Annotated in this window: 58 protein-coding genes and 1 pseudogene (2 of these 59 only partly in view); 47 read left to right on the top strand and 12 right to left on the bottom strand. The window is 47.7% G+C overall.

Annotated elements, in window-relative coordinates; all coding sequences use genetic code 11:
• The 9 genes from miaB to ACR1R9_RS15585 form a co-directional block, all read left to right on the top strand.
• On the top strand, positions 1–1475 hold the 3' portion of the coding sequence (gene miaB, locus ACR1R9_RS15625; RefSeq protein ID WP_076289547.1) for a tRNA (N6-isopentenyl adenosine(37)-C2)-methylthiotransferase MiaB. The gene continues 82 nt to the left of window position 1, outside the view; only the last 1475 of its 1557 coding nucleotides appear in the window; its start codon lies beyond the left edge, outside the window; the stop codon is at positions 1473–1475.
• A gap of 302 nt (positions 1476–1777) precedes the next feature.
• Positions 1778–2191, top strand: coding sequence for a RicAFT regulatory complex protein RicA family protein (locus tag ACR1R9_RS15620; RefSeq protein WP_373561674.1), 414 nt, complete (start codon positions 1778–1780; stop codon positions 2189–2191).
• A 246-nt stretch (positions 2192–2437) separates the two neighbouring features.
• Positions 2438–2863, top strand: coding sequence for a PaaI family thioesterase (locus tag ACR1R9_RS15615; RefSeq protein WP_433923213.1), 426 nt, complete (start codon positions 2438–2440; stop codon positions 2861–2863).
• 58 nt (positions 2864–2921) lie between these two features.
• Positions 2922–3725, top strand: coding sequence for an NUDIX hydrolase (locus ACR1R9_RS15610; RefSeq protein ID WP_062326181.1), 804 nt, complete (start codon positions 2922–2924; stop codon positions 3723–3725).
• 63 nt (positions 3726–3788) lie between these two features.
• The gene (locus ACR1R9_RS15605) at positions 3789–4358 is read left to right on the top strand and encodes a cysteine hydrolase family protein (protein WP_433923214.1); all 570 of its coding nucleotides are present in this window, start codon (positions 3789–3791) and stop codon (positions 4356–4358) included.
• Between the two features lie 200 nt (positions 4359–4558).
• Positions 4559–6013 (top strand): nicotinate phosphoribosyltransferase, encoded by a 1455-nt coding sequence (locus ACR1R9_RS15600; protein ID WP_063566350.1) that lies wholly within the window; start codon positions 4559–4561, stop codon positions 6011–6013.
• Between the two features lie 314 nt (positions 6014–6327).
• A complete protein-coding gene (locus ACR1R9_RS15595; protein ID WP_076289551.1) occupies positions 6328–6975 on the top strand; it encodes a hypothetical protein in 648 nt (215 codons plus the stop codon).
• A gap of 99 nt (positions 6976–7074) precedes the next feature.
• On the top strand, positions 7075–8094 hold the full coding sequence (locus ACR1R9_RS15590; RefSeq protein WP_433923215.1) for an acrylyl-CoA reductase family protein: 1020 nt from the start codon (positions 7075–7077) through the stop codon (positions 8092–8094).
• Between the two features lie 74 nt (positions 8095–8168).
• Positions 8169–8723, top strand: coding sequence for a hypothetical protein (locus ACR1R9_RS15585; RefSeq protein ID WP_433956375.1), 555 nt, complete (start codon positions 8169–8171; stop codon positions 8721–8723).
• Between the two features lie 41 nt (positions 8724–8764).
• On the opposite strand, the gene ACR1R9_RS15580 is transcribed toward ACR1R9_RS15585, so the two are convergent.
• Positions 8765–9286, bottom strand: coding sequence for a MogA/MoaB family molybdenum cofactor biosynthesis protein (locus ACR1R9_RS15580; protein WP_433923703.1), 522 nt, complete (start codon positions 9284–9286; stop codon positions 8765–8767).
• A gap of 166 nt (positions 9287–9452) precedes the next feature.
• On the opposite strand from ACR1R9_RS15580, the gene ACR1R9_RS15575 reads away from it, so the two are divergent.
• The 7 genes from ACR1R9_RS15575 to ACR1R9_RS15545 all read left to right on the top strand — a co-directional run bounded on the left by ACR1R9_RS15575 (position 9453) and on the right by ACR1R9_RS15545 (position 16412).
• On the top strand, positions 9453–10592 hold the full coding sequence (locus tag ACR1R9_RS15575) for a GTP-binding protein (RefSeq protein WP_433923217.1): 1140 nt from the start codon (positions 9453–9455) through the stop codon (positions 10590–10592).
• 67 nt (positions 10593–10659) lie between these two features.
• Positions 10660–10995, top strand: a complete 336-nt coding sequence (locus tag ACR1R9_RS15570; RefSeq protein WP_076289555.1) for a four-helix bundle copper-binding protein — start codon at positions 10660–10662, stop codon at positions 10993–10995.
• A gap of 639 nt (positions 10996–11634) precedes the next feature.
• A complete protein-coding gene (argS, locus tag ACR1R9_RS15565) occupies positions 11635–13374 on the top strand; it encodes an arginine--tRNA ligase (protein WP_433923218.1) in 1740 nt (579 codons plus the stop codon).
• Positions 13375–13378: 4 nt separating this feature from the next.
• Positions 13379–14422 (top strand): ATP-binding cassette domain-containing protein, encoded by a 1044-nt coding sequence (locus ACR1R9_RS15560; protein WP_433923219.1) that lies wholly within the window; start codon positions 13379–13381, stop codon positions 14420–14422.
• Positions 14419–15129: a hypothetical protein gene (locus ACR1R9_RS15555; protein ID WP_433923220.1), complete on the top strand. Its 711-nt coding sequence runs from the start codon at positions 14419–14421 to the stop codon at positions 15127–15129. Before ACR1R9_RS15560 ends, ACR1R9_RS15555 begins: the two co-directional genes overlap by 4 nt.
• Before the next feature lie 102 nt (positions 15130–15231).
• A complete protein-coding gene (locus tag ACR1R9_RS15550) occupies positions 15232–15783 on the top strand; it encodes a hypothetical protein (RefSeq protein ID WP_076289559.1) in 552 nt (183 codons plus the stop codon).
• Positions 15783–16412, top strand: a complete 630-nt coding sequence (locus ACR1R9_RS15545) for a YdcF family protein (RefSeq protein ID WP_433923704.1) — start codon at positions 15783–15785, stop codon at positions 16410–16412. Before ACR1R9_RS15550 ends, ACR1R9_RS15545 begins: the two co-directional genes overlap by 1 nt.
• 79 nt (positions 16413–16491) lie before the next feature.
• Here ACR1R9_RS15545 and ACR1R9_RS15540 read toward each other — a convergent pair whose 3' ends face one another.
• From ACR1R9_RS15540 to ACR1R9_RS15520, 5 genes are all read right to left on the bottom strand, one after another.
• Entirely contained in the window at positions 16492–16665 is a 174-nt protein-coding gene (locus tag ACR1R9_RS15540; RefSeq protein WP_167434745.1) for a hypothetical protein, read from the bottom strand.
• Between the two features lie 25 nt (positions 16666–16690).
• Positions 16691–17455 (bottom strand): DUF4097 family beta strand repeat-containing protein, encoded by a 765-nt coding sequence (locus ACR1R9_RS15535; protein ID WP_433923221.1) that lies wholly within the window; start codon positions 17453–17455, stop codon positions 16691–16693.
• 20 nt (positions 17456–17475) lie between these two features.
• Positions 17476–18159 (bottom strand): TetR/AcrR family transcriptional regulator, encoded by a 684-nt coding sequence (locus tag ACR1R9_RS15530; RefSeq protein WP_076289562.1) that lies wholly within the window; start codon positions 18157–18159, stop codon positions 17476–17478.
• A 327-nt stretch (positions 18160–18486) separates the two neighbouring features.
• A complete protein-coding gene (locus ACR1R9_RS15525) occupies positions 18487–20577 on the bottom strand; it encodes an ABC transporter ATP-binding protein (protein WP_076289563.1) in 2091 nt (696 codons plus the stop codon).
• 12 nt (positions 20578–20589) lie between these two features.
• Entirely contained in the window at positions 20590–22335 is a 1746-nt protein-coding gene (locus ACR1R9_RS15520) for an ABC transporter ATP-binding protein (RefSeq protein ID WP_076289564.1), read from the bottom strand.
• A gap of 531 nt (positions 22336–22866) precedes the next feature.
• Here ACR1R9_RS15520 and ACR1R9_RS15515 point away from each other — a divergent pair.
• Together ACR1R9_RS15515 and ACR1R9_RS15510 are read left to right on the top strand one after the other, a co-directional pair.
• Complete coding sequence (locus ACR1R9_RS15515) at positions 22867–23163, top strand: HesB/YadR/YfhF family protein (protein ID WP_024630313.1); 297 nt, start codon at positions 22867–22869, stop codon at positions 23161–23163.
• Between the two features lie 71 nt (positions 23164–23234).
• The gene (locus tag ACR1R9_RS15510) at positions 23235–23684 is read left to right on the top strand and encodes an NUDIX domain-containing protein (protein WP_076289565.1); all 450 of its coding nucleotides are present in this window, start codon (positions 23235–23237) and stop codon (positions 23682–23684) included.
• A 125-nt stretch (positions 23685–23809) separates the two neighbouring features.
• On the opposite strand, the gene ACR1R9_RS15505 is transcribed toward ACR1R9_RS15510, so the two are convergent.
• The 3 genes from ACR1R9_RS15505 to ACR1R9_RS15495 form a co-directional block, all read right to left on the bottom strand.
• Entirely contained in the window at positions 23810–24325 is a 516-nt protein-coding gene (locus ACR1R9_RS15505; protein ID WP_063566333.1) for a hypothetical protein, read from the bottom strand.
• Between the two features lie 185 nt (positions 24326–24510).
• Positions 24511–24954, bottom strand: a complete 444-nt coding sequence (locus ACR1R9_RS15500; protein WP_076289566.1) for a DUF441 domain-containing protein — start codon at positions 24952–24954, stop codon at positions 24511–24513.
• A gap of 5 nt (positions 24955–24959) precedes the next feature.
• Positions 24960–25958 (bottom strand): YpdA family putative bacillithiol disulfide reductase, encoded by a 999-nt coding sequence (locus tag ACR1R9_RS15495; protein WP_076289567.1) that lies wholly within the window; start codon positions 25956–25958, stop codon positions 24960–24962.
• A 175-nt stretch (positions 25959–26133) separates the two neighbouring features.
• On the opposite strand from ACR1R9_RS15495, the gene ACR1R9_RS15490 reads away from it, so the two are divergent.
• From ACR1R9_RS15490 to ACR1R9_RS15465, 6 genes are all read left to right on the top strand, one after another.
• Entirely contained in the window at positions 26134–26727 is a 594-nt protein-coding gene (locus ACR1R9_RS15490; protein WP_076289568.1) for a metalloregulator ArsR/SmtB family transcription factor, read from the top strand.
• Positions 26728–27211: 484 nt separating this feature from the next.
• On the top strand, positions 27212–28303 hold the full coding sequence (rsgA, locus tag ACR1R9_RS15485) for a ribosome small subunit-dependent GTPase A (RefSeq protein WP_246317981.1): 1092 nt from the start codon (positions 27212–27214) through the stop codon (positions 28301–28303).
• Positions 28304–28359: 56 nt separating this feature from the next.
• Positions 28360–28698, top strand: coding sequence for a L,D-transpeptidase (locus ACR1R9_RS15480; RefSeq protein ID WP_076289569.1), 339 nt, complete (start codon positions 28360–28362; stop codon positions 28696–28698).
• A gap of 66 nt (positions 28699–28764) precedes the next feature.
• The gene (locus ACR1R9_RS15475) at positions 28765–29298 is read left to right on the top strand and encodes a GNAT family N-acetyltransferase (protein WP_175381324.1); all 534 of its coding nucleotides are present in this window, start codon (positions 28765–28767) and stop codon (positions 29296–29298) included.
• A 172-nt stretch (positions 29299–29470) separates the two neighbouring features.
• Positions 29471–30946 carry an aldehyde dehydrogenase family protein gene (locus ACR1R9_RS15470; protein ID WP_433923222.1) on the top strand — a complete coding sequence of 492 codons (1476 nt, stop codon included), beginning with the start codon at positions 29471–29473 and terminating at the stop codon, positions 30944–30946.
• A 248-nt stretch (positions 30947–31194) separates the two neighbouring features.
• Entirely contained in the window at positions 31195–31347 is a 153-nt protein-coding gene (locus ACR1R9_RS15465; RefSeq protein WP_170867771.1) for a hypothetical protein, read from the top strand.
• A gap of 125 nt (positions 31348–31472) precedes the next feature.
• Here the strand turns inward: ACR1R9_RS15465 and ACR1R9_RS15460 are convergent, their stop codons facing one another.
• Positions 31473–31712, bottom strand: coding sequence for a hypothetical protein (locus ACR1R9_RS15460; RefSeq protein WP_063566326.1), 240 nt, complete (start codon positions 31710–31712; stop codon positions 31473–31475).
• Between the two features lie 423 nt (positions 31713–32135).
• Here ACR1R9_RS15460 and ACR1R9_RS15455 point away from each other — a divergent pair, with 423 nt between their 5' ends.
• The 11 genes and pseudogenes from ACR1R9_RS15455 to ACR1R9_RS15405 all read left to right on the top strand — a co-directional run.
• The gene (locus ACR1R9_RS15455; protein ID WP_053783884.1) at positions 32136–32456 is read left to right on the top strand and encodes a hypothetical protein; all 321 of its coding nucleotides are present in this window, start codon (positions 32136–32138) and stop codon (positions 32454–32456) included.
• Between the two features lie 56 nt (positions 32457–32512).
• Entirely contained in the window at positions 32513–36517 is a 4005-nt protein-coding gene (gene essC, locus ACR1R9_RS15450; RefSeq protein ID WP_433923223.1) for a type VII secretion protein EssC, read from the top strand.
• A 16-nt stretch (positions 36518–36533) separates the two neighbouring features.
• Positions 36534–37364: a hypothetical protein gene (locus ACR1R9_RS15445; RefSeq protein ID WP_109999890.1), complete on the top strand. Its 831-nt coding sequence runs from the start codon at positions 36534–36536 to the stop codon at positions 37362–37364.
• Positions 37365–37370: 6 nt separating this feature from the next.
• On the top strand, positions 37371–37919 hold the full coding sequence (locus ACR1R9_RS15440) for a hypothetical protein (RefSeq protein WP_063566322.1): 549 nt from the start codon (positions 37371–37373) through the stop codon (positions 37917–37919).
• A 194-nt stretch (positions 37920–38113) separates the two neighbouring features.
• Positions 38114–38389 (top strand): WXG100 family type VII secretion target, encoded by a 276-nt coding sequence (locus ACR1R9_RS15435; RefSeq protein ID WP_017689071.1) that lies wholly within the window; start codon positions 38114–38116, stop codon positions 38387–38389.
• A gap of 157 nt (positions 38390–38546) precedes the next feature.
• Positions 38547–40637: a hypothetical protein gene (locus ACR1R9_RS15430; RefSeq protein WP_433923224.1), complete on the top strand. Its 2091-nt coding sequence runs from the start codon at positions 38547–38549 to the stop codon at positions 40635–40637.
• Positions 40638–40670: 33 nt separating this feature from the next.
• Positions 40671–41423 (top strand): vWA domain-containing protein, encoded by a 753-nt coding sequence (locus ACR1R9_RS15425; protein WP_064639011.1) that lies wholly within the window; start codon positions 40671–40673, stop codon positions 41421–41423.
• Between the two features lie 11 nt (positions 41424–41434).
• Entirely contained in the window at positions 41435–42277 is an 843-nt protein-coding gene (locus ACR1R9_RS15420) for a protein phosphatase 2C domain-containing protein (protein WP_433923225.1), read from the top strand.
• Between the two features lie 189 nt (positions 42278–42466).
• Entirely contained in the window at positions 42467–43273 is an 807-nt protein-coding gene (locus tag ACR1R9_RS15415) for an SDR family oxidoreductase (RefSeq protein WP_433923226.1), read from the top strand.
• 178 nt (positions 43274–43451) lie between these two features.
• Positions 43452–45968: an ATP-dependent helicase HrpB gene (gene hrpB, locus ACR1R9_RS15410; RefSeq protein ID WP_433948932.1), complete on the top strand. Its 2517-nt coding sequence runs from the start codon at positions 43452–43454 to the stop codon at positions 45966–45968.
• 133 nt (positions 45969–46101) lie between these two features.
• A pseudogene (locus tag ACR1R9_RS15405) lies at positions 46102–46311 on the top strand (general stress protein); the annotation flags it as partial.
• Positions 46312–46841: 530 nt separating this feature from the next.
• Here the strand turns inward: ACR1R9_RS15405 and ACR1R9_RS15400 are convergent.
• Complete coding sequence (locus ACR1R9_RS15400) at positions 46842–47243, bottom strand: YidH family protein (protein ID WP_433956374.1); 402 nt, start codon at positions 47241–47243, stop codon at positions 46842–46844.
• A 70-nt stretch (positions 47244–47313) separates the two neighbouring features.
• Between ACR1R9_RS15400 and ACR1R9_RS15395 the strand changes: the two genes are divergently transcribed.
• From ACR1R9_RS15395 to ACR1R9_RS15365, 7 genes are all read left to right on the top strand, one after another.
• On the top strand, positions 47314–48459 hold the full coding sequence (locus tag ACR1R9_RS15395; RefSeq protein WP_433923229.1) for an acyltransferase: 1146 nt from the start codon (positions 47314–47316) through the stop codon (positions 48457–48459).
• Positions 48460–48779: 320 nt separating this feature from the next.
• Positions 48780–49154, top strand: a complete 375-nt coding sequence (locus tag ACR1R9_RS15390) for a helix-turn-helix transcriptional regulator (protein ID WP_063563231.1) — start codon at positions 48780–48782, stop codon at positions 49152–49154.
• 2 nt (positions 49155–49156) lie between these two features.
• Positions 49157–50158, top strand: a complete 1002-nt coding sequence (locus ACR1R9_RS15385; RefSeq protein WP_433923230.1) for a Gfo/Idh/MocA family protein — start codon at positions 49157–49159, stop codon at positions 50156–50158.
• Positions 50159–50450: 292 nt separating this feature from the next.
• Positions 50451–50891 (top strand): ribonuclease, encoded by a 441-nt coding sequence (locus ACR1R9_RS15380; protein ID WP_076289582.1) that lies wholly within the window; start codon positions 50451–50453, stop codon positions 50889–50891.
• A gap of 17 nt (positions 50892–50908) precedes the next feature.
• Positions 50909–51184, top strand: coding sequence for a barstar family protein (locus ACR1R9_RS15375; RefSeq protein WP_099853184.1), 276 nt, complete (start codon positions 50909–50911; stop codon positions 51182–51184).
• 188 nt (positions 51185–51372) lie between these two features.
• Positions 51373–52659, top strand: a complete 1287-nt coding sequence (locus ACR1R9_RS15370) for an MFS transporter (RefSeq protein WP_433923231.1) — start codon at positions 51373–51375, stop codon at positions 52657–52659.
• 110 nt (positions 52660–52769) lie between these two features.
• Positions 52770–53453 carry an ArsR/SmtB family transcription factor gene (locus ACR1R9_RS15365; protein ID WP_433923232.1) on the top strand — a complete coding sequence of 228 codons (684 nt, stop codon included), beginning with the start codon at positions 52770–52772 and terminating at the stop codon, positions 53451–53453.
• A gap of 158 nt (positions 53454–53611) precedes the next feature.
• On the opposite strand, the gene ACR1R9_RS15360 is transcribed toward ACR1R9_RS15365, so the two are convergent.
• Positions 53612–54178, bottom strand: a complete 567-nt coding sequence (locus ACR1R9_RS15360; RefSeq protein WP_433923233.1) for a TraR/DksA C4-type zinc finger protein — start codon at positions 54176–54178, stop codon at positions 53612–53614.
• Between the two features lie 205 nt (positions 54179–54383).
• Here ACR1R9_RS15360 and ACR1R9_RS15355 point away from each other — a divergent pair, with 205 nt between their 5' ends.
• From ACR1R9_RS15355 to ACR1R9_RS15335, 5 genes are all read left to right on the top strand, one after another.
• Positions 54384–54761, top strand: a complete 378-nt coding sequence (locus ACR1R9_RS15355; protein WP_024630343.1) for a DivIVA domain-containing protein — start codon at positions 54384–54386, stop codon at positions 54759–54761.
• A gap of 62 nt (positions 54762–54823) precedes the next feature.
• Complete coding sequence (locus ACR1R9_RS15350) at positions 54824–55258, top strand: Rrf2 family transcriptional regulator (RefSeq protein ID WP_076289587.1); 435 nt, start codon at positions 54824–54826, stop codon at positions 55256–55258.
• Positions 55259–55294: 36 nt separating this feature from the next.
• Positions 55295–55792, top strand: coding sequence for a metallophosphoesterase family protein (locus ACR1R9_RS15345; protein WP_433923234.1), 498 nt, complete (start codon positions 55295–55297; stop codon positions 55790–55792).
• Positions 55793–56023: 231 nt separating this feature from the next.
• Positions 56024–56938, top strand: a complete 915-nt coding sequence (locus ACR1R9_RS15340) for a sugar phosphate isomerase/epimerase family protein (protein ID WP_433923235.1) — start codon at positions 56024–56026, stop codon at positions 56936–56938.
• Positions 56935–57671, top strand: the 5' portion of a protein-coding gene (locus ACR1R9_RS15335) for a Gfo/Idh/MocA family protein (RefSeq protein WP_433923236.1). Its footprint extends 436 nt past the window's final position; the window shows 737 of its 1173 coding nt (coding positions 1–737); it begins with the start codon at positions 56935–56937; the stop codon falls past the right edge of the window. The genes ACR1R9_RS15340 and ACR1R9_RS15335 overlap by 4 nt, the downstream gene beginning before the upstream one ends.

Below are 57671 nucleotides of genomic sequence, written 5' to 3'. Positions count from 1 at the left end.
AAAAGATAAGAATCCGGGGCCGGGAGATTAACATCAAGTCGGAACCCAATCATCGTCAGGAGAAACAACGGGGCAAGGAAGACGTCCAGGTGCTTTATGAAACGGCCGTACCCGATGAACTGAAAAACGTGGGGAAAGGCAAACACTATATCGTATATACGTACGGATGCCAGATGAACGAGCATGATTCGGAGACCATTAAAGGGTTACTTGAATCAATGGGGTATCAGGCTACCGAGGATCGCAAAGAGGCAGATATCATTCTGTTAAACACATGTGCGATTCGGGAAAATGCGGAAGATAAAGTGTTTGGTGAGCTGGGCCATCTGAAAACCTTGAAAACCGAACGTCCAGGCTTATTGCTGGGTGTGTGTGGTTGTATGTCGCAGGAAGAAGGCGTCGTGAACCGGATCATGCAGAAGCATGGCTTTGTGGATATGATTTTTGGTACACACAACGTGCATCGGCTGCCACATCTGATTCAGGAAGCACTGTTCAGTAAAGAAATGGTTGTTGAGGTATGGTCCAAGGAAGGCGACATCATTGAGAACCTACCGAAAAAACGTGAGGGCATGCGCGGCTGGGTGAACATTATGTATGGTTGCGACAAGTTCTGTACATATTGTATCGTCCCGTTCACACGGGGAAAAGAGCGCAGTCGACGTCCGGAAGATGTCATTGCTGAAGTTCGCGAACTGGCAAGACAAGGCTTCAAGGAAATCACGCTCCTCGGCCAGAACGTCAATGCTTATGGCAAGGATTTTACGGATCTGAAATACAGTTTCGGTGACCTGATGGATGATATCCGCAAAATCGATATTCCACGGGTTCGGTTTACAACCAGTCATCCACGTGACTTCGATGATCATCTGATTGAGGTGCTTGCGAAGGGCGGGAACCTGGTGGAACATATCCATCTGCCTGTGCAGTCTGGCAGCACGGAAGTGCTGAAACGTATGAGCCGCAAGTACAGTCGGGAACACTACCTGAAGCTTGCTGACAAAATTAAAACTGCAATTCCAGATGTCGTGTTAACCACTGATATTATCGTAGGTTTTCCGGGGGAGACGGAAGAACAGTTCGAAGATACGCTGTCACTCGTCAAGGAAGTTGGCTATGACTTTGCTTATACATTTATCTACTCTCCGCGCGAAGGTACACCTGCTGCAGTGATGGAGGATAACGTGCCTATGGACGTGAAGAAGGAACGTTTGAAACGTTTGAACGAGACGATCAACGCATACAGCCATAGCAGCAATGAAAAGCAGCGCGGCAAGGTTGTTGAGGTGCTGGTCGAAGGTGAGAGCAAACGGAATTCCAATGTTCTGGCAGGACGTACACGCAGCAACAAGCTGGTGCACTTTGAAGGACCTAAAGAATTGATCGGTACTTTTGTACATGTAGAAATCACCGATCCAATGACTTTCTATATTCGGGGTAACCTGCTCACAGAGCCAGTAGCCGCCAATCAGTAATACACAAACCTAATAAGATGAAATTCTTTTTGCACTTGGCGGGTTACGGCCTAGCGTAGCGAAGGTGACGGAATCGATTCTGTAGAAGCGAAGCGTTCGCCTTTGTCTCCAAATTTTAACCACGGACTATTACAATCAGAAAATTTGGAGACAACAGCGATCGAAAGAACGATCCGAAACCGTAGCGGTCACTCGAGCAGTCACTAAGCTTAGTGCAACATCGAGTAGTTCATCTTATATCATCTCATAGAATGGAGCGATTTCGAGTGGCGCAGGAAGAAGTGCAGTACAACCATTATGGAATGCCTACCTACGATACGCGCAATCTGGTCATACGCGACGACATTATGGGAAAAGCCAAAGAATTGGCTGATATGCTTGGAACGAGCGAAGAAGTTAAACAGTTCCAACAGGCTGAGTCCAAAATTCGTGATCATGAACGCATCCAGCAATTGATTGCAACGATTAAGAAGAAACAAAAGGAAATTGTTGCTTTTGAAAGCTTCAAAAATGCAGACATGGTCAGCAAAATTGAACAGGAAATTGAAGATCTGCAGGCAGAGTTGGACGGCATTCCACTCGTTACAGAATTCCAGCAAAGTCAAAGCGATATCAATTATTTGCTGCAGCTTGTTATTTCTGTAATCCGGGATACCGTCTCCGAGAAAGTGAATGTGGAGGCAGGTACGGATTCACCTCCGACTAGCTGCGGGTAAGTGAACGGAAGGGTGCGGACGCAGTCCGCGCCTTTTTTGATCATCTCAGACTCCACGTGGTGGGGTTATTTTGTGTGGTGGGCTTGATCAAGACAACTTCACTGGATAAGACCTGTTCCGTAAGAGCAGGCTTAATATAATAACCAAGCACTTTAGATCAACTACGAAAAGAATCAATGCTGGTAAAATCATCAACAACATACATCATGGGCTTTATACTTAAAGTGCACTAAAGGGGAAATCAATATGGGTATTTTGGACAAAATGGTTGCAGAAGGAAACGGAAGATTTTGGGGCTTCCTCGGTTGTCAGTTTATTAAAGGTGACGGAGAAGAAGTACAGATCGCGCTGACAGCGGGTGAACACCACACTAACTCTATGGGGATTATTCATGGTGGAGTGCTGACGTCTCTGATGGATCAGGCGATGGGCATGGTAGCTACAGCCGCAATGGCAGTAGACAGTTGTGTGACCACCAATCTGAATGTTCATTTCTTGGCACCCATGAAACAAGGGGAATTAATCGTGACATCAACGATCCTGCATCAAGCGGGGCGCAGTGTGACGGCGCAATCCGAGGTCCGGGATGCATCTGGCACGTTGGGGTGTATGGCAACAGCTACATTCCGTATAGCGCGAGTAAAAGCGCAGAACACGGAATCCCGAGGTTGACAAAAGATATTATTATGTCATAATGAAAATATCAAAATGAGAATAGTCGGTGGTGCCCATGAGCGAAAACTACGAACAATTCAATGCTGAAAGCGATGAACAGGCAGCACGTGCCTATAGTTCCAAGAAATATCGTACACCCGATGGTGTTCCCGCGGATATCGTTATGTTCACCTTGACCAAGCGGGAGCGTAAGACGGTAACCAAGACACTTCCCATCCGGGAGTTGAAGGTCATGCTGATCAAACGCAAAGGATGGCCTTTTGCGGGAAGATGGGCGTTGCCAGGTGGATTTTGCCAGGAAAATGAATCCATCTATGGTGCTGCAAAGCGCGAGTTGATGGAAGAGACAGGTGTGGACGGCGGACATCTGGAGTATTTGAATGTATATAGTCAGCCTGGGCGTGACCCCAGAGGATGGATTATCTCACATGCGTTTTTTGCGCTGGTAGAGGAATGGATGCTGGAGCACCGTCAGGCGGCAGATGATGCTGAGGATGTTGGATTATTTACGATTCAGGAAGCTTTGCAAGAACTCGAGCTTGCCTTTGATCACCGGACGATTATAGAAGATGCGTACCGGCGTATTCAACAGCAAATGCTGGAAACGACGATTGCACGACAGTTCCTGCCTCGGGATTTTACACTAAGCGAGTTATACCAAGTGATTCAGAGTGTTGTACCTGACTTTGAAGAACCGAATTTTATTCGGAAGATCACTTCAACTCGCAGCCGCAAAGGCATTGTGGAAGAGGTTCGGGATGAAGAGGGCAACCTGCTAAGCTCCAATCAATACTCACAGCGTCCAGCGCAGCTATACCGTTTTACCGAGCTTGTACCTCGGCTTTCCATCTATACTTAATTCGTAAGGGAATCATGATGGATTGAATCAGGATCAACCTATTCTCAAAAGGGAGTGTGGACGATGAAAGCACTGATTGTAATCGATTTTACACGTGATTTTGTGACAGGTTCGTTGCCTGTTGGCCAGCCTGCTGTGGAGATTGAGGAGACGATTGCTGCTATAACCCAGGCTTATTGCAATAACAAGCATGAGGTTGTTATGGCTGTGGACTTACATGAAGAGAATGATCCTTACCATCCGGAAACGGCTCTTTTTCCGCCCCATAACATCAGGGGTACGGAGGGAAGACAACTTTACGGTCGTCTGGCTCAGGTTATGGAAGAACGGGAATCCCAGATTCACTGGATGGATAAAACAAGATACAGCGCATTCTGCGGTACAGATCTGGAACTGCGGCTGCGTGAACGTGGAATAACAGACATTGCACTGATCGGTGTATGTACAGATATTTGCGTACTGCACACAGCAGTGGATGCTTATAATAAAGGTTTTCACATAACGGTATATGAAGACGCCGTGGCGAGCTTCAATCAAGCAGGACATGATTGGGCGCTTGGACATTTTCGTGCAAGCCTTGGGGCTCAGGTGGTCAAAGCGAGCGATACCGTTCTCGCAGGCTTGAACCTATAAACGAACCTGTGATCCATCATATTCTGTTGGTTGAACAAGTGTTATGTTACAGGGGAATATGGTGAATAGGAATAAACCGGAGACTTATGCAATGGTACGTAACCATAATCATGAATCATGTGCAATAAGTCTCCACATGTTGACCCGTGTAAGCAGGCAGAGCCTGCCGGCACAAGCGGAAGTCAGAGAGGATGAGACAAATGCAGACGACTAGCCTGGCTTTACATACGGATAAATATCAAATCAATATGATGTACGCCCATTGGGTGAATGGAACTCACAAACGGAAAGCGGTGTTTGAAGCCTATTTCCGCAAGCTTCCTTTTGGCAATGGATATGCCGTTTTTGCCGGCTTGGAACGTATTGTGAATTATATCAGCCAGCTTCGTTTTACGATGGAGGACATCAAATATTTATCCAAACAAGAGGAAAATTACGATCCGGTCTTTCTGGAAGAGTTGCTCCAGTTTTCATTTCAGGGGACGATTCATTCCATGAAGGAAGGCGCGCTTGTTTTCCCTGATGAACCGCTCATTCGGGTAGAAGGCTCCATTATGGAGACACAACTGGTGGAGACGGCGATACTTAACTTCATGAATTATCAGACGTTAATTGCAACCAAGGCTTCCCGGATCAAACAGGTGGCAAGTCAGGACACTCTGCTCGAATTCGGAACACGGCGTGCACAGGAAGCGGATGCGGCCATTTGGGGGGCGCGTGCCTCTTATGTAGCAGGATTCCATGCAACGTCTAATATGCTGGCTGGAGAACGCTTTGGAATTCCGACAGCAGGGACACATGCCCATTCTTGGGTGCAGAGTTTTATGAGTGAGCAGGAGGCGTTTGACGTCTATGCCAAGGTGCTACCAGATCAAGTGACACTACTGGTGGATACCTTTGATACATTGAACAGTGGTGTTCCTCATGCAATTAAGACCGCCAAGAAGCTGGAGAGCCAAGGCAAAAAGATGAACGCCATTCGTCTGGATAGCGGGGACCTTGCGTATCTATCTATTCAAGCTCGGCAGATGCTGGATGACGCCGGACTGGATTACGTGAAGATTGTAGCTTCCAACGACTTGGATGAAAATACGATTTTCAACCTTAAGGCGCAAGGAGCTCGCATCGATACATGGGGAGTAGGTACACAGCTAATTACCGCTTCTGACCAGCCTTCTTTGGGTGGCGTGTACAAATTGGTGGAGCGCGAAGTGGATGGTGCCATGCTGCCTACGATCAAAATTTCAGCGAATCCCGAAAAAGTCTCCACACCAGGTAAAAAAGAAGTCTTCCGGATCATTGATCCGAAACATGGCAAGGCGATTGCAGATTATATCTGCTATCCAGGAGAAGAGCAGCCGCTACAGGGGGGGCCGCTCAAGCTGTTCAACCCGCTACACCCTTATCTGAAAAAGACGGTAACCCGCTACGAAGCAGTGAACATGCTGGAACCGATCTTTGTGAATGGGCGCAAAGTGTATGAATTGCCTACCCTGGATGAGATTCGCAGTTATCACCGTGAGCAGATGGATCTCTTCTGGCCGGAATATCTGCGTAAACTCAATCCTGAGATTTACCGCGTAAATATCAGTCCTGCGGCCTGGAATATGAAGCAGAAGCTCATTGCTGAACACGTGCAATCCACCGAAGAATAAATCAAATAAAGGGGCATAACCGGAAGCAAGTAGGCCGGGTTATGCCTTTTTGGTTTCCTTTTTACTGCTAATTGTCCCACATGACGAATGACTGTGTGTGAAATATCATGGACGGACATTCCATGAACTGAGGTATACTGTACCTTCAAAGGACACAGGTTCATAAGGGAAATAAACCAATTATTTCTCGGGAAAGCGCAGGAGACGTCAAATGCTGCATCTTTCCGAGCCTGCCTTTCGACAGGATCCGTTTCAGTGGCTGTTTCAATTGCACATTAGCCGGGGATGAATGAAAGAGGAGGTGCAACGCAACCATGAGATGGATTTTGGCACTGACCTGGCTGGCCTTCATTGCGTATGCCTGGATTTGGGCACCTGGGCAGCCTCTTGGGAGTGACCCTGTGTTTAAAGAGCTGGTTACACTGCAAAGCAAGGAACCCTGGCTACTAACCGTATTTTCGTGGCTTGGGATTTTTCCGGCCATTTTTGCTTGCCTGCTGTTAAGGAGGTCAGGGAAAGCGAGAGGATCTCGTGTACCTGCTTGGCCCTTTGTATTGCTGTCTTTTGGATTGGGAGCCTTTGCGCTGCTGCCTTATTTTGCGTGGTTCTCGCAAACACACAGAGGTTCGGGGTACGAACAACTGTCTTTTGCCAGGCAGCGTGAATCAGGTATCGGACGTGTGGCAGCTCATAAGCTGACCCATATGGTTCTTTTGCTGCTTACACTGGGAACAGGCTTCTATGCAGTGACTCAAGGTAATCCTGATGTATATATGGAAGCGTTCAGAGAGTCTTCCTTTGTACATATTATGACGATTGATTTCGTCATCCTGACTTTGCTTTCCGTGATCGCATTGTTCAGGGATGCTTCTCTCAATCGTCGTTCTTGTGGGTGGGCCGTTGCAGGGTTGATCCCATTGATAGGCCCTCTCATTTATTTAATGACAGCCCGGAGAGATTGAGTTTGACGGAGGCCGCCCTTATACTTGTTTAACTGAAGGCGAATAATTCATGATATGAATAGAAAAATATGTAAATCTTAATTAAGGAGAGGGTAACGAATGAAGAATACTTTTCCAGCCTATGTCGTGCGTAAAGAAGAACAGGGCGGCGTGAAGGCGGCTATGGAGCAGTTGACGAAAGAAGACTTGCCTAATGGTGACGTAACCCTACAGGTTCAATACTCAAGCGTCAATTTTAAAGATGGACTCGCCACAACAGAAAAGGGCGGTGTGGTTCGTGAATATCCGATCGTACCGGGAATTGATCTCGCAGGGATTGTAGAGGAATCCGTGAGTGGCCGATTTGCACCGGGGGATCGGGTGATCAGCACAGGCTTCGAGCCAGGCGTGTCTCATTTTGGAGGGTATAGTCAATATGCGCGTCTGCGCAGCGAATGGCTTGTTCCTCTGCCGCATGGACTGAGTGAGAAGGAAGCGATGGCGATTGGAACGGCAGGGTTCACGGCAGCACTTTCGGTAGATGCTTTGTTGCGGGCTGGAGTGACTCCGGAGATGGGCAATATTCTGGTGACGGGAGCTACCGGAGGAGTAGGCAGTATGGCGGTGGCTATTTTGTCGAAGTTGGGATTTGAAGTGACAGCAAGTACAGGCAAAAAAGATCAACAGGAGCAGTTGCTTCGGAATCTGGGTGCCTCACATGTCATTTCACGCGAAGAAGCGGACGCGCCAGCCAAAGGAGCAATGGGCAAACAGCTCTGGTCAGGTGTAATTGATCCTGCAGCAGGTCCGGCACTGGCCGAGCGTCTGAAACAGATTCAATACGGAGGGGCTGTTGCCGTATCAGGCTTAACCGGAGGGGCTGCGTTCGAGTCCACCGTATTTCCGTTTATTTTGCGGGGGATTCAATTGATTGGGATTGATTCAGTCTATTGCCCGATGGAACGGCGGGAACGAATATGGAAGCTGCTTGGGGGAGAATGGAAGCCGGATCGGGCGCTGGAGTTGGGGATTCAGGAAATCTCATGGGCACAACTGCCTCAGACACTGGAAACGATCCTCAAGGGCGGTGCTGTAGGCCGTACTGTAGTGAATACGATGTCCGATACGCCTGCCGAATAAGATTCTTTTCTCCTAGACATGCTAACTCTACCTGAGAGCGTCACCGTGCATGTGGCGGGAAAGGAAGGATGAGTATGCGTGTTAACGGAAAAGGATTGCATTATAGATCTGGACGTGTAAAGTCTATGCTGGTCAGTATGGTCGTGGTGCTATGTACAATATCGGTAGTAGCGTGTTCAGCATCGAATGTTGAGCAGGAACGAAAAATATATACCCGACAAGCGACGGATGAAGGAATTGTTCGGGCAAAGAGTCAAGGTCACGGGTTAAATGGTCCATTAATTCAGGAGCTGGATGAAGCTTTTGCTGCAAAAGGCATAAAGTTGATGAATAATATGTCTGCGGATGATGGTGAGGACGGCATATCTTACATGTACTTGCTGAATGGAAGTGGCAGACATATTGTAAAAGTCCACATTTTCAGTGATGCCCCTACAAGAGTAGCCCGGATGAACGAAATGTACGGTAATGATGGCAATGAGGCTGTGATGGAAAATGTACTTGGCAAAACAACGATTCGCAGCAAAGACTACGTGTCACTGGTCTATACGGCTTCAGGTGGAGAAAAGGACGATTATGAAGAAGACGTTATGCAAGTATTCCAGCATGTGCTTGAGCAACTGAAGTAATCGACTCCACTAAAATAAATCCGATAAACCCGTCTGATTATTCAGACGGGTTTATATATTTCACGCATGACATGCCTCAGCTCAGGCAAAATGAGTTTTTCCATTGCCAGTTTGACAGCTCCCTTGGAACCTGGCATGGAGAATACGGCTGTACGCCCAATCGTTCCGGCTATCGCTCGGCTTAGAATGGCAGCAGAACCGATATCCTCGGTATAGCTGAGGAAGCGGAAGATTTCTCCAAACCCCGGCAGCTCCTTATCGAGTAGTGAAGACACTGCCTCGTATGTTGTATCTCGGGGTGCAATTCCGGTCCCTCCGCTGAGCAGCACCGCTTCGATATCGTCACGAACGGCTGCATCCTGCAGGATGCTTCGAATGGTTTCAGTTTCATCCGGTGTAATGATATATTCGACGATCTGGTAGCCTGAATCGGTCAGCAGCTTATGCATAAGTTGTCCGCTTGTATCAGTGTCCTTCGTGCGGGTATCTGATACGGTTACAATCATACATGATACCGTGTCAGGGGCTTCCTGACGATGTTGTTCTACTGAATTGGTCATAATACATCCTCCTCCAATCAACATGTTCTCATAGCATAGACCATTCAGTAGAATGAGGCAATGGACTTGCAAATAGAAGGCCAGGATTGCGCAAAGATTGCAGGATAGTGTACACTCGCTAGGATAGAGATAGATCAGTTCCATTGGAGAAATAGAGAGGTGAACAACGATGAGTGAATTAAAAACAAATGAATCATCCATACCTGTATATATATTGTCAGGCTTCTTGGGCAGTGGTAAAACGACACTGCTTGTTCAACTGATTGAACATTGGCAGCAACAAGGTCTCCGGCCCGCCGTGGTCATGAATGAATTGGGTGAAGTCAATCTGGATGGTCAGATTGTGGATGCTTCCGTGCCCATGACGGAAATGTTGGGAGGATGCATTTGCTGTACCGTACGCGGTGACTTGGGGCTGCAGCTTGCTGATCTTGTGCAGGAGGAATCGCCTGATGTCATTATCATCGAAGCAACGGGAGCAGCAAACCCGATGGAGATTCTGGATGCAGTAACGGAAACATCCCTCTATATGCGACTGGAATTGAGAAGCCTGATTACTGTAGTAGATGCTGCGCATCTGTCAGGGCTGTACCAGGAGCAGAAGGGACAAACCTTCAAGCTGATGCAGGAGCAGATTCGCTGTGCGTCTGTACTTCTCCTGAACAAAACGGACCGGGTGAATCAGCAGCAGCTTGCAGATCTGCAGGATCTGTTGGCACGCTGGAACGGTTTCGCTCCGGTACTGCCTACGGTGAAGTGTAAAGTCGATATGGATGTGCTGCTTCGTAGTGGAGACAATGTGCATGCCTATCAATCTGTTGAGGAAACGAGTAAACACGCGGAGAAGCAACATCACGTGCATTCCGAGGCTTGCGCAGAGCATGGATGCAGCCATGATTATGGACATGAACATCATGAGCATGTGGATCATGATCACGAAGAACATCAACATTCTCAGGGGAATGACCATGAACATCCTCATGATCACAACCATAGACATAATCATCCCCATGCTTCGCATGAGCATGTCATGGTATATACACACTATTTCACCCAGCCGGTGAACAGTGAGGCCTTCGAGCGTTTGATAGCTGAGTTACCACGCGATGTGTATCGGGCAAAAGGGATTTTATCCTTTAGCGATACGTCCAGCCGGTTTTGGTTCCAATATGCTTACCGGGAATCGGATTATATGAAGATTACGCCTCAGGGGGATGTGCCTAACGTAGCTGTGTTTATAGGTGAACATTTCGATCAGTCGGTTATTCGCAACCAATTGCTGGAATTAGAGGCAGCAAATCAGGTTTAATGATTCAAGGTTCCTCCAGACGGGGTATTAAGAAGCATAGCAAACTTAGTCTGGGAGGTAACTTTAAATGACACAACAACAATATCAACAATGTATCGATGCTTGCCTGGAGTGTATGAATGCTTGCAACGTATGTTACATATCGAGTCTGAAAGAATATGATCTGGCAATGCTGCGTGATTGCATTCGTTTGGATCGGGAATGTGCAGAAATCTGCAGTTTTGCTGCTCAAGCCATGACACGCGGAAGTGATTTCATCGCCGAAATTTGCGCACTGTGTGTGAAAGCATGTGAAGCTTGTGCTGCTGAGTGTGGCAAACATCAACATGATCACTGCCAGGCTTGCGCAGAAGCTTGCCGCAAATGTGCAGAGGCTTGCCGCATGATGGCCGCAGTAGCGTAAATATAACTCCATTGAATTAAATTGAATTGAAAAATAAAAAGCCTGGGCAATCTGCAAAGATGCTTGGCTAATCCCCTCACAAAAGAGAACGTAATAAGACATCCGATAAGATGTACTTCAACGTTTTCTGCTGGAGGGGATTTTTTATCGATACAGCATAGTAACGTCTTTCTCAACCAGATGGCGAGAACCTCTATCGCAAGCAGGCCCTCCATTGGGAAATGCACGTAACAGGTTGCCAAAACAGAGCTTGATCTGTATAATGATGGCAATGAATTGAAACGATGAATATCCGTGATCGGGAGAGTAGCCAGAATCCATGCATGACAGCGAGCCGGGGCAGGTGGAAGCCGGTATACATGACCTGAGTGAAGCGCACCCGTGAGATGGTTGTCCGAAGGCATGTTTACATCCTTGAGAGGGTGCAGAGCATGGACTAGAGGGCAATCCGGTAGGCGGCCGTTAATCGCACCGAGCGGAGCAGGCAGTGAATGCACTATGATGTACATTTACAACCTGCTCACCTAGAGTGGTACCGCGGGAACTGTGAAGATCAGCTCTCGTCTCTGATATAGAGATGAGGGCTTTTTTTGTTTTCTATAGTATGGCTAAATATGATAATGACTAGGAGTGTTCGACATGTTGATGAATCAGGCAGCAGCACAACTTGCTCCGTTAACGGGATTGAAGCAAGACGAGGTGTTGAGATTACTGGAGGTTCCACCACAGGCGGAGATGGGAGATGCAGCGTTTCCCTGCTTTATTCTGGCCAAGTCGTTGAAAAAAGCACCCGCGGTTATCGCCATGGATATCGCTGCTGAATTACAGACCGTTGGGCTGGATGCTTCAGCAGCAGGACCTTATGTGAATATACGCTTCAATCGGGAAGATTTGGCGCCGAAGTTGCTGCAAGAACTGGGACTTAAAACATTTGGCAAGCTGCAGCTGGGGGCAGGTGCACGCGTGGTGATCGACATGTCATCGCCTAACATTGCCAAGCCATTCGGAATTGGTCATCTGCGCTCCACCGTGATTGGGGCAGCATTGTATCGTTTATATAACGAGGCAGGCTATACTTCGGTCAGTGTGAATCATCTGGGGGATTGGGGAACACAATTCGGTAAACAGATTGCAGCCTACAAACGTTGGGGTAATGATGAAGCGCTACAGGCTGAGCCGATTCGTACATCTTTGGAGCTGTATGTGCGTTTTCACGATGAGGCGGAGAGCGATCCATCTCTGGAGATCGAGGCACGAAATTGGTTCCGCAAGCTGGAGCAAGGGGATGAAGAGGCACAGCGGTTGTGGACCTTTTTTGTAGAAGTGAGCATGAAAGAATTCAACCGGATGTATGAGCGTCTGAATGTACAGTTTGACCATACGCTGGGTGAGAGCTTTTATAACGACAAGATGGGTGCAATAGTTGAAGAACTGAAAGCCAAAGGATTGCTCGAAGAGAGCGAAGGCGCATTGGTGGTACGTTTGGAGGAGGAGAATATACCACCTTGCCTGATTATCAAAACCGATGGAACAACCATCTACCCAACACGGGATCTGGCAACAGCCGTTTATCGTCATGATGTGATGAAGGCGGATAAAATGCTGTATGTAGTCGGGGGGGAGCAGAAGCTTCATTTCCATCAGGTATTTGCGGTATTATCCCGGATGGGGTATGCGTGGTCTGAGATTTGTGAACATATTCCGTTTGGCTTGATGCGTTTCGAAGGACGGAAGATGTCTACCCGCCGGGGGAAAGTTGTCTTTTTGCAGGAGGTACTGGACGAGGCGGTCGCTCGGGCATTACAGATAATTCAGGAGAAAAATCCGGATCTGCCGAATTCGCAAGAGGTTGCGGAAGCGGTTGGTGTAGGTGCGATTGTATTCGGAGATCTGCGCAATAACCGGTTGAACGATGTCGATTTCTCGCTCGAAGATGCGGTGAGTTTTGAAGGGGAGACAGGACCTTATGTGCAATACACACATGCTCGGATTAACAGTGTGCTTGCGAAGGCAGTAGAGGCAGAAAGCGTGGAAAAAGAAAATCAATTAGAGAATGTTCGTAGCAGTAGTAGTAACAATGCTGGGGCAAACTCAGATAACAAGTCGGTCAGGGTCGGTGACACTTCATGGGGATTGCTGAAACTGCTGGCGGATTATCCGCAGTATCTGGAAAAAGCAATTCATCGTAACGAGCCTTCGATCATTGCCAAGTATGCGATAGATGTTGCCCAAGCGTTCAACCGCTTTTACCATGCGGAACGGATTGCGGATGCGCCGGCTGACGTCAAACCCTTCCGGGTGGCGTTAACAGAGCGTACGGCGGAGCGTCTTGCCTACAGCCTATATTTACTGGGCGTTCAGGCTCCTGAACGGATGTGATTCTATGGGATGGAGGACAAGTAGATTCTTCGATAAAGCAGGAAAAACAGCAGCAGGCTCAAACGGACGAATCATATCGCTACAACAGGTGAGCAAACGACTTGGGGATGTGCAGGTATTGAATGATATCAATCTGGAAGTAGGTCAGGGGGAGTGCATCGTCCTGGTAGGCAGGAATGGCTCAGGCAAAAGCACATTGCTGCGTGTGCTGGCAGGTATGTTACTGCCTGACTCAGGCTCGCTGTGCAAGTCCAGGCATGGGCGGATTATGTATGCACTGGATGGACTGTCACGCCTGCCCTTCACATCAAGAGAGTACCTGTGGGAAATGGGACGTATTCGTGGCATGCGACCTGAGGTATTGCGTCAACGGATAGGCGAATTAAGTGAGCTGTTATTCGTGGGCGCGGCGCTGGATCAGAACCTGCCTCAGTTATCCAAAGGTACTTTGCAGAAGGTGAATTTGATTCAGGCTTTGCTGCCTGGACCTGATGGGTTATTGCTGCTTGATGAACCATTGTCCGGTCTAGACGTTCCGGCACAGGAAGCAATTGTAGCTTTGCTCAGACAGTGGAAACAGGAAGGAAGCCAGATTGTTACAGCTTGCCATGAGCCATTGCTAATTGAACGTCTCGCGGATCAGGTCATCGTGTTACAGAAGGGAACGGTGCTGCGTCGCTGGAGCCAGGAAGATTTGCAGCAAGCAGCTGAACCCACTGTAAGTATTCAAAGTGTGATGGAAGGGCTGGAACAATCCGTTATCGATGCGCTGCTTGTTGAACAACCAGGAATTATTACATGCCATCGCAGCATGGTTCATCAGAACTATGGTCGAGAAGTGTGGGATTGGAAGGTGTCACGCAGTTCGGCAGATCGGATTCTTGGAATGATTCTGGCAACTGGCGGTTCCATTGTGTCTGTACAGCCGGAAGAGAGCCGATTAAATATGGAAGGGTTGATGGAGGGGCGGCACCCAGGTGAGGCTATAAGCAGGGAAGTTGCTGAGAACCTTTCCTCCATATCTACGGCAGGAGGCGACCTCCAATGATCTACTTGACTCGTTATTTGTTAAAACATTACATACGTTCACAGAAATATGTTGCGCCGGTGATCTTTTATATCATTACGATGCTGCTTATCTATTCCTACAAACCTAATCCGGTTGCGGACAGTTACAGCGTTACGGCCATGCTGCTCTTTTTTGGTGCGGCCTGGCTGGGCTTGACGGTAATGAATACGGAACCTGCGGGGCAGTATCAATTGCTTGTTCTGCATGCAGGAAGCAAACGCAAGGTTGTCTTCGCACAATTAATTTGTGCGTTGATCATGCAGTTCGGCCTGACTGCAATTACCGTGTTATATCCGGTTGTTACGGGCATGTTTGGAAGGATACCGAGTACTGGGGAGTGGATCATGGCTTGGGCCGGACATTTGGCGTTGTCGCTCCTGGGTCTGGGGCTCAGTGTGTTCTTCCAAAAATCATACATTCCCATGCTGAGCCGCAGCATGCCGCCTTTCATTGTGGTGATATTATTATCGTTTGTTCAAGGTTCATTAAGCGGACATTTGCCTGAATCCATACAGTGGGTTGTCAAGATTCTGCCTCCGGCCTTTTATCTGGTTCGTGAGATGATGTTATTTGAAGAATCGGAGTTGGGGGCTGTGGTTTTGACGACAGTGTGGGCTGTACTCTATGCCATAGTTCTACTTATCATTCATGTATGGTTATCGGGAAGAAGGGATATACGGAGTTAGAGGCTATTATCCCGCTTAACTTGAATGTTGGTCCATGTTTCGTTACCATAGAGGGACGTTAGAATGGAATGTATTGTACGGAGATAAAGGGGGCGCTCGCTTATGCAAAATTCAGACATGCAGCAGGGTGACATGCTGGACAGCGAACACTCCAGGGAATTGTTTGCATATTACGGATTGGCTGTATATTATGGACAGGCGCTTGAACAGCAACTGGTCAATCTGATTTTATTAATGAAAATGTCCCAGGGCAAAGTTGTTTCCGAAGAAGATCTGGAAGATCTGTACGAACGGAAGATGAGCAGTTCACTCGGGCAACTCATTCATGAGGTGCGTCATCATTTTACTTTTTCGGAGGAAGAGACTCGTCAGTTGAATGAACTATGGAAGCAGCGTAATAGCATTGTACATCACTATTTCAAGGAACGAATTCATGAGACATTCAGTCCTGAAGGACGATCACGCATGATCAAGGAGCTGGAAGATTTCAAAGACCGTGCACAGGAACTGGAGATTAGTCTTCAGCAGTACACAGGTGCCTGGATTGCAGAGCTGGGGTTGGATGCTGAATCCGCGGCGGCGCTGCAGACACTCGAACGTATGCATGCAGAGAGCATGCACGCCCGGGCACTGGAAGAGGATGAATCATTGTGATGGAAGGCAAGTCCCGGATACGTAAAATAAAAAGCAGACGCTGGCTTGTAATATCCATTACATTGCTCGTGTTGCTTGGGGTTATATGGACGTTAACTACGGCCTCGCTCATCTGGACCTACACCGATGAGGAATCATCCAGACAAAGTGATGTGGCTATAATCCTCGGTGCAGCCGTAGAAGGGGATAACCCTTCACCCGTATTTCGCGAACGTATTGAGCATGCCATTTTATTATATCGCCAGGGGACGATCAGCCATCTGCTCTTTACTGGTGGTTCTGGCAGTGCAGGAGAACGAGCCGAAGCCGAAGTAGGACGAGATTATGCTGTTGCACATGGTGTAGATCCTGCAGATATTCAAATGGAAACAGAGTCAAGAATTACGGAGGAGAATCTGGTGAACTCGCTTAGCGTTGGGAAACAGGCGGGGTTTCACACCTACACCATTGTAAGTGACCCGCTGCACATGAAACGGGCGATGAAGCTCGCTAGTGGACTCGGTATGGATGCTGTTCCGTCCCCAACACGAACGACGGCTTACCAGACCTGGCGCAGCCAATTTCCTTTTCTGGCAAGAGAAACGATATTATATATGGGATATACGGTCAAAGAATGGATAGATGGATAGATGGATAGACAATCCGCAGCAGCACGGAAAGTGACTGGTCTGCGCGATTGTCTTTTTTGCACATGGTGATGAGGCGTTTCTAAGTTCCGGGATAATTAATCGCTGCACTAACCAGTGCGGCTACCCCGAAACCGATGAACCACCAAGGCCAGCGCCGATGATTGCTTTTGCGTATACCGATGAACAAACTGATGATCCCCGCAAGTAATACCACGGTAGCCAAGCTGCTGCCAACGATCCAGCCAATGCTCATATGTTTACCTCCTCTATATGGAATGTTAAGAAAAGCTCCCTATGGAGAGCTTCCCACCTCTGACCTCTGCTTGGAATGGATAAGTACCGTTACGATACGTATGTTGATTATGATTGGATTGAAGCGGGAGATCACTTCTGAATCGGCCCCCGGCTTGCTTGAAGTCTAACTTGAATCCTTCGTTATCTGCTGGGATTCGCACTTCAACGTTACAACCTGTGGAGCGACTATCCAGAGATTGAAGCATCGTTGAGGAGTGAATGGTGAGTTGGCTGCCTGTCACTTTGGATTGAATATGGGTGAACTGGCCGGATAACTGAACAGGTGAAGAAGTAGCTTGCAGTTGCATATGTTCTGCATGGAGGTCTGTTGATGTAACCCGACTGCCCACTGATCGTAGGCGGATATGCTGGGCATGGCCAGTTAAGGTGAGCTTGCCGGATGTACAGTCACAATCCCATTGTTCGGAAGAAACGTTATCTACAAGAAAGTGGGAACCAACTCCGTTGATCGATAGCCTTTTCAATGCCGCAGGCGGCAGTATAATGTGGAGCGATGTGCGATGGAAGTTAATGCCCAGCGGAAAAGCTTGTTTTCGTCCATCGATCAGATATAATAAACCGTGGCTGACGGTAGCTTCAAAATATCTAGTTTTTGGAAAACGAGCGGAGCCCCATTGAATAACACGGATAACCGCTTCTGTGCCCTGGCTAATATGCACTTCGCCTTGCATCCATTCCAGAGAAAGGGCCAGAAGGGGTTCTTCAGACAACCATTCTTTGCAAATCATATGATTAGGTTTCAAAATGGTTATCCCTCATTTCTGTCATCGTCTTCATCCAGAATAGGATAAGCATCCATCGCAGCATGTTGGTCTAGAATACGTTTAATTAGTGATTCACTCACAATATCGGCACCAAGCATGTTCATCAACCGCTGTAAAAAATAAAGACGTTGCTTTGTTTCGCTTGAATTGCGGCCGAACAGTGTTGGATTAATCCATATATTGACCAGCATCATGAATACTTCTGCACAAGCTTCGGGATCTTCGGTTTGAATAGATCCATCTGTAATGCCTTCACGCAAAATCGCTGCAATCACCGGGGCATCAATCCGCACAGCCTGTTGAATCCCTCGTACAATGAACACTGGATTTTTGATCTGGGTTCGAAGTACGTGATCCAGGGAATGGGCCTGTTGATCAGAAACGACATACTCCAAAATCTGAATTAACTTCTCTCGTGCTGGTGTGGTCGTTGTATTTGTAACTAATTGATCCAGCATCTGAGCGGAATAGTTGAACTGTTGTTCCATGACCGCGTCCAGTATTTCCTCTTTGGATCTAAAGTGATGGTACACAGCACCCTTGGACATGCCGAGGGTAACAATGATGTCCTGAATACTCGTTTTTTCAAATCCTTTATCTGTGAACAACTGCGCAGCGACGTTCAGAATCTGTTGTACCGTCTGTTCAGGGTGCTTGTTTCTGGCCATAATAACCTCCTTATATTTTAGATACCGACCGTTGGTATGTATAATACAGAGAGATGTTTCCATTGTCAATAAGAGGAAATCAGAAGGAGTGATACACGTAGGAAGTTTATATGGATCAAATCTGAGATAATTGAGAAAAGGTAAGATCAAGAAAAAATAAATAAGAGCGGAGAAAAGTGAAGTGGGACCAGAAAAGTAGATAGAGCAACCAACCTTCTTTCGTATTTTGGGTCATGGACGAAATAAAACCGATATGCCTACAGACCAAGAGGTCCGCGGGCATATCGGTTATTTGTTGAAGTATATCTGCATTTATTCCCGGTTTACTTACACGCCGCCTCCAGCAAAGGAGGAAGTGGTTCGAATGGCCTCGCCTATTGGGTTGTTTCCATTCGTATCCGGTGCTGTTTGAGCACCTTGCTGTAGCTGATACATCTGATAATAGCGACCTTTAAGTTCCATCAATTCATCATGTGCACCTTGTTCAACGATCCGTCCGCGATGCAGGACCAGAATCTGGTCTGCTGAACGAATGGTGGACAGACGGTGGGCGATGATGAAAGTGGTCCGTCCCTTTTTGAGGACTTCGAGCGCATTTTGAATTAATGCTTCCGTTTCGGTATCAATATTCGCCGTAGCTTCATCGAGAATCAGGATGGCTGGATCGAATGCCAGTGCACGAGCAAAGGAGATCAATTGCCGTTGTCCGGCAGATAATGTGCTTCCTTTTTCGATAACCGGCTCGTCGAATCCTTGCGGTAGATGGGCGAGAATTCGCTCAGCACCTACATCGCGCAGCGCCTGTTCAATCTGTGCACGAGTAATCTGTTCATCTCCGAGACTGACATTGGAAGCCACGGTACCCGTGAACAGGTACGGGTCTTGCAGTACAATGCCCATATGTTCGCGAATCCACTGTTTAGGCAGATCCTTCACGTTCTGACCGTCAATCGTGATCTTGCCCTTCTGTGGATCATAGAACCGGAACAGCAGGTTGATGATCGAGCTTTTACCGGAACCGGTATGGCCCACCAGGGCAACCGTTTGACCTTGCGAGGCTTTGAACGAGATGTTGTTTAGCACATAATCTTTTTTATAGGCAAAAGATACATCGTCAAACACAACATTTCCTTTGTACCTCGGCATCGAGCCATCGGTTACCGGTTCACCTTTCTCATCCATCAGTTCAAATACACGTCCGGCGGATACCATAGAGGAGTCCAGGTTTGCGAGTTGGTTCACCATACCTGTAATTGGCTGGAACAAACGTCCGAGAACGTCAACGAATGCATACAGTACACCAAGCGAGATGATACTCGTGCCGTCCAGCACACTAGAGCCGAAGTACCACAGGACAACGGCAAAAGCCATATTCCGCAGGACGTTAACCAGGTTGTGTGAGGTGAAAGCGTTCAGGTTGAGCATTTTGTTCTGGTGTTTCATATAATCATCATTCAGATCCTCGAATTCCTGCTTGGTCTGTTTCTGATGACGGAATACCCGGATAATGGACATCCCCTGAATGGACTCGTTAATAATCGCATTAATTTCACTCAGACGTGAACGAATGATCGTGTTGTACCGAGTTGCGATTTTACGATAAAGCACAATCCACAGAACCAGCATCGGCACAACGAACAGCGAGATCAATCCGAGGCGGAAATCCAGCAGGAAGAGCGCAACGTACACTCCAGTAATCGTAATGATGCCAGAGAAAAAGTTCGACAGAACGGCAACGAACAGATCCTTGACGGCTTCGGTATCGTTGGTGACCCGGGAGACCACTTTGCCTGCGGGCAGGTTGTCGAAAAAATGTACGGGCAATCGCTGGATGTGTGCATACACATCGTTACGGAGTCTTTGAATGACTTTGTTGGCAGATGATTGTAACCAGTATGTTTTACCAAACTCCATAATGACTGAGATGACAAGGAAGATCATGTAATACACAATCAGCTGATAGATGCTTGGCATTTCCGGTTTGTAAAAGGCAAAGAGTTCACCAGCGGATAAAGGCACCGCCGCATATTGACCCGTCACTTCGCCTGCGCGTGTAACCGTCAGTGTTCCGTCCGCGTATGTTCGATCCCCATCGGGGGCACTAACGGGTTCATTTACAAAATAAAAACTTCTACCGGCTTGCAGTACGCGTACTTCGGTACCTTTCGTTTCTTCCGGTTCAAACCGGCCTTCACGTTTGTAGTTCTTTCCATTGTAGACCGCTGCTTCGCTAGAAGCAGTAGTCTCATAGAAAGGCTGCTCAATAGCAAGCAAATGATTGTCGATCATGGACTTGGCGATGAAAGGGCCGGCAAGCTCGGCGGCAACTCCAATCGTAAGCATAATTAAAGCGGCAATAAACGTGCCTTTGGCTTTTAGGGCATATTGAAGCAGCCGTTTGCCTGTATTAGACTTCAAAGCGTTAACCTCCTACGTGGACAAATTAGACTCCACCTGCTGCCGTTCATACTGTTCACGGTACCAGCCGTTCATAGCAAGCAGTTCCTGATGGGTTCCTTCTTCCGTTATTTTCCCGTGCTCCAGTACGATGATTCGGTCTGCGTGTTCAATAGCGGACAGGCGGTGAGTCGAGATCAGCGTAGTTTTGCCCGAGCGTTTGTTGCGTATATTTTCGATAATTTTAGCTTCGGTTCTTGCATCGACGGCGGATAAAGCATCATCCAAAATCAAAATGTCTGGATCGGCGATAAAGGCACGCGCCAGCGATACACGCTGTTTCTGTCCACCGGACAGCGCAATTCCTTTTTCACCAACGAGTGTGTCCAGACCATCGGATAAAGTGCCCAGATCTCCGTCAAAGGCTGCGGTGCGAATCGCTTCCATAATTACATTATCATCAGCACCAGGCTTACCGAATTGAATGTTCTGACGGACTGATTTGGAGAACAGCACCTGTTCCTGTGGAACATATCCAATCCAGCTGTGCAGGTCATCTTTGGCGATATCCTGAATCGGATGACCGGAGATGCTTAACTTACCCGATCCGGCCGGGTATTCATGAAGCAATTGTTTGAGCAGGGTGGATTTCCCGCTACCTGTACGTCCCACGATCCCCAGTGTCTGCCCGCGTCGAAGTGAAAAGCTGACATGACTTAGATTGTCTACAGTAGAACTAGGATAACGGAAGGTAACATCCTGCATGGCGATTTCTTCAGGATTAGTAATATGAGCAGGCTGCTCAACATCTTTCACGGCAGGTTCTACAGATAGCGTCTCGTTAACACGATCTAGTGAGGCACTACCACGCTGCATCAGGTTAATCAATTCGCCAATCGCAAACATTGGCCAAATCATCATCCCCAGGTACATATTGAACGATACGAGATCCCCTAGGGTAATTTCATTATGGAAAACAAGATAAATACCGTAGGCAAGTGCAATCACATAACTGAGTCCGACACATAACCGGATGGTAGGTTCGAACAGTGCATCCATCTTGGCAACGGCCAGATTTTTGCGGTACACATCTTCAGTGACATCAGCGAACCTTTTCTCGTCCAGACGTTCCTGAACATAGGCACGCACAACTCGAATGCCGGCAATAGACTCAAGCACCTGATCGTTCATATCCCCGAATGCATCCTGTGCCAGTGTGTATCGTTGATGGACAGCTTTACCATAGATCATCATGGCGATGGCGATAAAAGGCAGAGGCAGAATTGCGGCCAGGGTCAGTTTCCAGCTAACCAGAAAACCCATGGCGAATAATACGGTTGCCAGAAAAGCAGTGGAGTCGGTTAACGTCAGCATGCCGAAGCCTGCTGTGGTAGCAATGGAACGAAGATCATTTGTGGCACGCGCCATCAGATCGCCGGTTCTGTTTTTCTCAAAAAAGGGCGGGGTCATTCGCAGCAAATGGTCCATAAAGCGTGATCGCAGCAAGCGTTCAACCAGATTGGCACCACCAAACAGTTTGTGCATCCATATGTACGTTGTCAAATAGATAATGATGACCGATCCTAGAATAAGTAAAATGTAACGTGTGAGTGAGGCGCCGGTGATGGAACCGCGTACAATCTCGTCAATGGCATTGCCCAGAAGACGAGGTGGCAGCAGTTCAATGATGCCCACCATAATAAGCAAGGTGACACCAATGAGGTATCGTTTGCGTTCCAGCCGGAAAAACCAGGCCAGATTTTTAAGTACAGAGAACAAGTGGTATCCCTTCCTTTCGAGTTCGTGAAATGCATGTTCCGTTCATGTTCAGCCATTTGAGCCCACAAAAAAAGACATACCGCACGCAGGCGGTATGTCTTGGGTATCATTCATACGGCAGCATGGCTCCGAGAGCAGAGCCACCACCGTAGATAAAGTTCGATTGTGAGAGTACAAAACAGCAAACCTGAGTAGAGGCTTCTGTGATGCGGTCTTATGAACGGAATAACGATTTCATGGGTGCTCCGGTATTTAGTTGTATGCTGAATTGATGTAGATCGTCATTGTTAAACACCGTAACCACCCTTTCTTTTTTGGTAATAAATTGCATGTAGATCTCGTATGTTTGCATCTTAACACCGAGTTTTACAATCTGTCAAACGTTTTTCCAAAACAGAAGATGCAGCGCAATGTGATGGAATTATGACAAGTAAATGAACTTTTTTTGCGTATTTGGGGTGGTTGAGGTTTGTAATCAGGCCATTGTAGCGATATGATGGAACATATATATAGAGAAGGAGCTGACACCAAATGAGTACCATACATGTATCTGACCGCGCTGCTCGCTGGTATAAGGAAGAACTGAATTTGAACGAAGGAGACAGCATTCGATTCTTCGCCCGTTATAGCTCCGGCGGAGGTCTTCATCCTGGCTTCTCCCTCGGAATCGCCGTGGAGGAACCGAGACATCCTGCTGATCAAACGAAGGTATCGGGTATCCAATTTTTTATGGAAGATCATGATTACTGGTATCTGAAAGGTCATCAACTTCATGTAGATGTTGTTGAAGAAGGACAGGATATCGAATATCGCTACACCGAGATTTAACGTAATATCTCTGCGTATATAGAATGGCTCATCACCGGTCGCACCGATTTTCGAACAGGAGGAGATACGACATGAATCCGCCAGCCCGAGATTTGGCCCAGTATATCGCGAATCGCTCTCATATTGTTGTTAAGGCGGCGGTTCGGGCCGAGAATGAACAAGGTGAATTATTGCTGATCCAGCATGCTGAACACGGACATTGGCGTATTCCTGCGGGACAGATGCGCCCGGGAGAAGCCATTGAGGACACCGCGCACAGGGAACTGTGGGAAGAGACGGGGTGGACCACCAATCATATGATACTTGAAGGTTTGCATTCCGGTCCGAATCTGAGACATTTGCATGCCAGTGGGGATGAAGAATATTTTGTGATTGCCATGTTCAGGGCACAAATTGTTCAGGATTCGCTTGTAGAATCACGAGTAAATAGCGAGGCCGGGCTGAAGTTTTTTGATCTCAAGTCATTGCCCAGGCTGAATGATCTTAGCCGCTTGCTGCTGAGGTCTTTCGAAATAGAATAAACGGAACAAAGAAGAAGCCTTTCCTGCCCGGAAGGCTTCTTCTTTGTTGTGGAAATCACAATCTAAATGGACCAATGTCCATGAGTAGGATAATCACTCTCGTGAATCAGCAGTTCCTGGCCTAACTAGACTTGATCAAGCGGTTCTTCATCATCCATCGCAAAATCAAAATCGTCAATATCGAAGACCTGCACGGGAGATGCCGATTCAATAATACGTGCGATCAATTCGACCTGATCGGTAAGTATAGGGGTATCCAGGCGCTGTGAAGTGAGAAGCAGCTCGGTCTCAATGGGATCAAAATATTCACCATATTGTGCGGTATCAACCGCATTAATAATGGCGATGGAGACCTGGTCACCGAACAAAATGGACGGACTTTTGGCCCAGGGAACAGCCAGGGCACGCTCTATTTTTTTCTTATTCAATGGTTCTTCAAAATAAGAAATCATTTCATTAATCTTGGATTTCACATGCTGGTCATCCGCCGGATTATCCATCAAAGGGTCAGGGCTGGTCTGAAATTCATATAACTCCAGGATGGTGGTGTAAGGAACAATATATTCAACAGGCGCCGGCGGCGCGAGTAATTGACCGTAAATTGCCACCATCACGGCTTCTGTAACAAACTGACGTGACATGGGTTCCTGAATCCTCCTGCGGCCATTAATAGTTGCGAGATGAATCAATTTTCTTTTGTATGATGGATCATCAAATTGATTTCTCTGCTATGGACTTTGGTGCTTGAATTGCATGAATAGAAGTATATCATACAACGGTGGGAAAAACAGCCAGTCCGCAGAAGGATGTCAAGTCCCAACTTTGATCATGATTTTCCGAGCAGTAAGGATAAAATTCCTGCTGCAATCAGGGGACCAACCGGTACACCTTTGAACAAGGCAACCCCAAGCACCGTACCAATAAGCAGCCCGGCAACGACGGTTGGCTGTGTACTCATCAGAGTAGCTCCTCGTCCTCCCAGATGGGCGACAAGTAATCCTACACCAATGGCGAGCAGCGATTTCCAGTGCAGAAAAGACTCTCCAATCGTCTGTAAACTGATTTTGCCGCTGGCGAGTGGTGCCATAACACCAATGGTCAGGACGATGATACCGATTGTAAGTCCATACTTTTCCAGCCACGGAAAAGCCTGATTAAGGTTCAGCACCCGCAGCAGCAACAGAAATACCATGGCTACGGTTACGGGTGTATTACTGCTGATAATACCTAGCGCGGCAAACACGAGCAACAGCAGTGAGGTCATATCCATCGATTTCATTCCCCTTCGGTCTGCCCGCGATGACGACCTACAATATGTTCTGCAATATATCTTCCATGCCAGCGCCCGGATTCAATAAACACTTCATTGGCATTGCGGCCTGAAGCGATTACTCCACCAACGTATACGCCTGGTACACTACTCTCCATTGTCTGTGGGTCATATACGGGTTTATCCATATCCTCAGACATCTCCACACCTACCGAAGAAAGCAGCTTGCGATCAGGACGGAAACCGGTCAAGGCCAGCACAAAGTCATTGTCGAGTTCACTTGTGGAGCCATCAGAATGGAGCAAACGAATGGAATCATCCAAAATTTCATTTACACGTGAGCCAAGGTGCAGTGAGATTTTGCCTTTTTGCACCATGCTTTCGAACAATGGACGAACCCATGGTTTAATATGTTCCGAAACACCGCTCCCACGATAAACCATGTCAATATGTGCACCGACACGAACCAGTTCCATGGCAGCATCGACAGCTGAATTACTGCCTCCAATAATGGCGACACGTGTGCGTGTGTAAGGATGAGCTTCACGGAAATAATGAGTGACTTTATCCTTGTCTTCGCCAGGGATGCCAAGATAGTTAGGGTGGTCAAAATAACCTGTAGCAACAACGACATTTCGTCCTTTATGAACGATTGTCTGCCCACGCCGATTGACCGTATGTACCTCGAACGTGCCATCGTCTTTACGTTTGATTTCTTGGGCTTCTTCATAGTTATGAACACGCAGGCCGAAATGTTCGGCTACCTTGCGATAATAGGCGAGTGCCTCGTAACGAAAAGGTTTGTCGTTCGGTGTGCTGAATGGAACATTCCCGATCTCAAGCAATTCCGCTGTACTGAAAAACTGCATATGGGTTGGATACAGATAAATAGATTGGACGATATTGTACTTCTCAACAATTACAGCGGACAGTCCCAGCCGCTCGCATTCAATGGCAGCAGATAGACCGCATGGGCCTCCGCCGATAATAATGACATCTTCCATGTTCTTAATCCTCCTTATTTCAAGCACTATAATCCTACCGTAAATATGGGTTTAATGCCAGTTCAAGAAGGATACGGACGTAAAGAATTGATCTTGATCCTGGGGAATTGACTTAAGAAAGGGAAAAGATTAATATCAAATTAGATGATTATCTAACGAAAGTGAGTTGAACGAAATGCAACTGGAGAAGATTGTGGCTTACCATAAAGCCCTGGCTGATCCGACTCGACTTCGGATGCTACTGCTGTTATCCCAGGGAGAACTGCATGGTCAAGCGCTTGCCGAGAAGCTTAACTTGTCTCAGCCAACCGTTACACATCATGCATCCAAGCTAAGAGAAGCAGCGCTAATCAAGGAACGCAGAGAGAAAAATACGGTGTTTTTCTCGCTCAATCCCTATTTTATCCGGGAGCACGCGCAGGCTTCAGTTGATTTTATTTTTAGACAAGAGGAGGTTGCCGATATGAGTGATGTGAATGAGACGCTGAAGGCATCTGTAATGCGGAATTTCTTCTCGAAGGATGGACGATTGCGTCAGATCCCGGCTCAATATAAGAAAAAGCTGATTGTACTGGGTCATTTGGTGGAGCAACTGGAATTCGGACGGAAATATACGGAGAAAGAGATCAATGCATTCATTCAAAACTATCATGAGGATTTTGCCACTATTCGTCGGGAGTTTATCATGCACCAGTTCATGTACCGGGAAGATGGGATCTATGAACTGAATCCGAAGGAAATGTGGACAAAATGGGATCAAGTGAAATAATTGAAAAATAATTAAACTTGACAAAAGCGGTTGAAGCTGTGTAACATGATGGATAATTCTACAAGGGAGGCGATGTTAAATGACAAATCTAATGGCAGTATACGTTAATTTGAATATGAACAGCGTCTCCGGAACGGATCAATGCATGTAATTTTTTACGGCAGTTGGACAGTATTGTTCGCAATATTGTCCATATGTACGTAACATAGGATAACATGCACAGATGAAGCCACGGGTGACGTACCCGTGGCTTTTTGTATGCCAAAAATGGGTTGTTTCTGGATAACGAGTATCGGATTGGCGTAATGATGCTTCTGATATGAATGCCATAAAAACAATCATCTATTCGGCTAACTTCTTGTTTCCGCGGGTGTATTGCCGATCGTGGCTTATTTGTTTTTGATACCGGACCGGAGCGTTCATTGTTGATTGTTGTCAATGTCAATAAAGGATAACACACCAATTATCGGGAGGAATTTTTATTTTGAATAACACGATGGAGAAATACGGCTGGTCTACAAAGTGGCAGGAGTTGTGGCAGCAGACGGGTATGGAAGAACAATTAAGAAAACCAGCAAGAATTATTGCGGATCACGGGCAATTGCTTCGCCTGATTACGGCTGAGGGAGAGTGCTGGGGACGGATATCGGGACGGATGCGTCATGATAATGAAGAGACTGGCATTGTACCAGCCGTTGGGGATTGGGTGGCTGTTACAGGGCAAGCTGGAGAAGAAGCCATCATTCACAGCATTGTGCCACGTCAGAGCAGGGTATCCAGACAAGCCGCTGGACCAGTGACCAAAGAGCAATTGATTGCGGCGAATGTGGATACATTGCTGATTGTTGCCGCTCTTAATCATGATTTTAATCTGAGACGGCTCGAAAGATACATTATGATGGCTTGGAATGGTGGAGTCAGACCTGTCATCATTCTAAGCAAAAGTGATCTGAGCGAGAATGTGGAAGAACAAATTTCGCTGGTGGAAGGTATTGCTCCTGGAATTGAAGTGTTGGCAATATCGGCTGTTCAGGATCAGGGCAAAACTTTACTTGAAAAATTTCTGTCTCCAGGCACAACGGTAGCCTTGACGGGTTCTTCCGGTAGTGGCAAGTCTACCCTGGTCAACTGGATGATGGGCGAAAGTGTACAGATTACGCAGGCCGTTCGTGAGGACGACAGCCGTGGACGACATACGACCACTCATCGGGAAATATTTGTACTGCCGCAGGGAGCAGTATTGATTGACACGCCGGGAATGCGTGAACTCAATCTGTGGGATGAAGGTCAGGATGGTTTGTCACATGCCTTTGGTGAAATTGAGCAGCTTGCAACGGAATGCAGGTTTCAGGATTGCACGCATACCCGGGAAGCCGGTTGCGCCGTGAAGGAGGCTATTCAGGAAGGTTCGTTGGATGAAAAAAGGCTGGGCAACTACTTGAAAATGCAAAAGGAACTGAAATTTCAGCAGCGCAAGGAAGATGCCGCATCTAAACGACGTACTGCTTCAAGCAAACCCGTCAGTTCACGCAAACCGAAACATGTCCGCAGTACAAAAGACTGGGAAGAGGCCTGAGACCAGGTGGGCATCCCTCTATATCCTGCATAGGATAGATTAGGAGGGATGCCATCATGCCAGATTACAGCATCATCGTGGACCTGTCGGATCATATGTTATATCTTTTGGATGGCTCACAGGTGGTTAAGGGCTATCCTGTCGCTATAGGCAAGGTGCTCACGCAGACGCCTAACGGCGTGTTTACGATTATTAACAAACAAGAGAACCCTGGAGGGCCATTTGGCGTTCTTTGGATGGGGTTGTCGGCGCCGCATTATGGGATTCATGGAACCAATGATCCTTCATCTATTGGCAAGTCCGTTTCTCATGGATGCATACGCATGTATAACTCGGATGTGCTGGACCTTTCTTCCAAAGTGTCAGTCGGTACACAAGTAACGATCCGGCCCTAGGGCCGGATTTATCTGATGAAGGGGATTGTAAAGTCACGGCTTGGCCGAGAGAAAGGGAGTAATAACATGCAAATCAGACCAGCGCGTGAAGGGGATGCGGAAGCCGTAGCCCATGTACATACAGAGAGTTGGAAGACAACATATCGAGGGATCGTGCCGGATGATTTTTTGGACAATCTGACTACAGAATCAAGGTTGTCCCAATGGGAACGAAATATCCGTTCTGGCGAAAAGGATCAGATTCTGGTGGTGGCTGAGCAGGAAGATGGGAAAATTGTCGGATTCGCCTGCGGTGGAAAGGAACGTGAAGGCAAATTGCCTTACGATGCTGAGTTGTATGCTATTTATTTACTGAAAGAAGTACAACAAACGGGTATCGGCCAGCAGCTGGCGAAACACGTCGTTCGTTATCTCCATTCCCTGGACATGAGAAACTTGTTGATCTGGGCACTGGAGCAAAATTCAGCCTGTCGTTTCTATGAAAAAATGGGCGGAATCCCTGTCCAAACACAGCAAATCCGAATTGGGGGTCAAGATCTGTTAGAGGTTGCTTATGGTTGGGAGGACTTGACTCTATTTGGAGAGAACGGTTCCCAGTAGTTGAATAAATGCAAATTTAGATTAATCTATTAGGCTTTGAGAAGCATCTTCCCTTCTGAGGATGCAAGGATTTCATCTGTTCTTCACGTTTGCGCAATCCTTAACAAGGTTAATGAACTACTACACCGTTTTGAGGTGAGATATTCAATCTTGATTGGGAGGCGTTATTCAGATGACTTTAATGGAGACAGAACATACAACATGGACGAAACAATTTATTAATGGCGAATGGGTAGAAGGCTCCGGCGAGAAAACAGTGGAAAATAAAAATCCGTATACGGGAGAGGTCATCGCAACCTGGCGATCCTCGAACAAGGAAGATATAGATCAGGCATATGAGGCGGCTCAAAAGAGTTTGATGGAATGGAAGAAATCCCTGCCGGCGGTAAAAGAAGGTGTACTCCGCAAAGTTTCGGCTCTAATGGTAGAGCGCAAAGAGGAAATTGTAAAACTGCTTATTACGGAGTCCGGGAGCACACGCATCAAGGCGGAGGCGGAGTTTGCTTCTGCGAAACGGATTGTGGATGAAGCAGCTTCGTTCCCTTATCGGATGAAGGGGGAGATTCTGCCCTCAAATACACCTGGGAAAGAGAATCGAGTTTTGCGTGAGCCCAAGGGAGTTATCGGCGTGATCGGCCCTTGGAATTTTCCTTTGCACCTGTGTCTGCGTTCCGTAGCTCCGGCTATTGCTCTGGGTAATGGAGTCGTTATTAAGCCTGCGTCCGATACGCCGATTACGGCTGGTTGGCTTATTGCTGATCTTTTTGAGCAGGCTGGATTGCCTGAAGGTGTACTGAATGTGGTTGCTGGAAGCGGGAGTGAGATTGGGGATTATTTTGTAGCGCATCCGGTACCCAAAGTCATTTCCTTTACTGGCTCCACAGAGGTGGGGCAGGGCATCGGTAAACTCGCAGGTGAGCATTTGAAAGAAACTGCGCTTGAACTTGGTGGGAACAATGCGATGGTTGTCCTGGAAGATGCGGATATCGAACGTGCTGCAGAGTCTGCGGTGTTCGGTAAATTCCTGCATCAGGGGCAAATCTGTATGGCACTTAATCGTATTATTGTGCATGCTGATATTTACGATAAGTTTGTGGAATCCTTTGTCGCCAAAACGAAAAAAATTCAGGCAGGTGATCCTTCGGATTCCCAAACGCTGGTAGGTCCGCTCATTCGTGAGAAGGAAGTGGAGCGCCTGCTGGACTTGATTAAGGGAGCCAAGGCAGAAGGAGCAAGATTGCTGCTGGGCGGTACTAGCAAAGGCAGTATGCTGGAGCCGACCATACTCGCAGATGTGAAACCGGAGCAGCATATTGTGCAACAGGAACTGTTTGGACCTGTCGCGGTATTAATGAAAGCGAAGGATGAGCAGGAGGCCGTGCGTTTGGCGAATGATACGCCTTATGGATTGAGCGGCTCCGTATTCACCGGAAATCTGGAGAGAGGGTATCAAGTTGCCCAGCAGATTGAATCGGGCATGGTGCATGTAAATGATCAATCCGTGAACGATGAGGCGCATGTGATGTTTGGTGGTGAGAAATCATCGGGTATTGGTCGTTTCGGTGGCGATTGGGCGATTGAAAAGTTCACACGGACTCGCTGGATCAGCATTCAGCATCAATATCGGGAATATCCCGGAGTTCAATAATTCGACAGTGAACATGGATTAGAAAACGTTCTGTTTTATAATCAGCTAGGGTTCGAGAAAGAGTGACAAAGATTGCGCAGAGTCCGCCACACACTTGATGAGGCGGCCTTTTGCATGTTTTTACACGTTTGAAAAACAGGCGAGGAAATGGTGTGAATAAGCTGTTTGGTATACCTGTAATCTGGTTATTTATGGATACACGGGCAGAACAGATCCGTAAATCCAATAGGTAAAGGGGCCTGAACTTCATGTCCATTGACCGTTTCATTCTGAGAAAGCTGAATACTTGTCAGGAAGAAAATACGCGTGATAATCTGGTTCGGTTGTTTGTCATTCGAATCCAAAAGGCCGAGATGGAAGAAGAACATGAAAATGCTTATGTCGTCAGCCGATTGCATTAGAAATAGATAAAAGAGATGTGGTACACAAAAAAGGAAGCTTGTCCTTAGCGGCAAGCTTCCTTTTCCTTATGTTCGCGAATGAATGAATTCGCAGTTTCCATGTTGAATTAAACAACTGACTCATCTTAATAAAGCGATAAGGCGAGGGAGTCATTTTCGCTACGGCTGTGAAGAATGGCTTCACCACCGACAATCTCAATACTAATCAAAGATTGCAGACATTTCTGTAAAGCACGTTTACCATTGCTAATCTTGTTCTCAAGTGCACTGCTAAGCAATCGTAGTGTCTTTTGTACAGGTTGTTTGTTTTCTTGATTGAAATATACAGGGATTGATTTGTTTTGAAAAGTTATTAGTGTTCTCACTAGAAATCACCTCACGAGAGTTATTTCTTACTGGTTATATTAAATTCCAATGCTTAAAATTACCTTAAAATCAGCTTATGAAAACATAAAGGTGAGCAATGTTTGAAAAGTGTTCACAATTCAATTGTGGGCGAAGCATTAAAAAGTCCCGAAAAATCAATTCGTAGCTCCCATTTATATGGAAGAAACACGCATAGTTTCGCATCCTTGCAATAATTAACGTGACTACTGCCTCGAAAGTTCTGAGTCGAATGGACGATATTTTAATATATACGTGGGTCATATGTAACAAAATTACAGGTTGCACATTGCAAACAGGGTGTTTATGTAAGAAAATAGGGATGGAATAGCGTTTCATCTGCATTATTTTGATTTAATTTGACACTAGGACAATTTACATATGAGACCATGGGAGGGATTATTTTGATTCTTACCGTGTATTCCGGCCGGGAGGAAGGCGAGTGGTTCGACATCGAGGTCCCGGATGAATGTACTATTGAACATCTGAAGACATTGCTGGGGGTCCGTATTTTCGGTCAGGCACCGGGAGAGGGCATTCAGTACATCCTTGAAGCCAAATTTCCGGAAGGGTTGTGGTTCTCGCCACAGAACACACAACAGTTAATGGAAACAGGGCTGCGTCAAGGAAGTTGTGTACGGGTCCAGCGGGCGTTTTCCACCACTTCTGAAGAAGCGCCGGTGTATGGAAGACGTTCATTGTTTCAGCAGGACAGCAACGAATGAACAATCTGAACGTATATATTGTTTACGGCAATGAAATATAAGGAGGTCTTCTCTTCGTGAATGTGTTATATCAGCGTTCTCCAAGAATGACACCGGTTCTCAAGGAAGAAAGGCTGGAAATTCTAAGGCCTCCTGCAGAACCAAACAAACCTACATTTTCAATGATTTCTATTATTGTACCGATCATGATGACGATGGTCAGCATCGGTTTCTACGTATATATCAATATGAGCGGCAAAATGAACAATAGCAATTATATGATGTTTCAGATGATGACGGTTATGATGATGCTTACTTCATACACGATTCCGTTTTTTGTATATCTGAGCAACAAGAAGTCCTATCGCAAAAAGTTGGAAGAGCGTACTACCATGTATCGTGCACAACTGGAGAAACATCGTGAAGAGCTGAAGGAAGCTCAAGCGGAGCAAGTGAAGAGTCTGTATGAAATTCATGGGGATCCCAATGTATGTCTTCAGTTGGTGAAGAATCGCAACAGTTCGTTATGGGAACGTTCCCCGGAAGATGATGACTTCTTGCAGGTGCGAATCGGCACAGGCGAAATTCCGTTTCGAATCAAACTTCAGGTTCCTCGTGTGGACGGTTATGAAAAGGATGAGTTAATTGAAGCGGCTCATGAATTGGCAGCTGAGTTCGAGACGGTGCCCGAAGCATCGATTACACTGCCCTTATTTCAGTCGAAAGTGATGGGGTTGGTCGGCAATCGTGAGGAAGTACTCGCTTCATTGCGCGTAATTATTTCACAACTGACCGTCCGTCATTCACCGGATGAATTAAAGATTGCTGCCTTTTATGAAGAAAAGGAATCCAAGGAATGGGATTGGCTGCGCTGGTTGCCCCACATTTGGGATGAAGATCAGGGACAACGCTATATGGCCGACAGGCACAGCGGTGCGCATCAATTGGCGGACAGCTTGTTTTCCGTGTTGAACCGACGGCGCAATAATAAGGAAGATCGCTACAAGAAAACCGTGCAAACTCCTTGTTATGTGGTGGTTCTCTCGGATACGCAATTAATAGAAGAAGAGCCGTTGCTTCCCCTGCTGCTGGAATCAGCTCAGGAGATCGATGTATGTACCATCATATTGGCAAACCGTAAGGAATCGCTACCCATGCATTGTCAGTTAATTATGGAGGCTTCCAAAGGCAAGGGGCTTTATATCAAAAAAACCGAGGATGCTGACGTGATCAGGCAAACATACACGCCAGATGTGATTTCCAGAGAGTCCGCAGAGGCGCTCTCGCGTTATATGTCACCGATTCGTCTGAAACGTTCATCCGCTTCGGATATACCTCAGGTGCTTCCGTTGTTCGACATGTTAAGCACATCACGAGTAGAGGATCTGGATGTGGTCACACGCTGGAGCCAGACACGATATCCGGACACACTTCCCGTACCTATGGGCGTGCGAGCTGGCGGCAAGAAAATTGCGATTAACTTACATGATAAAATCGAACGTCAGGGGCACGGCCCACATGGTCTGATCGCAGGGACAACGGGTTCGGGCAAAAGTGAAGTCATCCAGTCAATTGTGGCTTCTCTGGCTGCCGAGTTCCATCCACATGATCTGGCTTTTATGTTAATTGACTATAAGGGCGGAGGCATGTCGAATACATTTGTGGGCTTGCCTCACGTCGTCGGCACGATCACCAATCTGGATGGGAATTTGATTGAACGAGCCAATATCTCACTGCGGGCCGAACTGGTCAGAAGGCAAAAAATATTAAATGATGCAGGAAATCTCCAGCACATTGATGAGTATTACAAAATTCTGCGTTCCAGACATGAACAGCCGTTGCCGCACTTAGTTATCATCATTGATGAGTTTGCGCAATTGAAGCGGGATCAGCCGGAGTTCATGGATGAATTAATCAGCATAGCGGCCATCGGTCGGACACTGGGTGTACATCTTATATTGGCAACTCAGAAGCCTGCAGGTGTGGTCGATGATAAAATCTGGAGCAATTCGCGTTTCCGTATCTGTCTTCGCGTTCAAAGCGAAGGGGACAGTCGGGATATGATCAAAATTCCGAATGCGGCCTGGATCACCAAGCCTGGTCGTGGATATTTCCAGGTAGGCAGTGATGAAGTATTTGAGGAAATGCAATTCGCCTGGAGCGGTGCGCCGTATAATCAGCAGGAAGATACAACGACGGTACTGCCTGTTATGGAAGTTCGTTTGAATGGGAAACGGGAACCACTATTGACTGGAGAGCGCAGGGCTGTGCTCAAAGGGGAGGATGCGCCCAAGCAGCTTCAGGTATTTATTGATTATGTGGCAGAAGCGGCAGCAGAGGCGGGGATCACCCGATTACCTGGGCCCTGGTTGCCACCCTTGCCTGAGACACTGGAATGGGAAAGCCTCAATGACTGGCAGGAAGAAGAGAATCGTGAAGTATTGCTTGACGGCGGTGCCGCTGGCCTGAAACCTATAGTTGGCCTGCTGGATGATCTGCCTAATCAACGACAGCAGCCGCTCGCACTTCCGGTGGATCAGGGACATCTGGTTGTATACGGTATGCCAGGTCTGGGGAAAACGACGTTTGTGCAAACCTTGTTGATGTCACTGGCCCGTTCTAAACGGACTGAACCTTGGCATGGCTATATTATTGATATGGGGCGGATGATGAAGGATTTCGCAGGTTTGCCTCAGATCGGTGCGGTAATGATGTCTGAAGAGGAAGATCGGATCAAGCGGTTATTCCGATACATCCTGAAACTGTGTGCACAACGCAAGGACATGATCTCGGAAGCTGGGGTTAAGACAATATCAGCTTATCGTCGTACAGCTCATGCAGCCGTGCCGCAGATTGTAGTTGTTATCGATGGTTATCTTTCTTTCCGAAATGCGTATCCCGAGGAGAATGAACTTCTGGAAACGATTCTTCGTGAAGGCGGCAGTTTGGGAATCACATTTATTCTCACGGCCAACCGTGTTACGGATGTATTTGAAAAATTCAGAAGTAATATTCCTAATGCGGTTTCGTTTGAATTATCTGATCCAAGCGACTATTATTACGCAGTGGGTCGGCCGTCCAAGGCACCTAGCCAGCTTCCACCTGGAAGAGGACTAGTCAAAGGACAGGTTCCTCCATTGATGTTCCAGGCGGCTTTGCCGTCATCCGGAGCAGATGAAGGCAAGCGTTCTTCCGCTCTGCGCCGCATGATTGCAGAGATCAGAGAAAGCTGGAACGGAGAAGAAGCGCCGCAGATTGCGCCGCTCCCGGAAGAGGTTAAGCTCAAAGATGTGCTTATCCGTACAGGAACCTTCGGGCAAGTCGGAGACGTATCATCCTTAACAGTACCCGTAGGTTTGCTGACTGATGATCTTGAACCCTTCCAGCTGAATTTGCGTGAAGGGCCACATTTCATGGTTGCGAGTCCGATGGAAGGTGGCAAAACGACATTTTTGCTGACCTGGATGTTATCACTTGCCTATCATGCGTCTCCTGAAGACGTGCAAATATACACGGTAGATATGCGGTATGGTTCCGGAGGACTGGGGGAAATCAGCAGTTTGCCCCATGTCCGCGGACATGTATCCCGTGAAGAACAGCTTGCACCTGTGATCCAACAGTTGTACGATGAAGTTCTAAAAAGAGGCGAGTTAACCGGTGGACCGGAGATCGTTCTTGTTATTGACGATGCGGATACGTTATCCAAGCAATTAAATGATTTTAACGTGAAGGATCAATTGGGAGCGATCGTTCGTCAAGGACGAGATCGAGGTATACATGTGATTCTGTCAGGAGTTCCGGCAGACTTTCCAACCTTTGGTTCTGACTGGGTGAACGATGTGAAGGCTTCCCAGAGCGGATTGTTGTTCGGGACTTTAGACCCTAATGATCTCTCGTTCTTCCGTATTCCTTATTCGGAATCCGGTGGGAGTTCAAATGGGCTGAAGGTACTGCCTCCGGGTCAAGGTTATTATGTTAAACGTAAATATTCCAGGGTTAAAGGTGCAATTCCATGTGATGGCACCTGGAAAATGACTGATTGGATTTCTGAAATTCGTGACCGATGGCATGTTGTAGTTTGAGGGGAGGTGGCTCATAATGTTGACGGTTCATGATTCCAAGCAAAAGGTAGTCACTTTGCAAATAAAAGAGCTTTTTTTCCTGGCCGGGATTCTCGGTTCAGACCGATTGCTTGGCGTGGAAGATCCGTTCCGCGGATATATGGCGGAAGACATTGCTTTGGAGTGGGAACGTGTGAAAACATCCCTGCTTGACAAAGGATATCTGATTCAGGATCAGGACAGCAATGAGCTGATCATGACACCGACCGTTTTCTCCAGGGTAGCCATTGCGGGACTGTCCGACAGGGCTTGCTGGATTCGCTACACGCACAGCGGCAAGTCGTATGAAAGTTATGTGCACTGCACGGATGAACGGGTCGTTGAAGTATCTCGTGTTGCAGACGAACCGGATTCGTTCCGGCTGAGTGATTTGGGGAATGTTCGTGAAGCGATTGATTTTCTGATTCAACGGATGAATTGGAGTGGTCATTCTCCGGCGGAAAAGCCGGCTCTGATGTGCTCCAAGAAAAAATTCTATGATGTGATGAATGATCTGAAGAACAAAGAATTACAGGCAGTGGCTGATGAGTTGGTACAAGAGACGAGCGATCCCGAGGGGTCACTTGCGCTTGCGCGCTGTCTGGTGAACAAGGAATCAGAAGGAGAACTGCGGTTGCTTGTATGGAACGGAGAAGGATGGAAATCACAGTCTGCGGCTTTTGCTGCAAGTACGGTATCCAACTGGCTGTTTCGCATGAGTACTGCGGCCTCGGATGATTGGCTTGTTGCAGCACTGACGACGAGAGAACAGTTTCACGAGATGCTGCTGGACTGGCTTAAACAGCCTGCAGGGGAAGAGGAAAGGTGATGGTAAATGCGCATTCGTGTGGAACCGGATGTGCTTCGGGCACTGAGCAGGCAGATTCAGTATGCGGCGGAGCAAATACAACAAAAGATGACAGTATTGGATCAGGCCATTCATTCGTTGGAGTGGGATCTTGAAGCCCGCGCCGCGATCATGAATGAATGGAATCACAGTAAGCGACTCTGCGAAGCGGCAGTACGTCGTTTTATGGACTTGAGCGTACAGCTGGGACGCAAGGCCTTGTTATTCCAGCAGGTGGACATGGAGTATCGTACAGTGTTGAGTCATGTGAACACAGCCTATGGCAATGCGGTCAATATGTTGAATGTTCTTCAGACGGAGCGTGCAGGGGAGATTATGCCTGCGCATTCGGCAACTGCTGCTGTTGTATCCGATCCATTTTCCGCGGTAGCGGCAGTGTACCGTGTACAGGATGCCGCACCGCCTGATGGCTCACCGGCGACCCTGATTCAGGCTATGCAGCCTGAACCTGTGGCGTGGAGATTCACAGATCCCTCCTTTCGTGGGAGAAGAGGAACCGAACCTGTGGTTTCCTGAGCTCACGGAGGACAAGGTTGAATAAGCAAGACAGCAGAAAGTGAATTTTTTTATAAATAGGCTGTTAGGGGAAGTTTCGAATGCCAAAAATGGGGTAAATAGGATTAGGTCCTTCGGCTTTTGTCCGATCGATCCTTGTATAGTACAATTTGAACAAGCGAATTTAATTGCACAAACCAAGGAGGAATTTACAAATGGCAGGACGTATTTTAGTTACCCCAGAACAGCTTGATCAGGTTTCCAACCAATTTAAACAAAGCGGTGAGCAAAGTCAGCAAATCGTTTCTACATTGACTCAATCCATCACAAGCATGGAAGGACAATGGGAAGGTATGACGAAGCAACGCTTCTTCCAGGAATTCCAGGAAGCTAGCAAACAAATGCAATCTTTCGTTCAGACGCTGAATAGCATCAGCGCGGAACTGACGGCTATTGCCAACAAATTCCGTACGGCTGACCAAGCTCGCTAATCTGCGATACATAGTTCGGGCAGGTTCCATATCCGAATTCGCCCAGAATCATATGCAGGAAGCAAGCTGAAGATTTACAACTACAGCAAAAACCGGGCGTTTTCACAACACCCGGTTTTTGTTGCACTATGACAGAATGACAGAGAGAGGGATGAGCATGTCTTTTCAACCAAATCCCGGGGATGAAGTGGTGATTAACGACATTGCCTATATCATTGGGCAGCATCCGGCTGCACCTGGCCTGGCTTACGCCCAAGCTGGAAGGCAGGGTATCGTCTATCAGTTGTTACCCCGTAACGGTTCCATAAGTGGGGCTAAAGCACTAAAAGTATTTTTTCCTAAATTCCGTATCCCGGCTATGGTGTATCAGTCTGAGCATATGGAGTCTTATAGTGAACTGCCAGGTTTGCAGGTATGCAAGCGTGATGTGCTCACTCCGGAAAGAAACGGAGCGCTCATTGGAGAACATCCTGATCTGTTGTATGCGGTATTGATGCCGTGGGTGCATGGTCTGACCTGGTTCGATGTAATCAGCGATCAGAAGCAGCTGACAGCAGAGGAAAGTCTGAAGCTGGCGAGAGCTCTGGCCGGGACCGGTTCAGCCATGGAACAGCGTGGGCTGGCTCATTGTGATTTGTCCGCACCCAATGTGATGATTCCGTTTTTTTCCGAAGTGGAGAACCTGCGAGGGGTTTCAGCAGTAGAACTGGTAGACGTTGAACAGATGTACGGTTCCAGAATGGATCGTCCGGATGCTTTGCTTGCCGGCTCACCGGGCTATGCGGCCCATCGGACAGTGAACAGCGGTTTGTGGAGTGCGTATGCCGATCGTTTTGCCGGAGCAGTTATCATTGCTGAGATGTTAAGTTGGTCTGATGCAGCGATTGTGGAAAAAGCATGGGGAGAAAGTTATTTTGACCAGCACGAAATGCAGACGGTAAATGAACGTTATTATGCCATGAGAGAATCGCTCCAGAAGCGCTGGGGCTCCAAGGTGTCAGATCTGTTTATTCGTGCCTGGGAGAGTCATGATCTCAGCAGCTGCCCTACGTTTGGCGAATGGTTTGTGGCGCTGGCTGCTGTGGATATCCATCTGGCAAGCGCAGCATCTGTTGAAGAATCTGAAGTTAAGGTTTCAGACCAGACAAATGCAGTCGAGACGAACCCGATTAAAGGGACAGGAGCAGGAAACGGTATATCGGATAAACAGGGAATTATGGATCAGAACGTGCCCGCCACGGAACCTTCACCTGGTCAGGAAGCGGTAGTCAATCGTCTCTTCCTTCAGGCGAGAGCATTGGAGGATGAAGGCAAACCGGCTGCGGCGCTCGAAGTGTATCGTTCACTACATCATTTCATTCCGGATAACAGTGCGATGCAGGTGGAAGTTGAGGCTGCGATTCAAGAGCTGGACGCGAAGCTAAATCCCAAGCATGATGATGCAGCTCAGCCAGCCAAGATACCTTTTTACCGATCCAAAAAGTTTATGATTTCTTCGGCGGTGCTGATTGTTCTGCTAGCTGGAACCGTACCAACGGTTAAAATATTGGCCGATCAGGCTGAGGTTAAACAGAAGGAGCAGGCGGCGGCTGCCAAGCAGGCCGAACAAAAGGTTGCGGAAGAGGCCGAAGCTGCGAGGCTGACTGCTCTGAAGCAGCAGGAAGAAGAAAAGAAACAAAAAGCGGCAGATGCGGCGAAACTGGATGCAGAGGAAAAGAAAAAGCTGGCTGAAGCGGAGAAAAAGAAGGCAGAGGCCAAGAAGAAAGAAGAAGAGCGTAAAGCACTTCAGGCCAAGTATGATAAGCAAGCGAAATATGAGGCTTATCTGGCCAAGCAGAAACAACAGAAGCTTGAAGCAGCCAAGAAGGCTGAACAGGAAAAGTACGACAAACAGGCGAAATATGAGGCTTATCTAGTCTGGAAAAAAGAAAATGACGCCAAAATTGCGAAGCAGGAAGCGGAGCGTAAGGCAGCAGCCGAGGCTCAGCGCAAACAGGAGGCGGCTCAGAAAGCTGCGCTCAAGAAAAAACGTGCCCAGAATGTCGTCACACTGATTGCCCATTACAATAAAGCGTATAATGCGCAAAAAGGCAGAAAAATTGAGAATGCCGAATCCTACGCGCGTGATTTTAAAAATCTGTACAATACCGATGCTACCTATTTCAAAGGTGTAGGTAAAGTGGCAGCACGAATGAATGCAATCAATAAATTCCTAAGCAATACGGATTATACATTACCCAACTTGTAAAATAACGTCAACGACGGAGGTGACACATCCCAGATGAACTATACTATTCAAGCATCCCAGCGCACACCCGCACTGATTATCTATCTAATTGATATTAGCGCCTCCATGAACATGGTTCTGGACAACCGTCGGCGGATTGATGTCGTCTATGATGCCTTATCTTTGGCTATTCGCCAAATGGTGTTTCGTTCGACCAAGGGCAACCGACTGACACCCCGTTACAGGATCGCGATTCTGGCATACAGCGACGATGTGTACGATCTGTTGAACGGGATAAAAGGAATTGACGAGATCGCTGCTGTAGGTTCCTTACCCGACTTAACACCGAAAAGATTCTCGGATTCAGCGAAAGCTTTCTTGCAGGCCGAGAAAATTCTGCAGGCTGAAATTCCAAATATGCAGGATTGTCCTGCACCGCTTGTATGTCATATGACCGATGGGGTAGCTACAGGCGAAGATCCGGAGCCCATTGCCAAAAGAATCATGGGTATGAGCGTGCCTGATGGCAATGTACTCGTCGAGAATATTTTTATATCCGATCATCTGCTGGAGGGCCCCATTCCGGAGCCGCGAAGATGGAAGGGAATATCCCAGGAGACAGTCCTCCAGGATGAACATGGGGAAAAGCTGCGCAATATGTCCTCGGTTCTGCCGGAAAGTTATCGTGAAATGCTGGTTGAGGCGGATTATTTGCTTTCACCTGGTGCATTGATGATGCTTCCTGGTACTTGTGCAGAACTGGTATCCATCGGGTTTCAGATGTCCGCTGCTACGCCTGTGAGATAGGAGGGGAAATCATGAGAGCGATGCGTTTGGCAACATTGTCTGCTGGAGATAAGGGAAGCCGTGCGGACCATTATCAGGGCAACTTTCGCTATGTGAGTGTCCAGACCAGGGAACAGCCGTTGACCCGATATCAAGGTACTTTCAAGTGCAGGTACGGTTATGGAAGAGCGGCGGAGACTGTTAATCAAGGAGACACCGGACAGGATTTTGCTGCTGTTCGCATGAATGGTAATGTATGTACTTTCGTATTATGTGATGGGGTAGGCATGAGTTACCTTGGTGATTTTGCTGCACGCTTTCTGGGGAACGCCTTGTTGGAATGGCTGGAAACGACACAGCATCCTTCTTTGGATACTATGGAGCGTCTGCTTCATGATTTGACCGGTCCGGCATCCGAACAGCTGGAGAAGTTGCAGCCTTTGGAAAATTCACCTGTACTGCTGCGGGAAGTGCTGATGGAGAAGCGGAGCAAGGGAAGTCAGGCCATGTATGTGTGTGGACGCATCGAGCTCTCGGCGGGCAATCGAAAAAGCAAAGTTTGGCTAGCCTGGCAAGGGGACTCCCGCATCCGTCTCTGGCGTAACGGTCAAGAACAATCGGCAGCATTTCAGGTGAACTGCCGTACGAATGAACGTTGGTCTACACTGGAGGGTCCGGTTGGTGGCCAACCGCATATCTATGAGGCTAAACTGTCTGCCAATGAAGTAGTTCGTCTTCAACTGTACACGGATGGCCTGAATGACCTGGATGCGATTCAGGCTTATATACCAGATGAGCACATCCAGGTACTGCTGGATGCCAGACATACCGGTGGGCTTGAAGATGATGCCGCTTTCATTGAGCTGGAATGGTAAGGTCGGGTGAAGCATTACGGGATGATCTGATCATGCTACTAAAAATGGTGAGCCTCAACTGCGAAAAAACTTATCCGTATTGATTTAAAAGACACTCTTTTTGGGTAATCTTGTGAAGAATCTACTTACAGATATTGCATGAACGTACATTCTTACATAATTACTGAGCGAGAAGGAGTGGAATGGATAATGACACAACATAACGGCAAACCAAGATTCGAAGGCAAAGTCGCCATTATTACAGGTGCTGGTTCGGGGATTGGCAAAGCCGCAGCACTCAAACTGGCGAGTGAGGGAGCACATGTTGCACTGCTCGATCTGGTTAATGATCGGATTTCGGAGACGGAAGCCGAAATTAATAAGCTGCGTGCAGGTGCGGCAAGAGCATTCGATGTAGATATTTCCGATCCTGCCCGGGTGGAAAAAGCAGTTCTGGAGACCATTGAATTGTTCGGCGGTCTGGATATCGTTTTTGCCAACGCAGGTATTAATGGTGTATCGGCACCGATTGAGGAAATTCAGGTTGAGGATTGGCAGCAGATTATTACGACCAATCTGAACGGGACTTTTTTTACGGTCAAGTATGCACTGCCTCATATGAAGAAACGTGGTGGCGGTAGTATCATTATCACGAGCTCCATTAACGGTAATCAGCGCTTCTCCAGCTTCGGCATGTCGGCGTACAGTACATCTAAGGCGGGGCAGGTTGCTTTTGCGAAGATGGCTGCGCTGGAATTGGCGAAGTTCAAGATTCGTGTCAATGTCATCTGTCCTGGAGCGATTGCCACAAATATTGACCAAAGTACGGTCAAAACGGATGAGTTGCATCAAATCGTCATTCCGATGGAGTTTCCGGAAGGCCAGCAACCGCTTGCGGACGGACCGGGTCAGCCAGAGCATGTCGCTGATCTGGTAGCTTTCCTGGCTTCTGCGGAGTCCAGACACATTACAGGTGCGGAAATTGTCATTGACGGTGCAGAATCTCTGCTGAGCTAAATGAGCATTTTGTATCCATCCTTAGAGCGACTTTCAATCAGCGTCGTGGCAAGTTAAATGGAAGGATGTAAAATGTTGAAAATGGATGTATCTATGAAGTCGTTCCTCTGGAACGGCTTTTTTTGTTATAATGCTAACATTCGAATAGACACGTGGAACATTAATTAGGAGAGATGAGATGAAGACGGATTTACCGATACAACAGATTATTCCTGAGCTAAGGCAGTTATTTCAGGAAAAGGATACGGGTGTGTTAATTGCGGAACCAGGTGCGGGTAAAACGACCGTAGTCCCGCTCGCACTGCTGGAGGAGCCATGGGTTGCTGGACGGAAAATCATTATGCTGGAGCCCCGCAGGCTCGCCGCTCGCTCGGCAGCTGCACGAATGGCAGCTTCACTAGGTGAAAAAGCAGGACAGACCGTAGGGCATCGGGTGCGGATGGATACGCGTGTAAGTCAGTCCACTCGCATAGAAGTGGTGACGGAGGGTGTATTGACCCGGATGCTTCAACAGGACCAGGGCCTGGAAGACACGGCGATGATTATCTTTGATGAATTTCATGAGCGGCATCTACATGGTGACCTTGGTTTAGCGCTTGCGCTTGAATCCCGGGCCATGCTGCGTCCAGATCTGAAACTGCTGGTGATGTCGGCCACACTGGACCCCGCTCCTGTCTGTACGCTGCTTGGTGAGGGGACCCAATGGATTGACTGTCCTGGACGAACATTTCCGGTGGATACCCGATATGTATCCAAACCGGCATCCGAGCAGGTCGAAACTTTTACGGCTGAGGCCGTCGTTAAGGCATTGGCAGAACAGGAAGGGGATGTGCTGGTTTTCCTACCGGGTGCAAAAGAAATCCATCGCACAGAGCGAGAGCTGTCCAACCGTATGATTCCTGCTTATGTTGAGGTACATGCTCTATATGGCAGCATGCCTGTAGAACGGCAGGATGAAGCTGTGCGACCCGCAGATGAAGGTAAACGGAAGGTTGTGCTGTCCACGTCGATTGCCGAATCCAGTCTTACCTTGGCTGGAGTCAAAGTCGTGGTGGACGCAGGGCTGAGCCGTGCGTCTGTATTTTCGCCGCGGACCGGCATGAGTCGGCTCGTTACCCTGCCGGTATCCAAGGCGTCAGCCGATCAGCGGCGAGGGCGCGCAGGGCGGATTGCACCGGGCGTGTGTTACCGGCTATGGAGCGAAGAGGCCCATGGCGCACTGCCTGAGGCAGCAAAGCCGGAGATTGCCTCCGCGGACCTTGCGCCGCTGGCGCTGGAGCTTGCCGCCTGGGGTGTCCAGTCCCCTGCAGAGCTGCAGTGGCTGGACACCCCGCCTGCCGCAGCCTACGGCCAGGCACAGGCGCTGCTGCGCCAGCTGGGCGGCCTGGACGAAGCAGGCCGCATCACGCCCTTCGGGCGGCGGATGAACACGCTTGGCGTGCATCCGCGACTGGCCAGCATGCTGCTCCGCGCGGCGGAGCTTGGGCTGGCCAGCTACGCCAGCATGCTGGCGGCACTGCTGCAGGAGCCTGCGGGCCTCCGCAGCAGTGGCAGTGCAGGCGCGGGCACCGATCTGCGCCCGCGCGTGGAAGCGCTGCTGACTGCGGACAGCAGCGGTATGCCGCAAGCGGCAGCGTCTGTCGCAGACGTCGCTGCCGTGCGGCGCATGCTCCTGGAGAGCCGCCAGCTGCGCTCGGCGCTCGGCCCGGCGGCCGATTCGGTACGGCCGGATGAGGACAGCTGCGGATGCCTGCTGTCCTTCGCTTATCCGGACCGGATCGGGCAGCGCCGGGAGGACGGCCGCTATTTGCTGAGCAGCGGCCGTGGGGTGCGGCTCGCAGCGACAGAATCGCTGAGCCGTTCAGCCTATCTGGTCGCAGCCGAAGCCGACGACCAGGGCGCGGATGCGTGCATCCTGCTGGCTGCGCCGGTGCAGGAGAAGAGATTGCTGGAGCTGGGGCCACACCTGCTTCATGAAGAAGTGCAAGTGGCCTGGGACCGAAACACGCGCAGTGTGCGGGCACATAAAAGGCTGCAAATTGGAGCCATAACATTGAAAGAAAGTAGCATTGCACAGCCACCCGAAGATCAGGTGCTCCAAGCATTACTCTCAGGAATACGTATCGAAGGGCTGGATTGCCTGCCCTGGACAAAATCATCGCGACAGCTGGCGGACAGGATGCGCTTTTTGCATCATCATTTGCCAGAATGGCCTGATCTCATCGAAGATCATCTGACCGAAGAACTGGCAGAACATCTCAGCCCTTTTCTGACAGGTATGCGATCTGCTGCGGATCTCAAGAGATTGTCGATGCAGGATGTGCTGCTCGGCGGACTGAGCTGGGAACAGCGACAGCAATTGGATCGTGAAGCTCCTACACATATTCAGGTGCCTAGTGGTTCACGTATTCCAGTGGACTATAGCCGACCTGAAGATCCTACGCTCGCGGTGAGACTGCAGGAGATGTTTGGACAGCAGGAGACCCCGCGTATTGGTGGTGGTCGAGTACCACTGACCATACATTTGCTTTCCCCGGCGCAGCGGCCTGTACAGGTCACACGAGATCTGGCCAACTTTTGGCGGGAGACTTATTTTGAGGTGAAGAAAGACTTGAAAGGTCGTTATCCCAAACATTATTGGCCGGATGATCCGCTCGAAGCGATAGCGACTAACCGGGCTAAACCACGAATTTAGCTAGAATGTGTTTTCCAACTTTGGTCTGAAATTTGGGCTGAACGCGCTCTGATATTGCGGTGGAAGGGTTTGAAAGAAAACAAGGCGGGTAATAACATAGCGAACCACTCAATTAGATGAGGAGGGATTCACTATGCAGAAGAAAATCGTAGGTGTGTTTAATACAGAACGTGAGGCATCATCCGCAATCGAGGGACTGAAAGCGCAAGGGTTTACTTCAGATGAAATCTCGGTAGTTACACAGGATCGGGATGAACTGAAAGCTATTCGCGAAGAGACGGGTACAAAAGCGCCCGAAGGTGTAGCTGCAGGTGCGGCAACAGGCGGAGTGCTAGGTGGAGTCGCTGGATTGCTCGCTGGTATTGGCGCATTGGCGATTCCGGGCATCGGTCCTATTCTGGCCGCAGGCCCTATTGCCGCAGCCTTTACGGGTGCAGCTGTAGGTGCAGGAGCAGGCGGACTTGTAGGTGGACTCGTGGGTCTCGGCATTCCGGAAGAGGATGCAAGACAGTATGAGGAATACGTGCAAAGTGGTAAAATCCTGCTACTCGTGGACTCTACGGATCGGGACACGGATGTTTATGACGTGTTTAGCAGTAACAGTTATGTGAACCGAGACAGAATCGATGTCAATCGGGATGATGTTACGGTTGAGCGCACGGATCTCGATATGGAAAATCAAAGATTGGAAGCTCGGGATAAGGCCGCTCGACTTGGCAACAATACTTTTCTATAATAAATCGGTTCAGTAAAGACAGGAATCTTCAACTGGAATGACATAAGTGAGCCACCAGGTGGTCATCAGCCGGTTTCCTTTAGAGGAAGCCGGCTTTTGTCCCTGTTTTAACTTCCTGCTGTAGCAAGGTTCAGGTGTTAAACCTGCCAGGCAGGGAATAACAATACATACAGTAATACGGCCAGGGCCAGTCCGATCACCAGCAGCATCAGCGTCAGGAACCGAATCAATTTCGTGGATGCCTGGAATGTTTGTGAATTAATCTGATTGCGTTTTCGGTGATAAGCGGAAGCAGAGCACAGGATGATCAGAATACCACTGACCAAGGAAGTAATACCAATGATGATTGCCGCGATATGGGCCATCCGATCATAGGCCGTTGAACTGAAGCCGAAGCCGGCTGCAAGAAAGCCGATCCCAACCATGGCAATGCCGGTACGAACCCAGGCCAAAAAGGTCCGCTCGTTAGCCAGATGCTGTTGTACATATTTGGAGTCAATGGTAGTTATGTCTTGGTCTGTATCTGAGATGTGAATCACCCCGTTCATCAATATATGGCTTCATTGTACGTCGTTTTCATGGCAAAACCAAGAAAGGAGGCTGTCTGTTATGCCTCGTAAAGAACGAATTACAGAAATTGAGAGTCTGAGGGGAATTGCTTTTGCGGCGGTCGTCCTTCAGCACTCCATAGCACATTATTCCGTGGTCCCAGAAGCGGGACTGGAAGACGGCGTATTGCTCGCGATCCTGCTAATGCTGTCCAAATTTGCAGTACCCCTGTTTATTTTCATCACAGGTATGGTGCTTTTCTATAATACAGGAGACAAGTTGCATTATGGACGTTTCATGCAAAAGCGTTTAACCGATGTCATCGTCCCCTATATGATCTGGTCACTGATCTACTTCACACTCGCGCCTCGCGGCTGGAACGGATTTGGTTGGCAGGATATCCCTGACCTTGGTTTAAAATTAATCACGGGTAAAACGACCTCGCATTTTTGGTACATTATTATGCTTATTCAGTTTTATCTGTTGTTTCCCCTGTTTTTGCGAGCAATCCGTTATGTCTATAACCGATATGAGGCGAAGGGGCGCACAATAGCTTTTCTGATTTCCGGTGTGGTGTACCTTGTGCTCGCGGATCAATTGCGAAATATCGCCAGGTTTATGGAATGGTTGAATGTCCCGGTGCTGACCGATGCCTTTACAACCTATGCCGATCGAAATTTTCTGTATTTCTTTTTTTATTTTGTGCTTGGTGCGGTAGCCGGGCTATCGGTTCAACGCTGGAATGAGTGGATTCAACGTTTGCGTTGGGGATACTGGACCGTGTTTATAGTCCTTGGTCTTCGGTTTATATATAAGTTAATGCAGGAGTTCCAGAAGCCGGAGGGTATACAGATTACCTTCTATACCGTTAGTCTCATCCGGCCGGATATGATCTTATTCCTCATTGCTTCCATCATGGTGATGTACCAGCTGGCTAGCAAGCTCCACAATATCAGAGTAACACGATTGCTGGCATGGATTGGCGGGGTTTCATACGGGGGCTACCTGATGCACATGCTGATGTTGCGCTACAGCTACATTCCCGATGAACAGTTTTATGTGGCATTGGGTTTAAACCCCGTAGTGCGCATGATCATCACCTGGCTGCTTGCGCTTACGTTATCCTGTGTACTCACATGGCTCATCTCCCGTGCAAGCTGGGGCAAGTGGATTGTGGGAACCGTACCGAAGTCCAAACCTGATTAACAGGTGAATACATCATCATATGAAAAATTCAGAACAACAGTGAGTTTAGGGCAAAAAAAATGAAGGCAACAACCTGAAAAAAAGTGACGCCAATAACACGACGAACACTTTTGAAATAAATTTTAAAATTTCATTGCATGAAAAATTCATAATAGAAAACCCAAATTCTCGCTCTACCTTACGTTCCTGCCTATCCATCATTTCTCCTTCTTGCCTTCCAATTTCCATGGACTAAAGGAAGAAAGACGGATAAAGATGGCAGAAGGGGAACATAAGTTTTATAATACTAGATATATAGAGCTGACAGGAGGGGAATGAACGTGGCTTTTATGATTGCGCAGCGGGCATTTATTAAGCTGTATCTGATTACGATGGTTGAACAGCATAGGGGATACGGCTATGAAATGCTGGAGGCAATGAAGCAGGAATTCAAAGCCTACGGTTATGTACCACCCCAGAGCGAGATATACCGGGCGCTGCATGAATTGGTTCAACAGGGTGTCTTTTATCGTACGAAGAAGCTGAAGGGCAGTGATCCCAAAGTCGATTTTCAGGAAATCGTTTTATATCACTTCACGGATGATGGTGCGGAGAAAGCTGAATTATATAAAAAACAGGTTAAAGCCGATCTCGATCGTTGTCTCGGCATGTTACACAAGGCAGAAGAGGACAATTACGGAGTGAAAGGAAGATAAGCATGGACAGACACTTACAGTGGGGTGTACTTGGTACATCTACAATCGCGAAAAATGCAGTCATTCCGGCGATTCAACAATCCGAACGTGGTGAAGTCTTGGCGATTGCCAGCCGCAGCAAGGAGAAGGCGGAAGCCCTTGCGAATGAACTCGACATTGCCAGAGCGTATGGTAGTTATGATGAACTCATTGCGGACCCGGATATTGAAGCTGTGTATATTCCTCTGCCGAACCACATGCACAAGGAGTGGACAATTAAGGCTGCTCAGGCTGGAAAACATGTATTATGTGAGAAACCAGCTGCTCTGAATTCAGAGGAAGCGGCGGAAATGATTGAGGTATGTCAACAGCACGGCGTACTGTTTGCAGAAGCCATTATGTATCGATACCATCCGAAGCATAGACGTGTGCAAGAGATTATAGCCAGTGGGGAGATTGGTACGGTCAGAGCCCTCCATGGCAATTTCACCTGTAATACTGCTGACGATAAAGATAATGTAAGGTTCAAAAGGGAAATGGGCGGAGGATCATTATTTGATCTTGGCGTATATCCTATCTCGGCAGCTCGCATGTATCTGGGGCAGGAGCCGGAAGCGGTAACGGTACATGCACTATTCTCGGAAGAACATGATGGCGTCGATATGATGGCCTCAGGACTTGTGGAGTTTCCCAATTCAGTAGCATTAACGTTTGACTGCGGCATGTGGGCTTCTGGACGAGCCGAGATGGAGATACTTGGTACCGATGGTCGGATTGAACTGCCCAAAGTGTTCGGCTGGGAGAACAGTGATATTCCACCACAGATTATCGTGCACACCGATTCCGTCAGCCGTGAGGAACGTGTATCGGTGTCCAACTCCTACGTTTTGCAGGTGGAGACCTTTGCAGCCGCAGTGCTTGAAGGAAAAGCGTTACCGTTTAGTCCGCAAAATACCATTCAGAATATGCGTGTTATTGATGCATGTCTGGAATCGGCAAGAACCCGTCAACGGGTGCAATTATAGATTAAAGCAAGAGCTAACATGATAGCATGATAGATGATAAGAAATGATCGAAATGGTAGACTCCATCCGCGGGATGTGAGTCTTTTGTTATATTTAAATGTTATATTTATATATTTTTACAATAATAACGGTTAAATTTGATATTTCCTCCAAAATGATGTGATATAAATAGTAAATAGATGGCTTGTTCACTATAATCTAGCAGAACGTACATCCTGGCAGAATTCACATCTCATATCACTTACATAGTGGCAACGTTCATCCATTTTAGAGTCATTGGGAGGCTGGATTTATGAAAAAGTTTTTGTCTTCAGCTCTGCTTGCGGTTATGTTAACGATTGTTTTCTTCACAGGTTCACAGATCGCTCCGGTTGGACAACAGAAGGCTTCAGCTGCAACGTGTACCATTATCAATACGTTTACTGGTGTGGCCAACTATCTCAGCGCTAACGGACAACTGCCATGTAACTACATTACCAAAGCACAGGCAACGGCACTAGGCTGGGTATCGTCGCAAGGTAATCTCGCTACGGTCGCTCCAGGCAAAAGTATCGGTGGAGACGTATTTAGCAACCGGGAAGGCTTGCTTCCAGCAGCGAGTGGCCGCACTTGGCGTGAAGCGGATATCAACTACACTTCCGGTTTCCGTAATTCTGACCGTATCCTGTACTCCAATGACGGCTTGATTTACAAAACGACAGACCACTATGCATCCTTTACTCGCTTGAAATAAGGAAGGACAAGACAGACATGAAGAGGGTAGTACTTAACGGTGAGGACTTTTACAGCACGACAGAGTTACATGAGCTATTGAAGCAAAAGCTTGAACTGCCAGACTTTTACGGTGCAAATCTGGACGCCTTGTGGGACTGCCTTACAGGCATGATTGAGCTGCCGCTTGAATTAATCTGGACGAACTACCAGATCAGCAAGGAACGGCTGGGTAGTGAGGCAGAGAAGGTGTACCAGTTGATGCTGGAGGCGGATGAAGAGAGTATTGGATTTCAATTCAAGACGGAGGACTAGTACATGAATTACGAATCATAGCAGCAAATATTGGTGCAAAGAGAACAGACCCTTCGGTCTGTTTTTTGTATTTTATAGGGAGATATACAACGTTAAAAATATTTTCACGAAAGGGTTGATTTTCGCATATCATACGTTAAAATAAAATAAACATTAAAAATATTTTCACGTTGAGAGGCGGAGTAATCATGAGCGAAGGTACAGTCGCACACAAACAAGGGATCGGGGAATTAATTCGGATTAAACCATATGTGCAGTTTATGGTGAGCAAGGTAGTATCCAGATTCGGCGATTCGATTGATTCCATTGCCTATAGCTGGATGGTGTACATTCTTACAGGTTCAAAGCTGCTAATGGGAACACTGCTGGCTGTTAACTTTTTGCCGAGTATCTTTCTGGGGCTGTTTGTCGGCGCACTGGTTGATCGCATGTCGCCCAAAAAGGTGATTGTGCTCACGAATACTGGTCGAGGATTATTTGTTGGCATTACAGCACTATTGTTTGGTCTGGGTGAGCTGCAAGTCTGGCATCTGTTCGTCATCACCATTTTGAATTCCCTTCTGGAATGTTTCGCGTCACCCGCAGAGGTATCCAGTGTACCGCGATTACTTCCCAAATCAATGCTGCTGTCTGGTAATGCCATGGCCTCATCTGCAACCCGGGTTGCAGAACTCGCAGGACTTGCAGTGGCGGGAACGTTAATTGCAACGGCAGGGATTACATGGACGATATTGATCGATGCGGGCTTGTTTGCTTTAAGTGCACTCCTGATGAGCCGTGTGGGGTACCCGAAAACTCAAACATCATCTAACAATGAAAATAAAACATTAGAATCATCTGATTCTCCTCCAGCAAGAAAAAGTATTTTTTCTGAAATGACAGAAGCCTTTCATTTTATGCGTAAACATGTGTTGTTACTGATCGTTTCCATTCTGTTTGCCTTCGTTAACTTCTGTCTGATGCCATTCAATGTTCTTCGCACGCCATATGTCATTGAAACGTTGCACGCCGGAGCAGGAGGGTTAAGTCTACTCAGTGGGCTGATTGTGGCAGGCATGGTACTGAGTGGCTTGTGGCTGTCTCACCGAGGATCGAATTACCGTAAAAGTGTGCTGGTCATCGTCGGCATTGTCATGTTGGGGCTCAGTTATGCCATGACTGCAATCCCGGCTTACATGACGTCCTACCAGCTGCCTGTTGCTGCTGCCTTTTGTCTGATGATGGGCATGGGGATTCCACTCGCTACAACACCCCTTGCGTCCTATCTGATGGAAGTTACGCCTTCCGATATGCTTGGCAGAGTGTATGCCCTTCAAAGTATGCTCGTTGTGAGTGTTGCTCCATTAGGCAGCTTGGTTTCAGGAGCCCTTGCCGATTGGGTGGCATTGCCGATTCTGTTTATCGTGTTTGGTGTTTTGCTTGCTATGTCAGCCGCTTTGGTACTTCTGAGCAAGACTTTCCGCACCGTTCTATAAAAAGGCTTCAGGAAGCCTGTTATCTTCAGCCTGTTTTGACCGAAACCCTGTTCGGACGGTATAATATACACATGATGGGCAACAGGTACCCCGGAAATGAGGATACAGGTATGCAGCGCAAAGTACTTTCAACGATTGAAGAAATCAAGGTCTACTCCGATCCGTATCGGATACAGATCATGAATATGTTTAATAAACAGGGTAGACCCTCTACGGTTAAAGAGATCGCAGACCAGATGGGCGAAGTGCCAGCCAAGGTACATTATCATGTGAAAAAACTGGAGAAAATCGGTCTGCTCACCATCGTATCCACTCGTGAAATTAATGGAATCATCGCCAAATATTATGAGCCCTTCAAGGGAGAAATCCAGCTCCGTAACGAAGATGAAGAGAATTCACCTTTGAAGGAGGTATTTCGTTCCGAAACCTTCAAATTGTTAAATGAAATGTTTGAGCAGAGCCGTCGGCGATTCATGAATCAGGCGGAAAACGGGGACCGTATGTTTATCTCAGATATGACGTTGTATGCTAGCCGGGAAGAAGTAGAGCAGTTGTACAACAACATTACGAAGATGTGTGAACCCTATTTAACGAAAGACAGGCATGATGCGGACCAAGAGGTCTTTCATTTATTCAGTGCCCTATCCAAAGATACGGTGAATAAGCCTGCTTCGGGAACCACTGGGAAATTGAAAAAGAAAGCTTCACCCGATAAGGGCAAGTCCGCTGCCAAAACGTCAAGACCTGCTAAAAAGCAGAAGGAATCCTCGTCTGGTGGTCAGGCGGAAGAGTAACCGAAGCATATTCATCGGCTTTATTGAAGTTCCGTCTGTGTAAAGATGATATGCTGGACCAAGAAAAAAGCCGCCATTGGCGGCTTTTTCATGCGTAATTTGGCATGGTGAAAGACATGTACCTATCTAAGCGTAAACGACCTTAATTCGTTCATAAACTACATGTTTTCATCATAATCTTTCACGTCACGTTTGGCTGCAGTTGCGGGGGAGTTCGATGTGCCATATTCCTCGACGGCTTCCCAGGCGTCAGCGTTATCGAACTTGCCAGCATTGCGCTGTCTTACTTCACCGGCACCGCTTGGCGGCATCGTCATGACTTCCTCCTCAACGGGCCGTTCGTTGCTTAACTCGCGGTTAGGCGTATCATCGATACAGTAGGCTGTGTAAGGGATCGCTTCGAGTCGTTCAAAGGGAATATCCTTACCACAGGTCACACATGAGCCATACGTTCCCTGTTCGATTCGCTCCAACGCTTCATTCACCTGGTTGAACTCGTCGGTTAACGTATCATCTATCGCCAAGTCACGGCTTCGCTCAAACGTCTCCGTACCAGCATCTGCTGGGTGATTATCGTATGATGACAGCTCGCCAGTTGAATCTTTCAGGGACTCGGCTGGAGCACCGTCTTCCATGCTGGATTCAAAATGACGCTGTAGGTTTTCACGTTGTTCCAAAAGAGCGTTTTTCATCTCTTGAAGTTGATCTTTGGTTAATGTACTCATAAGGACATGCTCCTTTCCCGCAATGGGGTTGTAGTCAGTCCTTACCCGAATTTCATAAGAAGCAATCAGTTTCATGTGTAAAGAGGGTCGTTCGATTTTATATCTGACGGATAATGTGTTATAAAAAATATAGAGAGAAAATGCGGCGGTATCGAAGATCTTCTTGTGCTTACCGCGGCGCGTTTGATAATGGAGGGTTGTCAATATGGATGAGCATATGAAACGAAGATTGGACAAACAAAGACAATTGTTCAAGCAATTGGGCGTGCAGCTCGACGCTTTATCGATTCATGAAAAACAATTCAATTATAAACTTCGTGGTTATGATCCGGATGAGGTGGATGCCTATCTAGATTTGGTTATTAAAGATTACGAACGTTTCTATGCCAATATAGCGGATCTGATGGACAAGTGGCAAGAGCAGCAGTTAACGATTCGGGATCTGAAGTCATCGGCAAAGCCAGTGGAAGATCCAACGAAGATTGATCGCAAACAACTGGATGATATTGTGAAGCAATTGGAGTACAGCGTTCGGCAATTAAAAATCCGGGCACGCCCTGAACAGGACCTGTTTTCCGAGTAAGTCTACACATCTGGGATGATATAAAATCAGCATTATAATGCTCAAATAAAAGGTGGTTAATCATGAGTACTCATTTTTCGGTCAGTGTGCATTGTTTGTTGTTGTTGTCTTTCAGCGCGCCTGAACGAATCACTTCGGCACTGATTGCAGGTAGTGTGAATACCAACCCTGTTGTGGTCAGACGTATTCTCGGCGGATTGAAAAAGGCAGGACTTGTGGACTCCTCACCGGGAACAAGAGGATTTTACCTCGCCAAGCCGTCAAGCGAAATCACATTAGCCATGATCTATCAGGCTGCCAAGGATGAAGGCCCATTGTTTCCGATTCACGGTAACTGTAATCCGAATTGTGATGTTGGCCTTCGTATTGATAGCCTTCTGACCAATTTGTATCAGGTTGCCGAAGCAAAGGTGGAACAGTTTTTCGCATCCATTACCCTTGAAGATATGGAGCGTTCCTGTTCCCAACTTGAAGTTCTTCCAACACATGCCGAATAAAGCGTAATGTAAGGGAAAGGGAAGGTGTGCTGTACTATGAAAATTATTGTCATCTCGGACACTCATTTACCTCGAAGAGCACGTAAATTACCCGATCCCTTGGTTGAGGCGCTATCAGATGCTGATCTGATTCTCCATGCGGGGGATTGGTCGGACTGGAGTGTACACAAGCTGCTTAGCGCTTATGCACCCGTTGAAGGTGTTGCCGGTAATACGGATCCGCCTGAAATAGGTCAAAAACTCGGGTTCTCCCGCATCGTTGAAGCGGACGGTTTACGTCTTGGTCTTGTACATGGTCATCTGGGATCGAAGTCTACAGAGCAGAATGCGATCCACACTTTTGCAGGACAGCAGGTGGATGCTGTAATTTTTGGACATTCGCACATTCCAGTGATGCATACGGTCAATGATGTGCTGATATTTAATCCGGGCTCTCCTACGGATCGGCGCTTTCAGCCCCAATATTCTTTTGGTATCATGAAGACACATTTAGGGAAGTTGCAGGCGGAACATGTTTTTTATGATGTAAAATAGAAGTTGCAAACCAGGCATCTCGAATCAGAAGGATCTTCTGTTATTCGGGGTGCTTTTTGCTATGTATGCATTCAAAAGGGAACTTGCAAGTTATCTCTGAATGGGGAATATGGTCTGCTGTTTATCTGTCATTCATCTCTTCTCGTTCCCCCCTATGGAGGCATTCGTATGAATGATACAATGCGTTTACAACAATAAATTGAATACGTTTACATAAGGAGATGAATGTTGATGAAATTGTCTGTATTCACTGTTGCCACACCGGACTTGACCGCAGAAGAATTGGCTTCTGCTGCAGCCGCAGCAGGCATTGAAGGGATCGAATGGAGATATCGTGGAATACCGGCGGATGCTTTGTCCGAAGAACCTTCTTATTGGAGACATAATCGTTGCTCGATAGATCCGGATCAATGGGAGGAACAGGTACCTGCATTTCGTGAAGCGGCAAAAAAGCATGGCAGACAGTCGATTGCATTGGTGCCATATCTGAGCTGTGGAGATCTGCTTGCCACGGAGCAAGCATTTCAAACGGCACAAGCCTTAGGAGCATCCATGATGCGTGTTGGAGTTCCTGGTTATGATCGCAAAACCAGCTATCCTGAATTATACAAACAAGCTGTGCATTATCTGAATGAGGTTCAAGAGATGGCCCAACAGTATAAGGTAAAAGCTGTAGTAGAGACCCATCACCAAACGATTGCCCCCACTGCATCACTGGCTTATCGGCTCGTGCAATCGCTGGATTCACAGCATGTAGGAGTATTGTACGATCCAGGTAACATGGTCCATGAAGGATATGAGAACCATCGTATGGGACTGGAATTACTGGGACCTTATCTGGCACATGTGCATGTGAAGAATGCGGCCTGGTTCAAGGATGCATCTAACATGAATTCGAATTCCAGTGTGAATGAACAAAATACAGAAATCTCGCTAACATCAAACTGGCATTGTCAGTGGGCCCCCTTGACTGAAGGCGTGGTGAACTGGTTGCAAGTATTCCGTGACCTCAAATCCGTTGGATATGATGGATATTACGGGATTGAGGATTTTAGCGGAGTCTTGGAATCGAAGGTTATGTTACAGCATTTTGCAGATGTTTTTGCCGAAATTGAACGTCGTGTGGAAGAGGAGGTACAGGTATGAGTTTGGTTCGAGTAGCCGTCATTGGAATTGGGAATATGGGTGCAGCCCATGCCAGAACGTTGGTAGCAGGAGAAGTACCTGGTGCAGAACTGGTGGCTGTGTGTGATGTGAGACAAGAAATGGAGAGCTGGGTATCCAGCAACCTTCCGGCTTCAGTCACTTATTGGCAGGATGCGGAGCAGATGTTGTCATCAGGGACGATTGATGCGGTAATTATAGCAACTCCGCATTATGACCATCCCGAAAAGGCCATTCAGGCTTTTCAGTATGGCCTGCATGTCATGATCGAGAAACCTGCCGGTGTATACACCAAACAGGTACGCAAGATGAATGAAGCGGCGGCTGCCAGCGGCAAAGTGTTTTCCATGATGTATAACCAGCGAACCAACCCTTTATATATCAAACTAAAAGATCTGATTGCCTCGGGAGAACTGGGTGAGATACGTCGCACCAACTGGATTATTACGAACTGGTATCGCTCTCAGAGCTATTATGATTCAGGCGGCTGGCGGGCAACGTGGGCTGGTGAAGGGGGCGGTGTCCTGATCAACCAGGACCCTCATCAACTGGACTTGTGGCAATGGACCATCGGCATGATGCCGGTGCGTATGCGTGCCTTCTGTTCATTCGGCAAATACCGGAACATTGAAGTGGAAGATGATGTAACGGCATATGTCGAGTATGAAAATGGAGCAACAGGTGTATTCGTGACCACAACGGGTGAAGCACCAGG

Origin of the sequence: Paenibacillus taichungensis (genome assembly GCF_050994985.1) — a bacterium.
In the GTDB taxonomy this organism is placed as follows: domain Bacteria; phylum Bacillota; class Bacilli; order Paenibacillales; family Paenibacillaceae; genus Paenibacillus; species Paenibacillus taichungensis.
This window is presented reverse-complemented; position numbering and strand designations above follow the sequence as displayed.

What these genes read in the sequence shown, in the direction of transcription:
- ACR1R9_RS15365 (WP_433923232.1), top strand. Translation starts at nt 52,770, where the DNA reads ATGCAGCGCAAAGTACTTTCAACGATTGAAGAAATCAAGGTCTACTCC.
- ACR1R9_RS15355 (WP_024630343.1), top strand. Translation starts at nt 54,384, where the DNA reads ATGGATGAGCATATGAAACGAAGATTGGACAAACAAAGACAATTGTTC.
- ACR1R9_RS15560 (WP_433923219.1), top strand. Translation starts at nt 13,379, where the DNA reads ATGGGATGGAGGACAAGTAGATTCTTCGATAAAGCAGGAAAAACAGCA.
- ACR1R9_RS15425 (WP_064639011.1), top strand. Translation starts at nt 40,671, where the DNA reads ATGAACTATACTATTCAAGCATCCCAGCGCACACCCGCACTGATTATC.
- ACR1R9_RS15575 (WP_433923217.1), top strand. Translation starts at nt 9,453, where the DNA reads ATGAGTGAATTAAAAACAAATGAATCATCCATACCTGTATATATATTG.
- ACR1R9_RS15600 (WP_063566350.1), top strand. Translation starts at nt 4,559, where the DNA reads ATGCAGACGACTAGCCTGGCTTTACATACGGATAAATATCAAATCAAT.
- ACR1R9_RS15620 (WP_373561674.1), top strand. Translation starts at nt 1,778, where the DNA reads ATGCCTACCTACGATACGCGCAATCTGGTCATACGCGACGACATTATG.
- ACR1R9_RS15585 (WP_433956375.1), top strand. Translation starts at nt 8,169, where the DNA reads ATGCGTGTTAACGGAAAAGGATTGCATTATAGATCTGGACGTGTAAAG.
- ACR1R9_RS15590 (WP_433923215.1), top strand. Translation starts at nt 7,075, where the DNA reads ATGAAGAATACTTTTCCAGCCTATGTCGTGCGTAAAGAAGAACAGGGC.
- ACR1R9_RS15350 (WP_076289587.1), top strand. Translation starts at nt 54,824, where the DNA reads ATGAGTACTCATTTTTCGGTCAGTGTGCATTGTTTGTTGTTGTTGTCT.
- ACR1R9_RS15380 (WP_076289582.1), top strand. Translation starts at nt 50,451, where the DNA reads ATGAAAAAGTTTTTGTCTTCAGCTCTGCTTGCGGTTATGTTAACGATT.
- ACR1R9_RS15550 (WP_076289559.1), top strand. Translation starts at nt 15,232, where the DNA reads ATGCAAAATTCAGACATGCAGCAGGGTGACATGCTGGACAGCGAACAC.
- ACR1R9_RS15480 (WP_076289569.1), top strand. Translation starts at nt 28,360, where the DNA reads ATGCCAGATTACAGCATCATCGTGGACCTGTCGGATCATATGTTATAT.
- ACR1R9_RS15465 (WP_170867771.1), top strand. Translation starts at nt 31,195, where the DNA reads ATGTCCATTGACCGTTTCATTCTGAGAAAGCTGAATACTTGTCAGGAA.
- ACR1R9_RS15360 (WP_433923233.1), bottom strand. Translation starts at nt 54,178, where the DNA reads ATGAGTACATTAACCAAAGATCAACTTCAAGAGATGAAAAACGCTCTT.
- ACR1R9_RS15345 (WP_433923234.1), top strand. Translation starts at nt 55,295, where the DNA reads ATGAAAATTATTGTCATCTCGGACACTCATTTACCTCGAAGAGCACGT.
- ACR1R9_RS15435 (WP_017689071.1), top strand. Translation starts at nt 38,114, where the DNA reads ATGGCAGGACGTATTTTAGTTACCCCAGAACAGCTTGATCAGGTTTCC.
- ACR1R9_RS15530 (WP_076289562.1), bottom strand. Translation starts at nt 18,159, where the DNA reads ATGGCCAGAAACAAGCACCCTGAACAGACGGTACAACAGATTCTGAAC.
- ACR1R9_RS15515 (WP_024630313.1), top strand. Translation starts at nt 22,867, where the DNA reads ATGAGTACCATACATGTATCTGACCGCGCTGCTCGCTGGTATAAGGAA.
- ACR1R9_RS15595 (WP_076289551.1), top strand. Translation starts at nt 6,328, where the DNA reads ATGAGATGGATTTTGGCACTGACCTGGCTGGCCTTCATTGCGTATGCC.
- hrpB (WP_433948932.1), top strand. Translation starts at nt 43,452, where the DNA reads ATGAAGACGGATTTACCGATACAACAGATTATTCCTGAGCTAAGGCAG.
- ACR1R9_RS15445 (WP_109999890.1), top strand. Translation starts at nt 36,534, where the DNA reads ATGTTGACGGTTCATGATTCCAAGCAAAAGGTAGTCACTTTGCAAATA.
- ACR1R9_RS15440 (WP_063566322.1), top strand. Translation starts at nt 37,371, where the DNA reads ATGCGCATTCGTGTGGAACCGGATGTGCTTCGGGCACTGAGCAGGCAG.
- ACR1R9_RS15510 (WP_076289565.1), top strand. Translation starts at nt 23,235, where the DNA reads ATGAATCCGCCAGCCCGAGATTTGGCCCAGTATATCGCGAATCGCTCT.
- ACR1R9_RS15340 (WP_433923235.1), top strand. Translation starts at nt 56,024, where the DNA reads ATGAAATTGTCTGTATTCACTGTTGCCACACCGGACTTGACCGCAGAA.
- ACR1R9_RS15545 (WP_433923704.1), top strand. Translation starts at nt 15,783, where the DNA reads ATGGAAGGCAAGTCCCGGATACGTAAAATAAAAAGCAGACGCTGGCTT.
- argS (WP_433923218.1), top strand. Translation starts at nt 11,635, where the DNA reads ATGTTGATGAATCAGGCAGCAGCACAACTTGCTCCGTTAACGGGATTG.
- ACR1R9_RS15375 (WP_099853184.1), top strand. Translation starts at nt 50,909, where the DNA reads ATGAAGAGGGTAGTACTTAACGGTGAGGACTTTTACAGCACGACAGAG.
- ACR1R9_RS15415 (WP_433923226.1), top strand. Translation starts at nt 42,467, where the DNA reads ATGACACAACATAACGGCAAACCAAGATTCGAAGGCAAAGTCGCCATT.
- ACR1R9_RS15420 (WP_433923225.1), top strand. Translation starts at nt 41,435, where the DNA reads ATGAGAGCGATGCGTTTGGCAACATTGTCTGCTGGAGATAAGGGAAGC.
- ACR1R9_RS15570 (WP_076289555.1), top strand. Translation starts at nt 10,660, where the DNA reads ATGACACAACAACAATATCAACAATGTATCGATGCTTGCCTGGAGTGT.
- ACR1R9_RS15555 (WP_433923220.1), top strand. Translation starts at nt 14,419, where the DNA reads ATGATCTACTTGACTCGTTATTTGTTAAAACATTACATACGTTCACAG.
- ACR1R9_RS15370 (WP_433923231.1), top strand. Translation starts at nt 51,373, where the DNA reads ATGAGCGAAGGTACAGTCGCACACAAACAAGGGATCGGGGAATTAATT.
- ACR1R9_RS15605 (WP_433923214.1), top strand. Translation starts at nt 3,789, where the DNA reads ATGAAAGCACTGATTGTAATCGATTTTACACGTGATTTTGTGACAGGT.
- ACR1R9_RS15610 (WP_062326181.1), top strand. Translation starts at nt 2,922, where the DNA reads ATGAGCGAAAACTACGAACAATTCAATGCTGAAAGCGATGAACAGGCA.
- ACR1R9_RS15535 (WP_433923221.1), bottom strand. Translation starts at nt 17,455, where the DNA reads ATGATTTGCAAAGAATGGTTGTCTGAAGAACCCCTTCTGGCCCTTTCT.
- ACR1R9_RS15490 (WP_076289568.1), top strand. Translation starts at nt 26,134, where the DNA reads ATGCAACTGGAGAAGATTGTGGCTTACCATAAAGCCCTGGCTGATCCG.
- ACR1R9_RS15470 (WP_433923222.1), top strand. Translation starts at nt 29,471, where the DNA reads ATGACTTTAATGGAGACAGAACATACAACATGGACGAAACAATTTATT.
- ACR1R9_RS15505 (WP_063566333.1), bottom strand. Translation starts at nt 24,325, where the DNA reads ATGTCACGTCAGTTTGTTACAGAAGCCGTGATGGTGGCAATTTACGGT.
- ACR1R9_RS15395 (WP_433923229.1), top strand. Translation starts at nt 47,314, where the DNA reads ATGCCTCGTAAAGAACGAATTACAGAAATTGAGAGTCTGAGGGGAATT.
- ACR1R9_RS15385 (WP_433923230.1), top strand. Translation starts at nt 49,157, where the DNA reads ATGGACAGACACTTACAGTGGGGTGTACTTGGTACATCTACAATCGCG.
- ACR1R9_RS15615 (WP_433923213.1), top strand. Translation starts at nt 2,438, where the DNA reads ATGGGTATTTTGGACAAAATGGTTGCAGAAGGAAACGGAAGATTTTGG.
- ACR1R9_RS15495 (WP_076289567.1), bottom strand. Translation starts at nt 25,958, where the DNA reads ATGGAAGATGTCATTATTATCGGCGGAGGCCCATGCGGTCTATCTGCT.
- ACR1R9_RS15500 (WP_076289566.1), bottom strand. Translation starts at nt 24,954, where the DNA reads ATGGATATGACCTCACTGCTGTTGCTCGTGTTTGCCGCGCTAGGTATT.
- ACR1R9_RS15540 (WP_167434745.1), bottom strand. Translation starts at nt 16,665, where the DNA reads ATGAGCATTGGCTGGATCGTTGGCAGCAGCTTGGCTACCGTGGTATTA.
- ACR1R9_RS15430 (WP_433923224.1), top strand. Translation starts at nt 38,547, where the DNA reads ATGTCTTTTCAACCAAATCCCGGGGATGAAGTGGTGATTAACGACATT.
- ACR1R9_RS15475 (WP_175381324.1), top strand. Translation starts at nt 28,765, where the DNA reads ATGCAAATCAGACCAGCGCGTGAAGGGGATGCGGAAGCCGTAGCCCAT.